This is a genomic window from Veillonella magna DSM 19857 (assembly GCF_000428745.1).
GTDB classification, from domain to species: domain Bacteria; phylum Bacillota; class Negativicutes; order Veillonellales; family Veillonellaceae; genus Veillonella_A; species Veillonella_A magna.
This window is the reverse complement of sequence record NZ_AUAN01000005.1, coordinates 1-57671: the sequence shown is the minus strand read 5'-3', so window position 1 is coordinate 57671 and position 57671 is coordinate 1. Positions and strand designations below refer to the sequence as shown.

The 57671-nt window shown below is 44.6% G+C and carries 49 protein-coding genes, 1 other RNA gene and 1 pseudogene (1 of these 51 running past the window's edge); 45 read left to right on the top strand and 6 right to left on the bottom strand.

What is annotated here, in order from left to right; translation table 11 throughout:
- The 23 genes and pseudogenes from G344_RS11360 to G344_RS11865 all read left to right on the top strand — a co-directional run.
- Window positions 1-86 carry the 3' portion of a tRNA (adenine(22)-N(1))-methyltransferase gene (locus G344_RS11360; protein WP_028254739.1) on the top strand. 610 nt of this gene lie to the left of the window's left edge, so only the last 86 of its 696 coding nucleotides appear in the window; its start codon lies beyond the left edge, outside the window; its stop codon occupies window positions 84-86.
- On the top strand, window positions 83-1201 hold the full coding sequence (locus tag G344_RS0102030; RefSeq protein ID WP_028254738.1) for a Nif3-like dinuclear metal center hexameric protein: 1119 nt from the start codon (window positions 83-85) through the stop codon (window positions 1199-1201). The genes G344_RS11360 and G344_RS0102030 overlap by 4 nt, the downstream gene beginning before the upstream one ends.
- Window positions 1202-1244: 43 nt before the next feature.
- Window positions 1245-1593, top strand: an RNA gene (rnpB, locus tag G344_RS11370) — RNase P RNA component class A.
- 205 nt (window positions 1594-1798) lie between these two features.
- On the top strand, window positions 1799-2122 hold the full coding sequence (trxA, locus tag G344_RS0102025; protein ID WP_038154742.1) for a thioredoxin: 324 nt from the start codon (window positions 1799-1801) through the stop codon (window positions 2120-2122).
- 230 nt (window positions 2123-2352) lie between these two features.
- The gene (locus tag G344_RS0102020; RefSeq protein ID WP_028254736.1) at window positions 2353-3510 is read left to right on the top strand and encodes a hydrogenase small subunit; all 1158 of its coding nucleotides are present in this window, start codon (window positions 2353-2355) and stop codon (window positions 3508-3510) included.
- Window positions 3510-5411, top strand: a complete 1902-nt coding sequence (locus tag G344_RS0102015) for a nickel-dependent hydrogenase large subunit (protein WP_028254735.1) — start codon at window positions 3510-3512, stop codon at window positions 5409-5411. Before G344_RS0102020 ends, G344_RS0102015 begins: the two co-directional genes overlap by 1 nt.
- A gap of 15 nt (window positions 5412-5426) precedes the next feature.
- Window positions 5427-6137, top strand: a complete 711-nt coding sequence (gene cybH / locus G344_RS11980) for a Ni/Fe-hydrogenase, b-type cytochrome subunit (protein WP_028254734.1) — start codon at window positions 5427-5429, stop codon at window positions 6135-6137.
- Window positions 6130-6615 (top strand): annotated as a pseudogene (locus tag G344_RS11975) (HyaD/HybD family hydrogenase maturation endopeptidase); the annotation flags it as partial. The gene cybH and the pseudogene G344_RS11975, both read left to right, overlap by 8 nt.
- The gene (locus G344_RS0102000; RefSeq protein WP_028254732.1) at window positions 6608-6985 is read left to right on the top strand and encodes a hydrogenase expression/formation C-terminal domain-containing protein; all 378 of its coding nucleotides are present in this window, start codon (window positions 6608-6610) and stop codon (window positions 6983-6985) included. The pseudogene G344_RS11975 and the gene G344_RS0102000, both read left to right, overlap by 8 nt.
- 98 nt (window positions 6986-7083) lie before the next feature.
- Window positions 7084-8028: a glycosyltransferase family 2 protein gene (locus tag G344_RS0101995; protein WP_028254731.1), complete on the top strand. Its 945-nt coding sequence runs from the start codon at window positions 7084-7086 to the stop codon at window positions 8026-8028.
- Between the two features lie 32 nt (window positions 8029-8060).
- Complete coding sequence (locus G344_RS0101990; RefSeq protein WP_028254730.1) at window positions 8061-8930, top strand: C40 family peptidase; 870 nt, start codon at window positions 8061-8063, stop codon at window positions 8928-8930.
- Window positions 8931-9060: 130 nt separating this feature from the next.
- A complete protein-coding gene (locus tag G344_RS0101985; protein WP_028254729.1) occupies window positions 9061-9774 on the top strand; it encodes a metal ABC transporter ATP-binding protein in 714 nt (237 codons plus the stop codon).
- 1 nt (window position 9775) lies between these two features.
- The gene (locus G344_RS0101980; RefSeq protein ID WP_028254728.1) at window positions 9776-10576 is read left to right on the top strand and encodes a metal ABC transporter permease; all 801 of its coding nucleotides are present in this window, start codon (window positions 9776-9778) and stop codon (window positions 10574-10576) included.
- Between the two features lie 52 nt (window positions 10577-10628).
- Window positions 10629-13238, top strand: a complete 2610-nt coding sequence (gene alaS / locus G344_RS0101975) for an alanine--tRNA ligase (RefSeq protein ID WP_028254727.1) — start codon at window positions 10629-10631, stop codon at window positions 13236-13238.
- A gap of 42 nt (window positions 13239-13280) precedes the next feature.
- A complete protein-coding gene (locus G344_RS0101970; RefSeq protein WP_028254726.1) occupies window positions 13281-13538 on the top strand; it encodes an IreB family regulatory phosphoprotein in 258 nt (85 codons plus the stop codon).
- Between the two features lies 1 nt (window position 13539).
- Window positions 13540-13959: a Holliday junction resolvase RuvX gene (gene ruvX / locus G344_RS0101965; protein ID WP_028254725.1), complete on the top strand. Its 420-nt coding sequence runs from the start codon at window positions 13540-13542 to the stop codon at window positions 13957-13959.
- Between the two features lie 10 nt (window positions 13960-13969).
- Window positions 13970-14254: a DUF1292 domain-containing protein gene (locus G344_RS0101960; protein WP_028254724.1), complete on the top strand. Its 285-nt coding sequence runs from the start codon at window positions 13970-13972 to the stop codon at window positions 14252-14254.
- Between the two features lie 153 nt (window positions 14255-14407).
- Window positions 14408-15418 carry an endolytic transglycosylase MltG gene (mltG, locus tag G344_RS0101955; protein ID WP_038154739.1) on the top strand — a complete coding sequence of 337 codons (1011 nt, stop codon included), beginning with the start codon at window positions 14408-14410 and terminating at the stop codon, window positions 15416-15418.
- Window positions 15408-16025 carry an O-methyltransferase gene (locus tag G344_RS0101950; RefSeq protein ID WP_028254722.1) on the top strand — a complete coding sequence of 206 codons (618 nt, stop codon included), beginning with the start codon at window positions 15408-15410 and terminating at the stop codon, window positions 16023-16025. The genes mltG and G344_RS0101950 overlap by 11 nt, the downstream gene beginning before the upstream one ends.
- Window positions 16009-17241, top strand: a complete 1233-nt coding sequence (locus G344_RS0101945) for a peptidase U32 family protein (RefSeq protein ID WP_038154736.1) — start codon at window positions 16009-16011, stop codon at window positions 17239-17241. Before G344_RS0101950 ends, G344_RS0101945 begins: the two co-directional genes overlap by 17 nt.
- Before the next feature lie 14 nt (window positions 17242-17255).
- Window positions 17256-17489, top strand: a complete 234-nt coding sequence (locus tag G344_RS0101940) for a DUF4911 domain-containing protein (protein WP_028254720.1) — start codon at window positions 17256-17258, stop codon at window positions 17487-17489.
- 539 nt (window positions 17490-18028) lie between these two features.
- Complete coding sequence (gene thrS / locus G344_RS0101935) at window positions 18029-19939, top strand: threonine--tRNA ligase (protein WP_028254719.1); 1911 nt, start codon at window positions 18029-18031, stop codon at window positions 19937-19939.
- 589 nt (window positions 19940-20528) lie between these two features.
- The gene (locus G344_RS11865) at window positions 20529-20687 is read left to right on the top strand and encodes a hypothetical protein (protein ID WP_156886129.1); all 159 of its coding nucleotides are present in this window, start codon (window positions 20529-20531) and stop codon (window positions 20685-20687) included.
- A 312-nt stretch (window positions 20688-20999) separates the two neighbouring features.
- Here the strand turns inward: G344_RS11865 and G344_RS0101925 are convergent, their stop codons facing one another.
- The gene (locus tag G344_RS0101925) at window positions 21000-21287 is read right to left on the bottom strand and encodes a LysR family transcriptional regulator (RefSeq protein ID WP_028254718.1); all 288 of its coding nucleotides are present in this window, start codon (window positions 21285-21287) and stop codon (window positions 21000-21002) included.
- A gap of 826 nt (window positions 21288-22113) precedes the next feature.
- On the bottom strand, window positions 22114-22749 hold the full coding sequence (locus tag G344_RS0101915; RefSeq protein ID WP_028254717.1) for a YigZ family protein: 636 nt from the start codon (window positions 22747-22749) through the stop codon (window positions 22114-22116).
- Between the two features lie 364 nt (window positions 22750-23113).
- On the opposite strand from G344_RS0101915, the gene G344_RS0101910 reads away from it, so the two are divergent.
- The 3 genes from G344_RS0101910 to G344_RS11970 all read left to right on the top strand — a co-directional run bounded on the left by G344_RS0101910 (window position 23114) and on the right by G344_RS11970 (window position 32916).
- Window positions 23114-23383: a metal-sensitive transcriptional regulator gene (locus G344_RS0101910; RefSeq protein ID WP_028254716.1), complete on the top strand. Its 270-nt coding sequence runs from the start codon at window positions 23114-23116 to the stop codon at window positions 23381-23383.
- Window positions 23384-23400: 17 nt separating this feature from the next.
- Window positions 23401-25575, top strand: a complete 2175-nt coding sequence (locus G344_RS0101905; RefSeq protein ID WP_028254715.1) for a heavy metal translocating P-type ATPase — start codon at window positions 23401-23403, stop codon at window positions 25573-25575.
- A gap of 399 nt (window positions 25576-25974) precedes the next feature.
- A complete protein-coding gene (locus tag G344_RS11970) occupies window positions 25975-32916 on the top strand; it encodes a YadA-like family protein (protein WP_028254714.1) in 6942 nt (2313 codons plus the stop codon).
- A gap of 15 nt (window positions 32917-32931) precedes the next feature.
- Here G344_RS11970 and G344_RS10445 read toward each other — a convergent pair whose 3' ends face one another.
- The gene (locus G344_RS10445) at window positions 32932-34095 is read right to left on the bottom strand and encodes a recombinase family protein (protein WP_051245652.1); all 1164 of its coding nucleotides are present in this window, start codon (window positions 34093-34095) and stop codon (window positions 32932-32934) included.
- Between the two features lie 326 nt (window positions 34096-34421).
- On the opposite strand from G344_RS10445, the gene G344_RS0101890 reads away from it, so the two are divergent.
- The 6 genes from G344_RS0101890 to G344_RS0101860 all read left to right on the top strand — a co-directional run bounded on the left by G344_RS0101890 (window position 34422) and on the right by G344_RS0101860 (window position 40908).
- Complete coding sequence (locus tag G344_RS0101890; protein WP_038154733.1) at window positions 34422-35240, top strand: Cof-type HAD-IIB family hydrolase; 819 nt, start codon at window positions 34422-34424, stop codon at window positions 35238-35240.
- Between the two features lie 13 nt (window positions 35241-35253).
- The gene (gene rapZ / locus G344_RS0101885) at window positions 35254-36186 is read left to right on the top strand and encodes an RNase adapter RapZ (protein WP_028254712.1); all 933 of its coding nucleotides are present in this window, start codon (window positions 35254-35256) and stop codon (window positions 36184-36186) included.
- Window position 36187: 1 nt separating this feature from the next.
- Complete coding sequence (locus G344_RS0101880; protein ID WP_028254711.1) at window positions 36188-37534, top strand: gluconeogenesis factor YvcK family protein; 1347 nt, start codon at window positions 36188-36190, stop codon at window positions 37532-37534.
- An 18-nt stretch (window positions 37535-37552) separates the two neighbouring features.
- Window positions 37553-38494: a DNA-binding protein WhiA gene (whiA, locus tag G344_RS0101875; protein WP_028254710.1), complete on the top strand. Its 942-nt coding sequence runs from the start codon at window positions 37553-37555 to the stop codon at window positions 38492-38494.
- Window positions 38495-38603: 109 nt separating this feature from the next.
- Window positions 38604-40076, top strand: a complete 1473-nt coding sequence (locus tag G344_RS0101870) for a hypothetical protein (RefSeq protein ID WP_028254709.1) — start codon at window positions 38604-38606, stop codon at window positions 40074-40076.
- Window positions 40077-40407: 331 nt separating this feature from the next.
- Window positions 40408-40908, top strand: coding sequence for a flavodoxin family protein (locus tag G344_RS0101860; RefSeq protein WP_156886131.1), 501 nt, complete (start codon window positions 40408-40410; stop codon window positions 40906-40908).
- 215 nt (window positions 40909-41123) lie between these two features.
- On the opposite strand, the gene G344_RS0101855 is transcribed toward G344_RS0101860, so the two are convergent.
- Window positions 41124-41855, bottom strand: a complete 732-nt coding sequence (locus G344_RS0101855; RefSeq protein WP_028254706.1) for a DUF4198 domain-containing protein — start codon at window positions 41853-41855, stop codon at window positions 41124-41126.
- Window positions 41856-42329: 474 nt separating this feature from the next.
- On the opposite strand from G344_RS0101855, the gene G344_RS11355 reads away from it, so the two are divergent.
- Window positions 42330-43169 (top strand): hypothetical protein, encoded by an 840-nt coding sequence (locus G344_RS11355; protein ID WP_028254705.1) that lies wholly within the window; start codon window positions 42330-42332, stop codon window positions 43167-43169.
- Between the two features lie 67 nt (window positions 43170-43236).
- On the opposite strand, the gene ygiD is transcribed toward G344_RS11355, so the two are convergent.
- Together ygiD and G344_RS0101840 are read right to left on the bottom strand one after the other, a co-directional pair.
- Window positions 43237-44019, bottom strand: a complete 783-nt coding sequence (ygiD, locus tag G344_RS0101845; protein ID WP_028254704.1) for a 4,5-DOPA-extradiol-dioxygenase — start codon at window positions 44017-44019, stop codon at window positions 43237-43239.
- A 34-nt stretch (window positions 44020-44053) separates the two neighbouring features.
- Window positions 44054-45340 (bottom strand): YeeE/YedE family protein, encoded by a 1287-nt coding sequence (locus tag G344_RS0101840; RefSeq protein WP_028254703.1) that lies wholly within the window; start codon window positions 45338-45340, stop codon window positions 44054-44056.
- 292 nt (window positions 45341-45632) lie between these two features.
- On the opposite strand from G344_RS0101840, the gene ruvC reads away from it, so the two are divergent.
- From ruvC to G344_RS0101780, 12 genes are all read left to right on the top strand, one after another.
- Complete coding sequence (gene ruvC, locus G344_RS0101835; RefSeq protein WP_028254702.1) at window positions 45633-46133, top strand: crossover junction endodeoxyribonuclease RuvC; 501 nt, start codon at window positions 45633-45635, stop codon at window positions 46131-46133.
- A 56-nt stretch (window positions 46134-46189) separates the two neighbouring features.
- Window positions 46190-46798 carry a Holliday junction branch migration protein RuvA gene (gene ruvA, locus G344_RS0101830; protein ID WP_028254701.1) on the top strand — a complete coding sequence of 203 codons (609 nt, stop codon included), beginning with the start codon at window positions 46190-46192 and terminating at the stop codon, window positions 46796-46798.
- A gap of 2 nt (window positions 46799-46800) precedes the next feature.
- Window positions 46801-47814: a Holliday junction branch migration DNA helicase RuvB gene (gene ruvB, locus G344_RS0101825; protein WP_028254700.1), complete on the top strand. Its 1014-nt coding sequence runs from the start codon at window positions 46801-46803 to the stop codon at window positions 47812-47814.
- Window positions 47811-49241 carry a SpoIID/LytB domain-containing protein gene (locus G344_RS10435; RefSeq protein ID WP_244869476.1) on the top strand — a complete coding sequence of 477 codons (1431 nt, stop codon included), beginning with the start codon at window positions 47811-47813 and terminating at the stop codon, window positions 49239-49241. Before ruvB ends, G344_RS10435 begins: the two co-directional genes overlap by 4 nt.
- A gap of 17 nt (window positions 49242-49258) precedes the next feature.
- Window positions 49259-50281: a tRNA preQ1(34) S-adenosylmethionine ribosyltransferase-isomerase QueA gene (queA, locus tag G344_RS0101815; RefSeq protein WP_028254699.1), complete on the top strand. Its 1023-nt coding sequence runs from the start codon at window positions 49259-49261 to the stop codon at window positions 50279-50281.
- Between the two features lie 58 nt (window positions 50282-50339).
- Entirely contained in the window at window positions 50340-51449 is a 1110-nt protein-coding gene (tgt, locus tag G344_RS0101810) for a tRNA guanosine(34) transglycosylase Tgt (protein WP_028254698.1), read from the top strand.
- A 47-nt stretch (window positions 51450-51496) separates the two neighbouring features.
- Window positions 51497-51778, top strand: a complete 282-nt coding sequence (gene yajC / locus G344_RS0101805) for a preprotein translocase subunit YajC (RefSeq protein WP_028254697.1) — start codon at window positions 51497-51499, stop codon at window positions 51776-51778.
- A complete protein-coding gene (locus tag G344_RS0101800) occupies window positions 51779-52345 on the top strand; it encodes a 5-formyltetrahydrofolate cyclo-ligase (RefSeq protein ID WP_028254696.1) in 567 nt (188 codons plus the stop codon).
- Window positions 52346-52374: 29 nt separating this feature from the next.
- Window positions 52375-53652 carry a protein translocase subunit SecD gene (secD, locus tag G344_RS0101795; RefSeq protein WP_028254695.1) on the top strand — a complete coding sequence of 426 codons (1278 nt, stop codon included), beginning with the start codon at window positions 52375-52377 and terminating at the stop codon, window positions 53650-53652.
- Window positions 53652-54557 carry a protein translocase subunit SecF gene (gene secF, locus G344_RS0101790; protein ID WP_028254694.1) on the top strand — a complete coding sequence of 302 codons (906 nt, stop codon included), beginning with the start codon at window positions 53652-53654 and terminating at the stop codon, window positions 54555-54557. The genes secD and secF overlap by 1 nt, the downstream gene beginning before the upstream one ends.
- A 181-nt stretch (window positions 54558-54738) precedes the next feature.
- Complete coding sequence (locus G344_RS0101785) at window positions 54739-55539, top strand: basic amino acid ABC transporter substrate-binding protein (RefSeq protein ID WP_028254693.1); 801 nt, start codon at window positions 54739-54741, stop codon at window positions 55537-55539.
- A 290-nt stretch (window positions 55540-55829) separates the two neighbouring features.
- Window positions 55830-57014, top strand: coding sequence for an MFS transporter (locus G344_RS0101780; RefSeq protein WP_038154731.1), 1185 nt, complete (start codon window positions 55830-55832; stop codon window positions 57012-57014).
- The last annotated feature ends 657 nt before the right edge of the window (window positions 57015-57671 follow it).

The window sequence follows — 57671 nt, the reverse complement described above, 5'->3', positions numbered from 1 at the left end:
TAAGAAGCGGAGCAGAAAGTGCTGAAAGTGCACAAAAGATGGTGGTTGTTGCTGGCGAGCTGGAAGAATTGGAGGAGATGTTATGAATACTGATGTACGTGTAAAAGATATACAATGTGCTGTTGAGGCGTTAGCTCCATTACATTTAGCCGAATCCTGGGATAATCCGGGATTACAGATCGGTGATTGTGAAGAGAAGGTTACCGGAATTTTGACAACATTGGATGTAACACCGGAGGCGGTACAGGCTACTATTAAAGCAAAGGCAAACATGATTGTCAGTCATCATCCATTATTTTTTAAAGGCTTGAAACACATTGATTACAGTACAACAAAGGGGCGAATGATTGCTGATCTTATTATGCATGGCATAGCTGTGTACAGTGCGCATACCAATCTTGATGTGGCACGGGGTGGATTAAATGATTTAGCCGCGGCCAAAATCGGTTTGATGGATGTAAAGGGATTGTCGAAGACAGGACAAGACATGATGTATAAAATTGTTTGCTTTGTACCGACAACGCATGTAGAAGAGGTTCGCCTGGCTATGGGGGATGCCGGTGCCGGTTACATCGGAGGATATAGCCATTGTACATTTGGCGCTAACGGTGTGGGAACCTTCAAGCCTCATGCAGGAACGAGCCCATTTATCGGTCGTATTAATGAAATGACAGCTGTTGAGGAAGTTCGTTTGGAAACGATTGCCCCTCAGAATTGTTTGCAGGAGATAATTGCTGCTATGAAAGCGGCGCATCCGTATGAAGAAGTTGCTTACGATGTATACGAATTGGTTGAACCAACCACGGTGCATAGTATCGGACGCATAGGAACACTGGCGGATACCCTGTCATGGGATGATTTTGCATCTTTGGTTAACATTGCTTTTGCCCGTAGTCAACCACGTTTCGGTGGAGCAAGAAAAGAAACTGTCAGTCGTGTTGCACTCTGTACGGGCAGTGGGGCAGAGTTTATCGGAGCAGCGGCATCGGCCGGCGCTGACGTTTATATAACGGGAGATGTAAAATATCACGATATGCAGTTGGCTAAGGAAATGGGAATCACCGTAATAGATGCAGGTCATTTTGGCACCGAAGAAGGTGCGGCTGCATTGTTGGCGGCACAAATTAATATCAATTTGGCAGAAGCGGAAAAATCTGTACCGGTAACAGTCTTTAACGGACAAAAAGACTTTTTCTTTTAAATATAATTGACCAGTCTATCCATGTATGGTAGACTTAGGAACAGCAAGTATGAAAGGCGATTGCGAGCCGTTGGTTCGAGGAAAGTCCGAGCTCCATAGGGCAGGATGCCGGATAACGTCCGGCGTGGGTGACCATAGGGAATAGTGCCACAGAAAAGTAAACCGCCGCGTATGCGGTAAGGGTGGAACGGTGTCGGTAAGAGCGCACCAGCGATGCAGTAATGTATCGGCTCGGTAAACCCCATCCGGAGCAAGGCCGAATAGGAAAGGGTTAAGGGTGGCCCGCCTACCTTTCGGGTTGTGCCGCTTGAGCATATAGGTAACTATATGTCTAGAAAGATAATCGCCACTGCTTTGCAGAACAGAACTCGGCTTATTGATTGCTTGCTCAAAACCGCTCCTCGGAGCGGTTTTGTTTTATATGTGCACCAAATTTTTTGGTAAAGCAATATTTTTAAGTTTATCAATAAAAATTGATAAAAATCAGACGTTAAAAATGATATACTTATGATGGATAAAAGTTTTATCCAAGAATTATGAAGTTGATAATAAAGTTATATGTAGTATTAGGTATGTAGGTACCATGGGAGGATAATTATGGCATTGGAAGTTGTTCATACGGCAGAGGCCTTTAATGAGTGTCTCAACGTAGATGATCGTCTTGTGTTAGTCGATTTCGAGGCCACATGGTGTGCGCCGTGTAAGTTGATGGCCCCGGAAATTGAAAAGTTAGCAGAAAGCATGGAAAATGAGTTGAACGTGGTCAAAGTAGATGTAGATGAATTGAAGGAGTTAGCCCTTAAACACGAAGTACAAGGGGTACCGACTATGATTGCGTTCCGTAAGGGTAAAGAAGTTGATCGCATCGTTGGCTATAAACCGGCAGATACGATTGTATCCATTATTAATTCCATTAAGTAGACAACGACTAAGTAGATAACAATACTGTTGTTGATACGAGTTGCAAGTTATTGCTTAATAAAATTAATATAATCCAAAGAGAATTATAGTGGTTTTTACGGAGTATTTTTCTATATTGTGGTTAACTACTCTGTGGAAATATAGCATCGGACCCTTTATAGACACTGCGGTGGGTATAAAGGCTTCGAGCCGGCAAACGTGTTGTTGAGTGACAAAGAGGAGGTCTACCTGTGAAAGAAAAGACCAATAGCCTTTGGAATTTATTCCGGGAAAGAAAATTAAGTCGTCGTACATTTATGAAATCGTGTGTAGCATTGACCGCGATTTTGGGTATGCCGCCAACCTTCTTGAATCGTGTAGTAGAAGCGGCAGAAGCTAAAGAGTTGCCGACGGTAATTTGGTTGCACGGTCATGAATGTACAGGCTGTGATGAATCTTTTATTCGATCCACTTCGCCTTTTGCATCGGATGTTATTTTAAACATGATTGCTTTAGAATACACTGATACATTGGCAGCTGCTGCGGGTGAGCCGTTCGAACATCATTTGCATGATATTCTTAAGACAAAACGGGGTAAATATGTATTGGCCGTAGAAGGCGGTGTACCTTTGGATGACAATGGTACTTATTGTATGGTAGCAGGTCGTCCGTTTGTGGATGTTCTTAAAGAATGTGCCGAAGGAGCTGCTTTTATTATCGAGTACGGATCTTGTGCAGCGTGGGGCGGTATACAGGCGGCAAAGCCTAATCCAACCAATACTGTTTCTGTATCTTCGGTGGTATCCGGTAAGAAAATAATTAAGGTACCGGGCTGTCCTCCGATTCCGGAAGTTATGACCGGTGTTATTATGCATTACGCATTGTTTGGTGAAATTCCGCCGCTTGATGTAGAAGGTCGGCCAAAACAATTTTATGGCAATCGTATTCATGATACATGCTATCGCCGTCCGTTCTTTGACTCTGGGTTGTTTGTAGAACGCTTTGATGATGAAGGCGCTAAGGCAGGTTGGTGCTTGTACAAGATGGGATGCCGCGGTCCAGTAACATATAACTCTTGCGGTAACCTACGATGGTGGAATGGCTTGTCGTATCCGATTCAGTCCGGTCATGGTTGCATCGGTTGTAGCGAACGCGGCTTCTGGGATAACGACAATTTCTATCAACGCTTACCTCAGGTACACACGGCTAATACGATTACGAATGCCGATACACTGGGAACAATTGCTGGTTTCACCGCTTTTGGCGCCGTGGTAGCTCACGGTGGTATAACGTTGGCTAAACATAAATATGACAGCATTCAGGAAGAAAAGAAATTAGAAGCTGAAATGGCGGCTAAGAAAGAGGCACAGAAGTCTGCGCCGACGGATGACGAAGGAGGTAATCAGTAATGAAACGTGTAGTCGTTGACCCCGTAACGCGTATTGAAGGTCATTTGCGCGTAGAAGTATCTGTAGATGAGGCTACCGGCCAGGTGCAAGATGCCTTGTCCAGCGGCACGGCTTGGCGTGGTATCGAGCTGGTTGCCAAGGACCGTGATCCTCGTGATGTATGGGCATTTGTACAGCGTATTTGTGGTGTATGTACATCGACTCACGCATTAGCATCATTGCGTTCTGTAGAAGATGCATTGGGAATTCAGATTCCTAAAAATGCTAACTATATTCGCAATATTATGCATAGCTGTTTGGATGTGCACGACCATATCGTTCACTTTTACCATTTGCATGCGTTAGACTGGGTAAGCCCTTTGGAAGCACTGCAGGCGGATCCGGCAAAGACGGCAGCTTTACAGGAAACTGTTTTAAAAACCTACAACATCAGTGGTTTGGAACCGGCTGATGTACAATCTAAAACATCGGCATATCCTAAGGAATTCCCTAAGGGAAATGCTACGTACTATGCAGCTGTACAGGCAAAGATTAAGAAGATTGTTGATAGTGGTCAACTTGGGATTTTTGCAGCGCAGTGGTGGGATCACCCGGATTATAAATTGTTGCCTCCGGAAGTACATCTTATGGGTGTAGCTCATTACTTAGCTGTGTTGGATCGCCAGCGTGATATTGTAACCCCGCATGTTGTTTTCGGCGGTAAAAATCCGCATCCGCACTATATCGTAGGTGGTATGCCGTGTTCTATCTCTATGGATGATATGAACGCACCTATCAACACGGCTCGCTTGGCTGTAGTAGATGAATCCATTTCTATGGCACATGATTTAGTAGATTATTACTATTTGCCGGACGTATTGGCTATCGGTCACATGTATGTAAAAGCCGGCATGGTAGATGGTGGGGGCTTGTCCAAAAAACGCGTATTGGCGTATGGCGGTTATCCTGATGAACCATATAGCGGCATCAGTAATGGCGATTATTTTAAAAAGGCTATGGTACGTGCTAACGGCGTTGTTGAAAACTTTGAACAAGGCGTGGACAAAGCTGTTTTTACCAATTTGGAAGGTAAAGACTTGATGGATCCGCAATTCTTGACGGAAGAAGTAGAACACTCGTGGTACAACTATCCTGACGGTACTAAGTCATTACATCCGTCGGAAGGGATTACAAAGCCAAACTATACCGGTCCTAAGACAGGAACTAAAGAACATTGGGAATTTTTGGATGAAACCAAAAAGTATTCCTGGATTAAATCGCCAACTTTCCAGGGCAAGGCTTGCGAAGTAGGCCCGTTGGCTAAATATATCGTAGTGTATACTAAGGTAAAACAAGGCATCATCAAAAATCCGACATGGGCAGAAGCGCTAATGGTAAAACAGGTTGATGCAGTATCTTCCGTAATCGGCGTACCGGCTCATGTGTGGATGTGCAGTACCGTAGGTCGTACCGCATGCCGTGCATTGGATGCACAAGTAGCAGCTTCGCTGAGCCAGTATTTCTTTGACAAGCTTGTAAGTAATATTAAAGGCGGCGATACAGTAGTAGCTAATACGGAAAAATTCGATCCGAATACATGGCCGAAGGAAGCTAAAGGTGTTGGCGTATTAGATGCTCCGCGTGGTGGCCTCGGTCATTGGTGCGTTATCAAAGACGGTAAGATTGATAACTATCAGTGTATTGTGCCGACAACTTGGAATGCATGTCCAAAGACTATAGCAAACGAACACGGTGCCTATGAATCTAACATGATTGATACGAAGGTGAAAATTGCGGATAAGCCGTTGGAAATTTTAAAGGGAATTCACTCCTTCGACCCATGCCTAGCTTGTTCGACACATCTCTATAACAAAAAAGGTGAGGAAATCGTTTCTGTGAATACGGATGCCTTGTGCAAATAACGAGGAGGGATGTATATGCTGCAACGACAGAAAAAGCCTTACCGTGTGTTTAGCCTATGGCTTAGGATTTTCCATTGGACTATGGTACTTAGTGTAACGGCTCTATTTTGGAGCGGGTTATATATTGGTGACCCGGGATTTATTAACTTTACAGGACGGGAACCGGCAGAGGCAATTAATAGCTGGTTTTCTATGGAAATGATACGCCGTATTCATTTTACAGCGGCATTTATCTTAATTTTTTCCTTTGTGTTCCGTATCTACGGAGCTATTCGCTATCGTGGAGACCGCTTGTTGCCTCGTTTCAATAAACGTCGGTATTGGCGTGGCTTATGGCAGACTACAACACATTACTTGATGCTGCCGCAACAACGTGAACACCGGGTACTCCGCAATTCATTGGCACGTACCAGTTATTTCATTATCTATATTTTATTCGTGTTGGAAATTGCAACAGGTCTGGCCATGTACTCGCAGATTCGACCGGACAGTTGGTTGGCTTTAATTTTCAATCCTTTGAACATGCTGTTTACGGAATATGAAATCCACATTATCCATCACTATATTGCGTGGGCTTTCTTACTCTTTACCGTTATGCACGTGTACTTGGCATTCCGAGAAGATGTTATGGAAGAGTCTGGCGAAGTATCCAGTATGGTATCGGGCATGAAGTTTTACCCGGATGATCCGGAAGATATAGAGGATTTGTATGGCGACAGAAAATAGTATTACCCTCTTGGGGGTAGGCAACATACTTCTTAGTGATGAAGGCGTTGGTGTGCACGTAGTAAATGAAATGCGCCAAGACTATACGTTTACGCCGGAAATTAATATTGTTGACGGCGGCACGATGGGAATGGAGCTCCTTAGCTATATGCGCGGTATGAAAAAATTGTTACTGGTAGATGCGGTGCAAGGTGGCGAGGCCCCGGGAACAGTGTATGAGTTTTTACACCAAGAAACAGAAACATACTTTACGGAGCACATTTCCGTACATGAAGTTGGCATGCAGGATATCTTGCGGATTCGCGCTCTCCAGGAAGATCCTCTGGATGATGCGGTGGTTATCGGGGTAGAGCCGATGAGTCTTGATATTGGATTGGAACCGACACCGCTTGTTCAGCAGGCTATGCCGGATATGAAACAGCGGATTATAGCCGTGTTAATGAACTGGGGCGTGGAGGTGAAGAAAAAAGATGATTGAGAATTACAGTAATGTAGCAACTATTTTGGGAGAGCTCAAATTAGCATTAAAAACATTACGTGAATCCGGTGAAACATATACTCTTTATATTGAAAATACGGGATTGACACAGGAAGAACAAGTAGAAGTATTGGAAACATTAGGTCGTGGTCATATAACGATTACCTTTTCCGAAACGGATCAACCGGTGGAATGGTATGAAACGCGATTTTCCGGTATTTGGGTAGGCACGTTCCGCAACGGACGTGACGAAGCCATCGTCTATACGGTTGAGGTGGCGCGGTATCCATCGCTGTGCGGTGCCTATGAAGAAGATATGGAAGAAGCTGAAAGCGAACTGCAAGAGTGGATAGAAGCAGCCGCACTGTAATAGCAAATCGTCTCCCGAAAGGGGGACGATTTTTTTAACTGGTAATTTTCCTCTTAGTATTGTAAAATAGAGTATCGGATAGACGATGGAGGAATGACATGCTTTTATCGATAGTAGTTCCTGTATATAATGAAGAGGATAATATAAAGAAGTTTTACTCATCTGTTAAGGACGTATTGGCAACTTTGCCGTATGAACATGAAATTATTTTTGTGGATGATGGGTCTTCTGATAATTCGGCTGTTATGTTACATCATATCGCTGAAGAAGATGCTTCGGTGCGCGTGTATTTGTTAGCACGTAATTTTGGACATCAATTAGCATTAACCTGTGGCCTTGATCATGCCAAAGGGGATGCGATTATAACTATGGACGGTGATATGCAGCATCCGCCGGCACTGATCCCCGAGCTGGTACGGCATTGGGAAGAAGGCTACGATGTGGTACGCACTATACGAGATTCTACGGAAGATGCCAGTTGGGCGAAGGCATTTACGTCTAAATACTACTATAAACTAATGAATTTGATGGCGAATGTGCCTATCGTGGAGGGTGGCTCTGATTTTAGATTAATGAATCGCAGAGCGTTAGCCACTCTTCTTAAATTCCGTGAACATGGGCGATTTCTACGTGGTATAGTCGGCGATTTAGGATTTAAACAGGCGGAGGTACATTTTGTAGCACCACCTCGATTTGCGGGGAAGTCTAAGTTCAGTGTACGGAAGATGCTTCATTTTGCATTGGACGGAATAGCGGCCTTTTCGAATGTGCCGTTGCGCATGTCGTTTTATATCGGCTTATTGTGCGGGCTCTTGAGTCTGCTTATGATTTTACATATTTTATTTGTTCATTTCTTTACGGACGACGCAGTCAGTGGCTGGGCTACGCTGGGAGTAGCAATTTTCTTTCTCGGTGGTGTACAGCTTATATGCATCGGCATTATCGGTGAATATGTAGGACGCGTGTTTGAAGAAGTTAAGCATCGCCCGTTATATTGGGTGAAAGATAGTTTTCACTTTGATGCGGGTGATGAGAAAAAGTAGAGTATAGTTTGTAAAAATAGCGAGGACCATACATGAGACGCAGTTATAAAGCAATACGAGTGATGCTAATGGCGGCTTTGCTGGTAGGTAGTACAGCTGTTGCACAGGCAGCGGGCTATAAATACGGCGATAAGGGCGGCGATATAGTAGATCTCCAAAAAAAGCTGGTTACCTACGGGTATAAGGCACGTGTTAACGGTGAATACGATGCCAATACTAAATGGGCGGTCCGCCTGTTTCAACGAGATCATCATATGGAAGTAGACGGGATTACCGGACCGGATACCTATAAGGCTATTATGGGTAAGCCGTTTAACGAGAGTCGGGTAGGTAAGATTACCCGAATGGCTAAAGCCAAACTGGATAAGGAAATGGCAGACAGCCGTGCGGCAGCGGCAAAGCGAGCTGCGAGCAGCAAGCAAGGAGTGGGCAAAAAGGCAGTACGCAAAGGCAGTGCTGACGACAGTTTATTTAGCGGCATTCATCGTGATCCCGTAGATGAAGACTTTAAGTTTGCAGCGACGACAACAATGTCAAAGGAAGTGAAATCATTGCTGGCCGTAGCCGAACAATATAAAGGTGTTCCTTATGTATTTGGGGGAACGACACCGCAAGGATTTGATTGTTCCGGTTACACGCGTTATGTATTTGCAAAAGCCGGTATTAACCTACCGCGCATGGCTGATGAACAGTATAATGTGGGGAAAGCTGTAGATAAACAGCATTTACAACCCGGTGACTTGGTATTCTTTGAAACCTATGAACCAGGTGTATCTCACTCCGGTATTTATATCGGTAACGGACGCTTTATCAGTGCTACTAGCAGTCGAGGCGTAGCCATTGCCGATTTATCCGGTGGATATTGGGGAAGTCGCTACATTGGCGCTAAGCGTGTTATGTAGTCAGGCTATAACTATGCATTGGTCATAGATAGACAATATATACGGAATTAGAAAGGAGGCGTAAGCCTCCTTTTTGATACTGTATGGTAATCATAAATAATATATACAGAGTTTTGTCAGGAGAGATGATATGGGTGAGATTCGCTTGGAAAAGGTGTACTTTTCCTATGAGCAAGAAGATATCGTACAAGATTTATCATTAGTGATACCGGCAGGAACATTTACTATCGTAGTAGGACCTAACGGAGCCGGTAAGACAACATTGCTACGACTTGTTGCCGGATTGCTTTCACCGGAAGAAGGGAAAGTGACTATTGACGGACGGAGTGTTGGCGAGGCACAGCGGCAGGGACTCATTCACTTGGTACCGCAAATTTACAATAAAAATGCCTCACAATTTCCGGCGACGGTATATGAAATTGTAGGATTGGGCTTATTGGTACAAGCCTATGTATCGCGCCATGAACGACAGCAGCGGATAGAGGATGCACTTCACAAGGTAGGTATGTGGGAGTTGCGCGATCGCCGTATAGGAGAGTTGTCAGGCGGTCAGCAACAACGAGTCATGATTGCGCAGGCATTAGCACGCCATTCTAAGTATTTATTATTAGATGAACCTACCAGCGGTGTTGATATGAAGGCTAGTGCTCATATTTTTGAACTGTTGCGGTCTTTGTGCCGACAGGGCTTGACTATTATTATGGTTACCCACGATATTACGGAAGCCGCCAAGGTGGCAGATGAGGTGATTTGCGTGGATCGCCATGTATGTTACCAAGGGGACTGCCAAGGATTCTTGGAAAGTCATATGGGAACGGCATTGTCTTGGCATATAGGAGGGTAAGATGGATTTATTGGCATATTCCTTTATGCAACGGGCGTTACTGGCAGGTGTTATTGTCGCTGTTATGTGCCCGTTAATCGGCATGTTTATTGTTATTAAAAGGCAATCATTGTTAGGTGATGGATTAGGCCATATTGCTTTTGCCGGTGTTACTGGGGCTTCATTACTTAATTGGTATCCACCGTTGGGAGCCGCCGGTTTGACAGTGGCCGCTGCCGTGGGAATCGAGCTTATACGACGACGTCAGAATCAATACACGGATATGATTTTAGCATTGTTCTTTTATGCCGGTTTGGCATTGGCTGTTATTTTTTCGACAATTACAAAGATGCCCAGTACGGGATTGCTGAACTTTTTGTTTGGTAGCATTCTGACAGTTAGCGAAGCAGATATTATATCCATTGGTGTGGTAGCTTTAGTTGTGATTGGTATTATTAGTCAAATTTATTCGCGCCTATTATTGACATCCTTTGACGAAGAAGTTGCAGTCACGGCCGGTGTCAATGTAGGCCGTATCAATATGCTGTTTTCTATATTAACAGCCTTGGTTATCGTCATGGGCATGACGGTTGTGGGAATCTTGCTCATCAGTGCTTTGATGATAGTACCGGTGGCAACGGCTCATCTTTGGCGCAAGGGCTTTAAAACTACTATGGCATTGGCGGTGGCGTATTCGCTGATATCGGTGGTGGGTGGTCTTTTGATTGCTTTCTTCGGCGATATTGCGCCGGGTGGTACCATTGTAATGACAGCTATTGCGTTGTATGCGATTACCTTCATCGGTTCGTTGCTATACAAATAGAGAAGATATGCGGTATAATGAAGAGTAAAAATTTACTAGGAGGCTGGGACTCATGAAAGGTAATGAACTGCGGCAAGCATACTTGCAGTTTTTTGAAAGTAAGGGACATTTAAAATTAGATAGCTATCCGTTGATTCCGGAGAATGATCCGTCGCTGCTCTTAATCGGTGCGGGTATGGCTCCGTTAAAGCCGTTTTTTACGGGTAAATTAGTGCCGCCGCGCACACGCGTGACGACCTGCCAAAAATGTATTCGTACCGGTGATATTGAAAATGTTGGACGCACGGCACGTCATCATACATTCTTCGAAATGTTGGGTAACTTTTCCTTTGGCGATTACTTCAAAAAGGATGCCATTCATTGGGCTTGGGAATTCTTGACAGAAGTGATTAAGCTCGATAAGAATCGTTTATATGTAACTGTGTATCCGGATGACCAAGAAGCATATGATGTATGGCATAAAGAAGTCGGATTACCGGACAGCCATATCAGTCGTTTGGAAGACAACTTCTGGGAAATCGGTGAAGGACCGTGCGGACCGGACAGCGAAATCTTCTATGACTTAGGTGAAGAACGCGGTTGTGGTAGTCCCGATTGTGCACCGGGATGTGACTGTGACCGTTATCTGGAAATTTGGAATCTGGTATTTACACAGTTCAACCGTACGGCGGAAGGCACCTATGAACCGTTGGAAAAGAAAAATATCGATACCGGTGCCGGCCTAGAACGATTGGCTTCCGTATTACAGAATAAAGAAAGTAATTTTGAAACAGATTTAATCTTCCCTATTATTGAACGCGCCGCACAAATGGCGAAGGTAACGTATCATACAGATGCTAATACCGATGTATCCTTGAAGGTTATCGGTGACCATATTCGCGCTATTGCCGTGCTTATCGGTGATGGTGTATTACCATCCAATGAAGGTCGTGGTTATGTATTGCGTCGTATTTTGCGTCGTGCTGTACGTCATGGCCGTTTGTTGGGAATCAAGGGACTGTTCTTGACGGAACTTATCGATGTGGTTGTGGATATTCTGGGACCGGGCTTAAAGGATTTAGTAGAAAAGAAATCCTTCATTAAGCGTGTTGTGGCTAATGAAGAGGAACGCTTCAATCAAACGCTGGAACAAGGTTTGGCCATGTTGACGGCACTAGTGGATGAGTTGAAGAAGAATGAAGCAACGGTTATCGGCGGTGCTGACGTATTCAAATTGTATGATACCTATGGATTCCCTTGGGAACTGACGGAAGAAATTGCCGGTGAATCTGGATTGTCTATTGATATGGAGGGCTTTGAAAAAGCTATGGCCGAACAGCGTGCCCGTGCTCGCGCAGCACGTGAAGATGTGGATGCCAAAGTAGCTACACCGGATATCACCTTCTTGGCTAACGAAACGTTAACCGCTGATGAAGATGCAAAAGCTTCGGAAATTCTCATGATCGGCCGTGGCGCTAACCGCGTTGATCGTGCGGAAGACGGTGAAGAAGTAACCGTAATCGTTCTCACTACACCATTCCATGCCGAAGGCGGCGGACAGTTAGGTGATACGGGATATATCGTAGGCCCTATGGGTAAATTGGAAGTGCACAATACTAAAAAATTACCGGAAGGTACGACGTATCACATTGCTACTGTTGTAGAAGGCAGTGTGGCTGTCGGTGATGACGTCACCTTCGAAGTAGATACAGCTCGACGTCTTTCCATGGCGCGCAATCACACGGCAACGCACTTGTTGCATGCAGCGTTGAAACGCGTATTGGGCGACCATGTTAATCAGGCCGGTTCCCTGGTAATGCCAGATCGTTTACGCTTTGACTTTACTCATTTCTCACCGGTAAGCGATGATGAAATGAAAGAAATCACTCGTTTAGTAAATGAAGAAATACTAAAGGCACAGAACCTTACTATCCAGGAAATGGGAATGGATGAAGCGAAGGCTTTAGGGGCAATGGCTTTGTTCGGCGAAAAATATGGTGACCGTGTACGCGTTGTTACGGTGCCGGACTTTAGCATTGAATTGTGCGGTGGTTCGCATGTACCTAATACGGCGGTTATTGGTAGCTTCCGTATTGTTTCCGAAGGAGGCATCGGCTCCGGTGTGCGCCGTATTGAAGCTGTAACGGGGGCAGCTGCTCTCAAATTAGCACAGGATGATCAGGAAAAATTAGCTACATTGGCAACTATGGTTAAAGCAAAACCGGAAGCGTTAGTGCAGCGTGTACAGCAGTTGTTGGATGAAACTAAAAATCTCGAACACGAATTGGCAGCAGCACGAAAAGAATTGGCCAGCGGTAGTATGAATGATGTCTTAGCCGGTAAATTCGATGTTAATGGTTTAACCGGTGTGGTAGCTGAAGTAAAAGCTAACGATATGGAAGAGCTTCGCAATATTGCCGATATGGTACGCGATCATATTGGCTCCGGTGTGGTATTGCTCGGTATGGCCGGTGAAGGAAAAGTTAACTTTGTTTGCATGGCTACGAAAGGTGCAGTTAAACAGGGAATCCATGCAGGTAATATTGTAAAACAGACGGCGCAGGCTGCCGGCGGTAACGGTGGCGGACGTCCTGATATGGCACAAGCCGGCGGTAAGAAACCGGAAGCATTGTCCGAAGCATTGGCTGTAGGTAAACAAGCCATCGTAAATATGGTACAATAGTTGTAAGCGAAGAGTACTTTGCTATAAAAGGAGGGATTTCGGATGAGTGTATCTGATGAAACAATGGTATTTAACAAAGTGGATGAAACGCTGACCGCCGCAGAGGTCTTGGATAGTGTGTATCATTCTTTGCAGGAAAAAGGCTATAATCCGATTAACCAAATAGCCGGATACCTTATTTCCGGTGACCCGACGTATATAACGAATTACAACAATGCTCGTAGTACCATTCGTCTGTTGGAACGAGATGAACTGATTGAAGAGTTGGTAAGAGAATACGTAAAGGCAAAAAGGTTATAATATGCGGATTATGGCATTAGACGTAGGCAGTCGCACTATCGGTGTGGCCTGCAGTGATGCGTTGTATATGACGGCGCAAGGCGTAGAAACTATTCGTCGCACATCATGGGCTAAGGATTTTGAACGTTTATTGCAGCTCATTAACGACTACGAGGTAGAAGAAATTGTAGTGGGGATGCCGCGGAATATGAACGGCACCAAAGGTGAGCGTGCAGAAAAGACGGAAGAATTTGTAGAACGCCTAAAAGAGGTGACAACGTTGCCCATTACCTATTGGGACGAACGCTTATCTACGGTTATGGCTGAACGATCGTTGATTGCAGCCGATGTAAGTCGTCGTAAACGCAAGGCAGTGATTGATAAAATGGCGGCTGTGGTAATTTTGCAAGGTTATTTGGATAGACGACAACATACATTATAGGAGGTGTACAATGATAGAACAGGGTTATGAAGGTGAAGTATCGGTCGTTGTAGTGGATGATGGTGAAGGTAACGAAACCTATTACGAAGAAGAAGTAGTGATTGCACATGACGGTAAGAACTTTGCCGTACTCGTATCATTGCCGCCGGAAGAATGTGAGCCGGGCTGCAAATGTCATGAGGAACCGACCGTTATTATAGCGCGCATTGATCGTGAAGACGGCGAAGATGTGTACGTAGCTCCGACGGAAGATGAATACGAAGCAGTAGTACAGCTTTACGAAGAAATGCAGTAACAGTATATTGAAATACATGTTTTTCAAGTGATGCATTTGAAAGATTGAATAGTATGAGAGAAGAGGGGCCGAAAGGCCCCTTTTCGTGACTTATGCGACTATATTTGCTATAATAAAGTGTTCAAATTTTACGTTAAAAGGAGTTTGCGGCGCATGAGTACTACCGTAAAAAAGAGGATACTTCCGTTGCTTATTATCATAGTCATGCTGATAGCATCTCTGGCCAGTGTTCTCTACTTTTTACCTAATCGATTTACTAAGCACCCAGAGTTGGTGGTAGTAGTCGTCGAAAAAGATATGACAGGCAGTGAAATCGGTGATGTGCTGTACGAAAAACAGTTGGTTCGGTCTTCGCTACTATTTCGTGTAGCTCTTAGAGTGACAGGGACCATGGATAAATTACAACATGGCTATTACCAATTACCGGATAATGCCAGCTTGTATGAGATTATAGGGCTGTTACAAAAAGGTCATCTACAAACCGTAAAGGTGACCATTCCGGAAGGTTTTACGATACAGCAAATCGCCGATGAATTAGCACGTGATGGGTTGGTGCATAAGGAAAACTTTTTAGCGGAAGCAAAGACCTATGTTCCTTATATGTACATGTATGGGCCGGAAAAAGTAGATTACCGTGTGGAAGGCTTTTTATTCCCCAGCACCTACGAGATTCCGGTGAAAAGTACGGCAAAGGATATCTTAGCGATGATGGCAAAAGAGATGAATACACAGCTCACGCCAGCTATGCGTAAGGAAATCGAAGCGCAGCATATGACGATATTTGAATTTATCACCTTGGCCTCATTGGTAGAAAAGGAAGCTAAATTCGATGAAGATCGACCAATTATTGCGGCTGTGTTTAAGCGTCGCCTAGCGGTAGGTATGCCGTTGCAGTCGTGCGCAAGCATCCAATATATTTTAGGCTATCCGAAGCCGTTATTATCGGTGGAAGACACAAAAATTCCTAGTCCCTATAATACGTATATCAATAAAGGATTACCGCCGGGACCGATTGCTAATCCCGGTAAAAAATCTATGGAAGCCGTACTATATGCACCGCCTACGGAATACTTATTCTTCGTAGCCGATGCTGAGGGACATCATATTTTCTCTAAAACCTATGAAGAACATCTAAAGGCAGTGGAAAAAATTTATGGAAATTAAGGAAATCTTAAATGAACAACGTATTTATGCGGTCATCAATAAGGTGCCGATTTTACGCGAGTCGGAAGTACATTTATTTGAAGAGCTAATTGATTTGTATCAGCCGCATCGCATATTGGAAGTAGGTACGGCTATCGGCTATTCTACGCTTTTGTTAGCGCAGCATGCAGCCAAGGACGGAGAAGTAGTATCCATTGAGCTTGATGAAGTTCGCCATGAAATGGCTCGCTATTACGTGGGGAAATCAGTATATCAAGACAATATAACTTTACTAAAGGGTGATGCCAATGAGGTATTGTATCAAGTAGAAGGTCATTTTGATATGGTGTTCTTGGATGGCCCGAAAGGACAGTACTTGAGACAACTTGAGATTATTTTACCAAAGTTGGCCCCGCAGGCGGTTGTTTTGGCGGATAATGTACTGTTTCGCGGATGTGTACGAGGAGAAAAAGCAGCGCCGCATCGCTATAAAACCATCGTTAAACGACTACGTGATTATTTGGACTATGTAGAAAATAAAGAGCTTTTTAATACAACAATATATCCCTTGGGGGATGGAATGAGTGTAAGTATATGGAAAGGATATAGTAATGAGCAGACCGATTGAATTGTTATCTCCGGCAGGGAATATGGATAAGTTAAAAATGGCTATCCGCTACGGTGCCGATGCCGTATATTGTGCAGGACAGGCGTTCGGCCTACGTGCGGGCAGTGCTAATTTTAATAATGAAGAGTTGAAGGAAGCCGTTGAATTTGTACATGCCCATGGTAAGAAAATTTATGTGACCTGTAATATTATCCCTCATAATGAAGATCTGGTAGGCCTGGAGGAATATTTGCAATATTTGGAAAGTATTCATGTGGATGCCATTATTGTAGCAGACTTAGGAATTTTCCTATTGGCGAAACGAGTAGCTCCAGGATTGGAACTTCATGTAAGTACGCAGGCGAATACGACAAACTATTTGACGACAGAATTCTGGAAGGAACAAGGGGCAGCCCGTGTTGTAGTGGCTCGTGAGGTAAGCATTAAGGATATCAAGACGATGCGCGAATCCGCGGATATTGAAATTGAAGCCTTTATTCATGGTGCGATGTGCATTTCCTATTCCGGACGTTGTTTGTTGAGTAATTACTTTACCACTACTCGCGATGCCAATCGAGGTCAGTGTGCACAGGCATGTCGTTGGAAATATTCTTTGGTAGAATCCAATCGTCCCGGCGAGTACTATCCGATTGAAGAAGATCAACACGGTACGTACATTTTTAACTCTAAGGATTTGTGCCTGTTAAAACATATTCCAGAGCTATATGAAGCCGGAGTGGATAGTTTAAAAATCGAAGGACGTATGAAGAGTGTGCATTACGTAGCCACCGTTACCAAAGTGTATCGGGAAGCCATTGATACATATTTAAAAGAAGGCAAGGAGTGGTATGTGCGTGATGAATGGATGGAAGAATTAGAAAAAATTTCCCATCGACCGTACACGGAGGGGTTCTCGGTAGAAAAGCCGGATGAAACGGCACAAAATTACGGTAAGTCAAGCAATACGCAGACCCATGATTTTATTGGGTTAGTGGAAGGGTACAATACCGAAGAAGGCTTTGCCTATATGGAGCAGCGTAATAACTTTAAGGTCGGCGATGAAGTTGAATTTTGTCAGCCGCACGGCGCATTGGTACATCATGTGATTACTAAAATGACTGATGAAAACGGTGAAGAAATCACAGTAGCGCCGCATCCGCAAATGAAAGTGCGCTTATATATTGATACGCCGCTGGAAACCTATTCCATGATGCGTCGTAAGTGTAAAAATCAATAGGCGAGGCGATAGACATGGAAGCGATACATCACGAAGATTCGTATGTATACTTTACAATTAATCCGGCACACACGAATTATGTGAATCGTATATTGGAAGGTTATGAGTATCTTGGCGTTATGACTACAGTTAATCGTAGCGAAGGACTTTGTGTAGTGAGAAGTACGGAAGATACGCGTGATACGGTAAAAGAGGTTCTTAGTTCCTTAGATATCGGGTTAACCTTTGTGGATCCAAATACATTGTAGCCACTGTACAGCTTATATTGGCTATAATAACCGGTGACAGTAGCAGTAATTGGAATCGCAGTAACAGTGTACAATTTCTTATAATTACTATAATCGTGTGATGCGGATACAACTCGTATGCTAATACGATACAGGTAATAAGATTGTAAAATTAAATTTTGCAAAATATATATTGACAGTATGATTAGAAAGTGATAGAGTATGGTCATACAAAGAGAAAGGTAAAGCGAAGGACATGATGGTTACGTCAATCATGGTACAGAGAGAGATGCCTTGGCTGTGAGCGTCTTCCGTGACCGTAGACATTACCCCCTTCAAACCGATTTTCCGAAGGCTTGTTTGCTAACGGCGCGATTGACCGTGCAGATAAGAGGTAAGAAAATCCGTTGGGCCCGTTATCGTCCGTAAAGTGAATCGCTTGGCGATTAACTAGGGTGGAACCGCGAGACCTTCGTCCCTTGAGTGGATGGAGGTCCTTTTTTTATACTTGATTTGTGATCGGCGTTCCCGCCGCCGCTCATACCTAAGGAGGAATTACAATGGCTGAAGTAAACATTATTTTACCGGACGGTAGTAACAAGGCGTATGCGGCCGGAACTACATTGGGAGAAGCTGTAAAGCAGTTGTCTAACAGCTTGGCAAAGAAAGTATTGGCAGCAGATGTAGATGGTGAATTGACTGATTTGCGTGAAGTCGTAAAAGATGGTTCGCATGTTAGCTTTTTAACTTTTGAAGAACAGGGTGGTAAAGATACGCTTCGTCATAGTGCATCTCATGTGATGGCGCAAGCTATTAAACGCATTTGGCCGAAAGCTAAGTTGGCAATTGGTCCGGCTATCGAAAACGGCTTCTATTATGATATCGATATGGAACATGTTTTGGTTCCGGAAGATTTGCCGAAAATCGAAGCAGAAATGAATCGCATCGTCAAAGAAAATTTCCCTATCGAAAAAGAAGTTGTCAGCCGCGACGCAGCCTTGGCTTTATTTAAAGAAAAGAATGAAGACTACAAGGTAGAATTGATTAATGATTTACCGGCTGATGCAGAAATTTCTTTGTATCGTCAAGGTGAGTTCGTTGATCTTTGTGCCGGTCCTCATGTTGCCTCTACCGGTAAAGTGAAGGCCTTTAAGTTGCAGAGCTTGGCCGGTGCTTATTGGCGCGGTGACGAAAAAAATAAAATGTTACAGCGTATTTACGGAACGGCCTTTGAAAAGAAGGAACAGCTGGAAGAGTACTTACATCTTTTGGAAGAAGCAGCTCGCCGCGACCATCGTAAATTGGGTAAGGAATTAGGTCTCTTTGTTATTAAAGAACAGGGACCGGGCTTCCCATTCTTCTTACCGAAGGGCATGGCAGTGCGCAATGAACTAGAAAACTTCTGGCGTGAAGTACATCATGATTTTGATTATGAAGAAGTACGTACACCGATTATTTTAAATCGTCAGTTATGGGAACAGTCAGGTCATTGGTTCCATTATCGTGAAAATATGTACACTACTGAAATCGATGGTGAAGATTATGCAATTAAACCAATGAACTGCCCGGGCGGTATCCTGGTATATCAGAATGAAATGCATTCGTATCGTGATTTCCCAATACGTATGGCAGAGCTCGGTCTTGTTCATCGTCATGAATTGAGCGGCGCCTTGCACGGACTCTTCCGCGTACGTAGCTTTACGCAGGATGATGCGCACGTATTTATGTTGCCGTCACAGATTAAAACAGAATTAATTAAGGTTATTGAACTGTTCGACCGTATTTACAGTCAGTTCGGCTTGACCTATCGTGTTGAATTGAGTACGAAGCCGGATAATGCAATGGGGGATGATTCCATTTGGGAAGCCGCTACTAATGCACTTCGTGAAGCCATTGAAGAAAAAGGCATTCCGTATCAGATTAATGAAGGGGATGGCGCTTTCTACGGGCCGAAGCTTGACTTCCACATCAAAGATTCGTTGGGACGTACTTGGCAATGCGGTACGATTCAGCTGGATATGAACTTGCCGGAACGTTTCAACATGGAATACGTTGGTGAAGATGGCCAGAAGCATCGTCCGATCATGATTCATCGTGCTTGCTTTGGATCTTTGGAACGCTTTATCGGTATCCTTATCGAACATTATGCAGGTGCATTCCCAACTTGGCTCGCACCGGTACAAGTTAAAATCTTGCCGATTAGTGAAAAGCATGTAGACTATGCTAACGAATTGAAGGCTGCTTTCAAGAAAGCGTATGTACGTGTAGAAGTTGATGATCGTAATGAAAAAATCGGCTATAAGATTCGTCAAGCACAGATGGAAAAGGTACCGTACATGCTCGTAGTCGGTGATAAAGAAGAACAGGAAGCAACCGTTGCTGTTCGTAAACGTGGTGAAGGTGAAGTAGGTACCGTAGCTTGGAAACAATTCTTAGAAGATATTGTTAAAGAAGCTAAGGAACGTAAATAATCAGTGCAAACATGCATATACAGATTGTATGCTTGCATAGATAGGTGAAAAAAATAATTTATGCGAGCATATACTGCATTAGTGATGTGAGCATGCAGTAAATGAAAAAGAGGGACGTAATGAACGATCTATTCTGCGAATTAGAGCATAGAATTAATTTGCGGGATAGGATGTTGATCGTCTCTCTTTTTTGCTATCTATATGCTATCTACATGCTATATATAGGCATGCAACAGTAAAACGTCAAACTATTTTCTGTAGAATGTGGAGCTGTGGTCTGTACTCTATAGAAACCTTAGTTGCCTATAAAAATTTTTGTATAAAAAATATAAAATGACGGACGTTTTTCGTGATTATTGCTGGGTTTATGCACTACATGGTATTGTCTATAGAATATAAGTATATAGAAATAAAAGTGATAACTGAGCATCTTTTTTATTTGCTTAACAACCGAAATTATCCGTATTATACTATCATCGAACTAAGGGAACAGCCCTTAGCAAGGTCGACTGAAAGCAATACAAGAAGTAAAAATAATGATGGTAATAACGTATGGTTAGTGTGGTAATTAATAAAGGAGAGAACAATCATGACAACGTTTGAAGACACAATGGAAGAAAAAAAGGTACAGGTAACGAAGGTAGCAAAGGATACTAAAAAATATCAAGACGAAGCTCATTTGGCATATCCGATGACAGACGAAATGCGTAAAATGATGGCTGATAGCTATAAGGTAATTCACAAATAATCGATTGATACTACTTCGTATAACATATCGCGTATATGTGTGTCGGCAAAGAGAGGCACGATAAAAATTACATAGTACCCAATAAACTAAAGGTCATACAGTCTGAAATCAGAAGTTAAAGTGGTTGCAATTAATTAGTACAACAAAATAAGCAGTGAAATAAAAAAGATAGTCAGTATGAAGAGCTGTTCTTCATATTGACTATCTTTTTTAGTAGGCTATCACATAGTACTGAGCAATACGCATACTACATCATTGACAGTAAGGATAATGGTATCGGTCTATAGTAAAAGAGATACCGCTACTGCTCCATTAAATGATTGCGTTATGCACGAGTCCCTCGATATCTGAATAGGCTGCAATTTCAATAGCACAAAGCTGCTTAGCCTTTTCATAAAAAATATGACCGGCCTCTGTAAGTTGAAAACTCGATCCACGCTGACCGCGTCTGATGTGAAGAAGCGGTGTGCCAAACTCAGCCTCTAAATAGCGCAACTGCTTACTCAATGCAGGCTGCGTCAGATGCAGGCGATTGGCAGCGCGTGTCATATTGCCGGTGTTAACAAGGGTTACAAAATTGTGATAATACGATGTGTCCATGATAATCCTCCTGCACGTAAATAACTGGCATGGTAGATTGTCATGAATAACTATAGTATGGGCGTACTATAATTATTATTGTAGCTTGTATTAAAGGAAAAGTCTATATACATACGGTTTTTTATACAAATTTTATCGATTGCACTTTGTATTTTCTATAGCTTACATTCTGTATGTAAAAGAAGCGAAAAAAGGCGGTAAAAAAGGTGATTATGGGACTTTTATCACGATTAAAAATTTTTTGGAAAAAATTTCCGGCATTTATTAATTTATTAGATAGCAAAGGTATGGCATAAAATGTTATCCTTGCTATAGCTAAAGAAGTCCGGTTTAACAGCAGTGAGGGGGATATAGGCCCATAGACATGCGTATCGTCAAAAAAATGACAAAAAAATATAAAATCTATAAAAATTCTGAATTTATTAATTAAAATACAATGAATACAAAGTGCAAAAATAAAAGCCAAAAAACGGCTGTTACTATAACTTTTTTTTATTTCCATTTTGCATTCGAGGGGAGTATACTGTCATCGTAAGCTAGTCGTGGGCTGTGCAGAGCTTAGTAATTTAGTTGATGAATTACCATTGCTTTGTGGCGGTGACTAGTAAATTAAATAGTATTGTGTTCTCCGATTTGATCGTAGTAATAGAGTGATTTTATGTTAGCCTGAAATCACGACAGATATGTTTCGGTTGCAGGACCCGAAATACATCTTCGTTCAGTGCGAGCATAAAAGCATCCATGTCCGGAAAAAGCGGCTTTCTCTTTTGAGAAAGCCGTTTTTTCCATTTATATCCTAGTATTTAGATGAAAAGTGAGAAAGGGATTATGCTTTTACAGGAATAGCTACCATGATGGTATCCCCTATATCCCAAGTGAGTCGACCGTTGCATATGTCAGTCAGCTTAGTCTCAAGTTGTGATACTTCTTCCGGCTCGGCAAAGAGGATTACCGTCACAGATTCGTCAAATTTAACTTCGTAGCTATACTTACCTTCTTGCAAATAACGTTCTACCCCACCAAATAATGAATAATCAATACGTATGGTGATACATGTTCGAGGAGCATGTAATTCTTTCGGTGCCTGGTGAAGAGCTTCGGCGGCGCTGTGCGAATATGCACGAATTAAACCACCGGCACCGAGCTTAATACCACCGAAATAGCGAGTGACCACAATGGCAGTATCGGTGATTCCCGTCTTTTTTAAAACCTCTAAGATTGGTTTTCCCGCAGTGCCGGAGGGCTCACCGTTATCGGAAGAGCGCTGTTGCTCTTGACGAGGTCCCAATACATAGGCTGTGCAGTTATGAGTGGCATCCCAAAACTCTTTAGTGATGCGAGTAAAAAAAGCTTGTATTTCCTCTTCAGTTGTACATGGTGCTGCGGTAGCGATAAAGCGTGATTTTTCAATGATATACTCAATACGACACTCGTCGGCAATAGTGGTGTAGCTGACAGGAATCGATGCTTGGCGCGTATCAGCGGTTTGATCGAGTGAGGCTTGTGAACTTGTATTCGATTGAACGGTAGCGGCTGTTGTACCGATCGGATTTTTTTTCTTTTTTGGCAATGTAGGATACCCCCTTTAAAGAATGAGGAACAACAAAATACTGTTTCGCCTTTATATGAATACAAAGACAAGTCATATGGTATGTAGTCTCTTTTTATTATGATACGTAATCTATTGTATTTGCACAATACCCCTATGTTGACGATTTATGATATAAGGTATAGCATATAGGTAGGAAATAAATACCCCTAGGGGGTATTTGGTGATGTAAAAGCAATGATAGCAAATAGAAGTTACTAGGAAAGAAGGAGAAAATATGTTAACAGATATGGAAATAGAAAAATTAAGTCGTAGACTGCGTCGTATTCGAGGGCAAATCGAAGGAATCGAACGCATGATTAACGAACACCGCTATTGCGTGGATGTACTGCAGCAAATAGGGGCTGCACGGGCCGGTCTGTATCAGGTGGGCATGATTATGCTCGAAAGCCATTCGCGTTCCTGCGTGGTGGAAGCAATTAAAAATGGTAAAGAGGATGACGCCATTACTGAATTAATGGGTGTGTATCGCGCACTACATAAGTAATAAGATGAGGTGGTATGATGAGTGGAAAGCAGGAAGAATTTGATATTACAGGTATGCACTGTGCTGCCTGTGTGGCACGCGTAGAACGAGTGGTGTCACGCTTGCCCGGTGTGGCAGATGTAAAGGTTAATTTGTTAACGCGCAAAGGATCCGTTACTTATACGGCAGACAGTACGCTGACCGCAGATGATGTGGTGGCAGCGATTACCGGTATTGGCTTTGGGGCGGAGCTGTCTGAAGCAGATACAATGGAAATGAAGAAGGTAGACATTAAACCACAGTTGTATCGGATGATTTTGGCAGCGGCCATGGCCATCCCTATGATGATGAGCATGATTGGTCATTATGTGTTTAGTTGGCCCATGCTACCGGCGACAGTAGAGTTTGTACTGGCGACCATAGCGCAATTCGGTCCGGGACTCGTCTTTTATAAAGGTGCCTGGAGCGCTATCAAAAGCGGTTCCTTAACGATGGATGTATTGGTGGCACTGGGGACGACTGTAGCCTATGTGTTCAGCATTTATAACATGCTTATGGGCAATCACAATTTATACTTTGAAACATCGGCATGGCTTATTACATTTATTCTTTTAGGGAAAGTTTTGGAAGAAGTCGCCAAGGGACATACGTCGGATGCTCTGGAAAAACTAATCAAACTGCAGCCGGCTATGGCTCATGTACAGCGCGACGGTGTCTTTACGGACGTCCCTACAAAGGACATTGTCGTCGGAGATATAATTGAGGTACGTGCCGGCGAAAAGATACCGGTAGACGGCACTGTTCTTACCGGTAGCTCGGCAGTAGATGAATCAATGTTGACCGGTGAAAGCTTGCCTGTAGAAAAAGAACAGGGCAGCAAGGTTATCGGAGCCACAGTGAATGCAACGGGTACATTCACGATGGAAGCAGAAAAAATCGGTGCCGATACGATGTTGTCACAGATTATAAAAGTAGTGGCCGCAGCGCAGACCTCTAAAGCATCCATTCAGCGTATTGCCGACGTAGTGGCTGCGTACTTTGTTCCCGTAGTTATTAGCTTGGCGGTGCTAACTGCATTGGTGTGGTATGTTGGCTTTGATGCCACTTGGGGTGTAGCGATTATGCACGGTACGGCGGTACTTGTCATTGCTTGCCCTTGTGCATTGGGCTTGGCTACACCAACATCCATTATGGTAGGTTCGGGCTTAGGTGCAGAACATGGAATTTTAATCAAAGGTGCCGAGTTTTTAGAAAAAACGGGCTCTTTACAAGCCATTGTATTAGATAAAACAGGTACCTTAACACAAGGTAATTTGCGCGTCACCGCAGCAGCTACGATTAATGGTGATGAAGCCGTGAACATATCGTACATGACGGCACTGGAGTCTAAGACAATACACCCTATTGCCAAAGCGTTATCGGAGTCCGGAAAGGAATTCTTAGGAGCGAATGGTATTTTGCCGGAAGTAACAGACTTTGAAGAACTACCGGGGCACGGGATCCGTGGCCGCATTGACGGACATACAGTAGAAATCGGACACAATCGTTGGTTTGTTGAATGTGGTTATAGTAATGATGAATTAACACAGCGTGTACAAGCGGAAGAAGCAAAAGGTGCTTCGGTATCACTGATGGCAGTGGATGGTACGGTACATGCTATGTGGGCTGTAGCCGATGAACTCCGTCCGGAAGCAAAGAATGTAGTGCAGCGCTTACAGTCACAGGGAATTGAGGTGTGGATGATTACCGGCGATAATCGTCGCACGGCGGAGTACATTGCTAATAAGGCCGGAATTACTCATGTGATGGCAGAGGTATTGCCCCAGGATAAAGCGGCAAAGGTAGCCGAGCTACAATCCAAAGGTATGTCCGTAGGTATGGTTGGTGATGGTATTAATGACGCACCGGCATTGGCTACGGCAGATATTGGCTTTGCCATCGGCAAGGGAACGGATATTGCCATCGAAGCAGCAGATATTGTATTGGTGCGCAATGACTTAACCACGTTGGCAGAAGCTGTAACGCTGAGTCGTAAAACCATGGGAAATATTAAACAGAATTTGTTCTGGGCGCTTATTTTTAACTGTATCGGTATTCCGCTGGCTGCTGTAGGGATGTTGACACCTATCGTAGCCGGTACGGCAATGGCATTTAGTTCGGTAACGGTAGTATCAAATTCGTTGCGATTGAAACGAGCCGGTTTAGAAGGATAGAAGATATATACTTTTGGACGAACAATAAATATAGCATATAGAGGATGCACTATTAGGGTAGTTATAGTATCATTCCGGGTAAAAGTAAATATTTTGTTTTATACAGCATACTGTTAAAAAGTCTTGCCTTCTCTTGCATCAGAGAGAGGGTAAGACTTTTTTGGCATCTATATTAATATACTTTAATCAAGATAGATATTTTAGTATCGATATAGAATTATTAATATGATATAATTACATAAAGAGATAGATGTCATAAAATTAAATCATAGGTATTCAACCGAAAGAAGAGAGGGAAGAGGTGGTAAACAACACAATGAGAGAAGGAGTAGTATAGAGAAGATAGGGACGTAACGCATTTGCGAGCAGAGTGTTGATGCATCATACGGAGGGATTTGTATGAACAGAGCGTTTAAAGTAGTGTGGAGTAAAACAAAAAGTATGTTTATTGTTGTATCGGAGATCGCCGGTACTTGGCAGAAGCAAACTAGCAAAGCAGTGGTGTCAAAGAAGCGTTTGGCATCACTGCTTTGTGTTGTTTTAACGGCCGGTGGAATAGCAACTAGTGCAGCCGCATCGGACGTAGCTACAGCAGATCATGTAACGACAGCAGATACAGTAACAACAGCGGAAAAGATGGACTATGTGAATGTCAAGGGAACCAGCAGCGGAAATACAGCCGAAGATCCCGGTGCCAAAGGCAGTAATTCTATAGCCATCGGTCAAGATGCCAGAGCCGATGGGCCTAATGGTATTGCCATTGGAAACGGTGCGGTTACCGCATCAAGAGGAACTGATAAATCAAACAATGGAACTAATTCCATTACCATCGGAACAGCAAAGACTGCAGGTAGTGAAATCCTGACGCTGGGAACCATCAAATACGTTAACAGCCTTTACGGCAGGGTGAATGCAGACGGCACCATCGATACGACAAAAGACATTACTGCCATAAACGACCCAGTTCCCTTCCAGGATAAGGTCATCCTCATGGGCTATGACAATACGTTTGATGCCAACAACAAGGAGCTATTAAAAAAAGATACCGATACCTTTCTTCGCACTTCTGCCATAATTGGTCATGAAAATACGATCAAGACCAATAGCGTGGCCGGTTTCGGTTGGTCTTATGGCGAAAGCGATATGTATATATTCGGCGGGCGAAATACCATCGATGGGGAAGATTCCCTGATTTTGGGCCGCGAAAATGATGTGAAGCGTATCAAGGATGCGGGTAGTGGCTATGTTAATATCACAGGGGATAAGAACATTATCCGCAATGCAGGAAATGGTATAAATATCTCGGGCAGTAAGAACCGCATCAACTATTACAAGGAAGCTGTATGGTATGGCGGGGATGCTCCCAATAACAATTCGGCAGAAAAGGATTTTGGCAATGTGTCCGATCCTTCGCTTCATATCTATGGCTCCAGGAATACCTTGGGCCTTGATCTGGATGGACGGAAGGTCACATCCGGTTTCGTTGTTGGGGAAAATAACCGGCTATACTCTTATAACGGGTATGTATTTGGTACCTATAATAATGTGTATGCTAGTGGTGCCACGGTCTTTGGTAGAGGCAACCTTGTAGGAATCGATGGCAATACACAGGCGGAAGGGACGGACTTCCTGGCTTTGGGTCTGGGGAATACGATAAAGTCAAGTTATGGCATGGGAGTTGGTGCCAGCAATACCATTGAAAGCGAGTACGGGATGGCCTTCGGAAGATATAACAAGGTAGGAAGTGAAGCAAGTTATTCAACCGTTGTTGGCCATCAAAACTATGCTTCTAAGGGAAATAATGTTGTCTTTGGGCTAATGAACAATAACGACAAGTCAAGCGGTTTCAGTAAAGAAGATCCCAGTGGAGTTAATTCAACAGCCATTGGAATCATGAACAAATCCAAAGGGGAACGGTCTACCACCTTAGGGATTAATAACACCGTTAAAGAAGATGGCAAGAATGCTTCGGCTTTTGGCAGCGTCAATACGGCGTCCGGAGAAGAAGCGTTGGCCGTAGGACGTACAAACTATGCAACCAATAAGATGGCTGTTGCCGTAGGGAATTGGAATAACTATACCAATATCAGTGGTGAATGGAAAGTGTATGATAGTGGCAAAAGTTCTGTTGCCTTAGGCGTTAAGAATGCAACGCCTGGGGATTCCGCCAACGCCATTGGCGGAATGAATCTAGCAATGGGAACAAGTTCTACCGCTGTGGGTTACAGAAATAAGGCTAACGGACAGGCCGATGTAGCACTGGGCTATGGCAACATTGCCGGCGGAGATAATGTCCCCAGCGAGACCTATATCACGGCTGTCGGTGTCAATAATCAGGCCTTTGGTAAGCAAAACTCTGTATTCGGTGCTTATAACCAGGCCAATGTCATACGAGGCGTTGTTGTGGGATTCCAAAACTTTGGCATGGGCTATGGCAGTATCATCGTAGGAAATCAAAACAATTATCTTTTCTCTAATCCTTTTACCATCAGTGGAATTACGATGACCGACAATCAGCAGCCCGCTTCCACCGGTATCCTCAGCACGACCATGGGGGTAGCAAACCTTATGCTCGCCGATAACGGCGGTACCTATGGCTATGGGAACCAGGTCACGGGAAGTCGTTCTTATGCATTCGGTGCCACCAATATTAATACAGGCATTGATAGCTTCATCATGGGACATGATTCTACCATTGCCGAGGCTCAGCTGAGTCATTACCAGCCTAATAATCCGCAGAATATAAGGAATGCCATGGTCGTGGGAAATCACAGCTTGGCGAATCTCTCTGATTCCGTAGCCCTTGGTTCTTGGGCCATTACCAGTCGCGATTCAGGTATGCGGGGCTATGATCCTACCACGGGAGTGGCTATGACTGATGAGACACTCTTTACAGGTACTATGACGAAAGAGGCGTATAATCAGGCAAAGACGGATCTTGCTAGCCTTCGTACAACTTGGGAAGGGGAAGTGGATAAACTTCATGACCTTCGCCTTAAAATCCAGTCCCAGCAGTACAGCAGTCCGGAAGAATTACAGGAATGGCGCAGTCAATATGATGCACAGGAAACTGCCGAAATGGAAGCTCGCAAGGCTTATTTCGGCAAAAAGGTTGAAATGGGCAAGGTCGCAGGCGTCTGGGAAGGACAGCTTGCGGCACTCAGTATCGGTAATGAAGAAGAAGGGCTTACCCGTCAGATTACCGGCGTAGCCGCAGGTACGAATGATACGGATGCTGTAAACGTAGCGCAGCTGAAACGTGTGGCGGATATGGTAAATGACCTGGATATTCCTGAGGAGATAAGACTGTCAAATGGTGAGAATACCATTGCAGAGAAGAATGACACCACGTATAAGGTGCATACGAAGTACTATGGCGTGAATTCCACAGATACGGATACAGAAGATAAGGTCAATACCAACCTGACCGGTGATGGGGCTGTCGGTGAGCATGCCATTGCGATTGGAAAAAATGCAAAAGCTGAAGGAAACACTTCCATTGCTATCGGTTATGGCAGTACTACTGCCCGTCAGAATGCAGTGGCTATCGGGAATAACAATACTATAAAAAAAGGCGATGCTAATGGAACCACTGCTGTGGATGCTAAGTCCAGTGCGGTAGCCATTGGTTATGGAAATACAACAGAGCACTGGAATTCCATTTCCCTTGGTGTATCCAACACATCCGGAAAGGAAGCGCTGGCACTTGGTATTTCCAATGATGCCAACGTCCAGACTGCTATCGTCGTAGGTATAAAGAATACAGTCAAGGCAGGATCCGAAAAATCCACCGTGTTTGGCAGGAACAATACAGTCGGGGAGTACGATTCCTTTTTAAAGACAACTACAGAAGCTCATGAATCTGTGACTCTTGGTAATAACAACAAGACTTATCAGAATACAGGCGTCAATGTAGGGATTACTAATGCGATTACCGGCACCGGTTTTGGCTCTCTTGCGATCGGTGCGTACAATGATGTAGGTAAAGCACTTACCTATGGTGAGAAAACCGTCGTACGGGAATCTTCCGCTCTTGGATATGGCAATATTATACACAATGGCGATCATGCGACTGTCATGGGTATGCGGAATTACAGCAGTACGTCCATTTACGGATATCGGGATTTGGAAAACAACGACTCCATCAATGATGAGGAAAATGGGGACAATTATGGGGCCATGGGAAGTGTCATTATCGGTTCACAGAACAACCGGCTCTTCAAGGATAATCCTGGAAATGGCAAGCAGTTTGGAACCATCGATGTTTCGGCAAGTGACCACCCTAAGACTACCGGAGATATGAGCGTCACCATAGGGATTGCTAATATGGGACTCAGCAATTACAGTAGTGCCATGGGCTATTTCAATCAGGTCGTAGGCACTCGCTCCTATTCCGTCGGTGCCCATACCATCAATACCGGCGTGGACAGCATCATCTTTGGACAGGGCTCCTCTATCGGAAGCAGAACGACCGACGGTCTTGCACCTAATGCACTCAATGAATACACGGTTCATACAGAAAATGCAGGTATCCGGGATGCCCTCGTCGTAGGGAATAAGGCGAATGCAGACCGTTCCGACGGTATCGCTCTTGGTTCCTATGCAGCAACTACAAGAGATAAAGGTGTGCGGGGCTATGATCCTCTCGCTAAAGGAAACGTGGCGACTGACACCATTGTAAAAGACATGTCTGATGCAGATTATGAGAATGGCAGGACGAAAGTAGAAAATGCGAAAAAAGCATGGCTTGCCAATGCAGATAAAGTAAAGGAATATGAACTGAAACGGCAGCTCCGCACCTTCAATCCACGGAAAGATAAGCGCATGTATGATTTCTATAAGAATATGGAAAGTGTTACGTATAATTCTTATATTGATGCCCAGAAAGAATGGGGAGAAAAGACCGGTACTTGGGAAGCTCAACTTGCGGCGCTCAGTATCGGCAATGAAGAACTGGGTCTTACCCGTCAGATTACCGGCGTAGCCGCAGGCACGAATGATACGGATGCCGTAAACGTAGCACAGCTGAAACGTGTGGCGGATATGGTAGATAGCATAGAGATTCCTACTATTCCGGATATTCCTAGTTCAATTATGTATACGGCAACAAATCCAACGAATGGAAATACCGGTATTGGAACAGCTACAGACGGAGATCATGTATCCGGTGATGGTACTAACACGCCCGATGATAACAGTGCAAGCAATGTAGTGGAGAAAAAATCGGTAACCTTTACTGAGGGATTTAACTTTACCGGTGGTACCAATACAACAGCTACTGTTGAGGAAAACGGTGTCGTTACCTTTGATGTGAAACCTACATTAACCAATATGACATCCATTGCCGGCAATAATGGTACAATCACCTTTGGTAGTAATGGTATTAGCCTAGGACATGGTGGTACAACAATTATTGTGAACTCGGACGGTCTTAATGTAGGAAATAAGCACATTACCAATGTTGCTGCCGGTAGAAGCGATCAACCGTTAGATGCAGTAAATATGTCTCAGCTATCGGGACGAGCAACAACCTCATTAGATAATATTACCGATGCAGGCAAGCTGGTTGTCAGGAATCTGGCACAAGAAGCAATCATTGTGGAAGGTAAAAATGATGTTACGGTTACTCCTAATGTGGATAAAAATACCGGTAAGACAACGTATACTGTTGATGTCACATTGCCGGATGTAAGTACCATGGGAGAACTTACATATAAAGCAAATGGTGGTAAGCAAGACGCTGATAAAAAGAAGGTAGGTCTAACAAAGGGATTAGACTTTACCAATGGTATAAACACGACGGCTACGATTGAAGATAATGGGATAGTAACATATCATTTAAATACAACGTTAACCAATATGACATCCATTGCCGGTAATAATGGTACGCTTACCTTTGGTAGTAACGGTATCAGCTTAGGACATGGTGGTACAACAATTATTGTGAACTCGGACGGTCTCAATGTAGGAAATACACATATTACCGGCTTAGCCCCCGGTAGGCCAGGTATAGAGCATATATCAGACGCAGTCAATATGGGACAACTAAATGCGTTGCAAAATCAAGTAAAGGATATTGATGGCAAGATAACGAATACAAAGCCTATAAAGTTAGAAAATGGAATGAATACAGTGGTAGCTTCGAGAGAAGAGAACGGTCAAACCATATGGAAGGTCAACGTTGATTTAGATAATTATGTAACGAATGACCAGTTAGACAATTATGTAACGAATGAAAAACTAGAGAATACATATGTGGATAAAGAGGAATTGGATACTACGTTATCTGAGTATGCAAAGACAGATGCTAGTAATCTAGAAGCAAATGATGTAACGAAGTGGAAGGAAAAATTGGGCATTACCAATATTGAAAATGGTACGGCGACATCTATTTCGTATCAAGCTGACGGAGATACGGCGGCTAAATCGGTTACTCTTCAGGAAGGATTTACGTTTAAAGGCGACGGTAACATAATAGCTTCTACCGGAGATAGGGGCGAAGTGAAATATACCCTTGCCAAAGAATTGACCAATATGAATTTTGTAGGTGGCCATGATGGCAAGCTTTCATTTAATGAAACGGAAACCACTTTATCTCATGGTACGGGCAATGAGGCTACGGCTATTTCCGTAGGCAAGGACATTCGCTTTACTAACGGAGCAACCACTGTGAAGGTTACCGAAAATGGTCTTGATGCAGGGGGCACACGGATCGCTAATGTAGCAGACGGGGTGGCTATGAGTGATGCGGTAACAGTAGGACAGCTGCGTCAAGCACAAGGCAGTGTAGTGCAACAAATCAGTCAGGTAGAGCATCACTTAACAAAGGAAATCGCCGATGTGGGCGCATTAAGTGCCGCTATGGCAGCGCTTAAACCATTGGGATACAATCCGGATGAAAAAACACAGATTATGGCCGGCATAGGTGGCTATAAAGGAAGCCAAGGCGTGGCGCTTGGTGTGGCGCATCATGACAATGAGGATGTTATGTATCACGGTGGATTAGCCTATAGCGGTAATGGGGTGATGTGGAATGCGGGCATCAGCATTCGTTTAGGTGAACAAGGCGATCGCAAAGGCTACTTCCTTCGCTATGCACCGGAACCGGTGAAGGCAGAAATGGCACGTCTCTATGATGAAATCGATCATCTTCGGAAAGCAAATGCAGCGCAGATGGCGATGAATGAAACAACAGATAAGCAGATGATGGATTACGGTAGTACCCTACAAGCGATGCAGCAATCGGTGAATAGTCTGGCCGATGAAAATGCGGCGTTGCGTAAACAAAACGAAGAGTTGGCAAAGAAAGTAGAATGGCTTATGGCTCGTATTAGCGGCTGATGTGGCAGCCTGTAATTACACCTCTTCGCATAAAGTAATTACCGGATCGCCGACTTCATCAAAGTGTATACTGCGCAATAACGTTTGCCAATAATGGCGGCGCTCGGTATAATGCCAGTGCGGATACAAATGATGACAGCTGAGGTAAAAGGTGAAAGCTGAGCTGATGGAGTCGCGTTTGGTAAGACGCTCCATGACGCAGGGTAAGGCGATTAAAAGCTTTTCCTCCAGCTCCGCTTCTTTTAGGCGAAAGCTGTGCGATGCAATGGGCGACCCGGTCGGTGACGGACAATGGTAATAGATGTACTGCCGTGTTTTGTAATGACGGGTTAAGCCAACGAGTCGCTTCCCGCAGTGCGGGCAGTGAAGGAGCCCCGTAAAGAGATAAAGGCGATGCGGCGTTTGATGAAAGCGTCGTTGTTCCTCAAGTAGGTGCTGTACGGCAGAAAAGGTCTCTTGCGAAATTAAAGGAGGTAGGTACTGCGGATCACCGTAAGCAAGGCCTGTATATTTTTCGTTGCGCAGCAGTTTGACCATTGCCGGATACGTGCGTTTGATATGGTAGCGATTATAGAGATAATGCATGGTGGCACGTATGGATTTTACCGCCAGATAATGATGAAAGATATCGCGCACCACCGCAGCATGCTGATTGGGGACGATGCGTTTATTTTCAATGGCATACCCTAAGGGGAGCTTGCCGGAAATCGCCTCACGGCGTTTGATTTTATCGGCGAACACAAAACGTATACGCTCGGCAGTGGTGTCCGACTCATTTTGAGCGATGGACAGCTTGATATTTAAATATAAACGTCCTTGGGCCGTACTTGTGTTGTAATCTTCTTCGGTGGTTTCCCATTCTACGTGATGCGCATCGAGAATGGACTGATAGGAATAATAGTCAGATACATTGCGAAACCAGCGATCCAGTTTTATAAACACTATGATTTCAATACGACCGGCAGTAACATCGTGCATCATGCGTGCAAACTCGCGGCGATGGCCGGGACGATGACGGGCGGATACGCCTTCATCTTTATATACATCGACAACTTCATAGCCTTTAAAGGCAGCATACGCAAGGAGTCTATTCTCCTGCGCCTGTAAGGAGTAGCCCTTCATAGCCTGTTCTTCATGAGAGACACGGATATAAAGGGCTGCTTTTTTGTGGTATGTCATAATAACCTCCCGTAGTGTAATACTGTTTGACAGCAAGCTTAGATGGATAAATAAATTCCTTCTTTTCGCTGCATTGAAGCAAGGGAAATGTGATATACTTAAACATAGTAAATTATATAATAACGGAGCAGTATAGATCGTTGCATTATTACAATGTTATGCGTACGAGCCATTGCATTGTTACAATGTAATAGGCAAAGTACAGGAACTGTTTAGCGGTTACAATGTAACGTGTATAAGTTGTGTCATTGTTACGATGCGAAATGAGACAGTGTACTGTTACAAGATGCAGCAGTTGCTTCGTAGGATGGAGTAGGTGGACATAGATGACGACAGGTATTCGCCTATTGGCGATAGATTTAGACGATACCTTATTGCGCGACGACAATACGGTGTCGGCATATACAAAGGACATATTAAAAGCAGCGCAGGCCGAAGGTATTGAGGTGCTGATTGCTACAGGGCGCATGTATCAGACGGCAGAGCCCGTCGGCAAGGCGCTTGGTATCGGTGATGTACCGATGGTACTGTATTCCGGTGGCTTAGTACAGTGTATTGAATCGGGACGCAAGCTGTATGAGAAAACAATTCCCCTTGCTACGGCGCGCAAAGTACTTGCTATGGCAAAAGAACGAGGCTGGTACATTCAGGCCTATGTGGATGATGTGCTCTATGTACATCATGAAACGGAATTTTCAAAAAGCTATGAAAAAGCAACCGGGGCTACGGCAGTGTATATCGGCGATGCCTTATATGAGCTTGACGGGGAACCGAATAAGCTGCTTATCATTGAAGAACCGGCAGTGATTGATACTATCAGTCGCACGCTGCATGAAGCTATGGGCAGTGAGCTGGCCATTGTGCGTAGCAAGCGGCATTTCTTGGAACTCAATCCGCCGCAGACTTCCAAAGGGGAAGCACTTCACTTTATGGCGCAGCGATTAGGCGTCCCCGTGGAAGCGATGGTAGCCTTCGGTAATTCGGAGAACGATATTTCCATGCTTAAGGAAGCCGGTCATGCCATTGCGGTAGCTAATGCGGAAGAAATGGTTAAAGCGGTAGCCGATGAGGTGTGCCGAAGTAACGAAGATGATGGCGTAGCGCACTGGGTGGCTACTCACGTGCTGGGCCGAAATGAAGCGTAGGGAGGAGAACATCATGGAGAACAATTTTAGGTTGATCATAGTGACGGGCATGTCCGGTGCCGGCAAGACACAGGTCATGCAGGCATTGGAGGACATGGGTTATTTTTGTGTCGATAACATCCCACCTGTTTTGATTCCCAAGTTCAGCGATTTATGTCGCCAAGCAGGTGAACGAATTAACCATGTGGCCTTAGTGGTGGATATTCGAGGCGGTGAGTTTTTTGAATCCTTATCGGATGCACTGAAATCGTTGAAAGAGATGCAGGTGCCTTATGAGATCGTATTCATGGAAGCAACGGACGAAGCGTTAATCCGTCGCTATAAGGAGTCGCGCCGCAGTCATCCGTTGGCTCCGAACGGCCGCATTACTACGGGTCTCAAAGAAGAACGTCGTATGCTGGATAGCATTCGTCATCGTGCGGATTATATTATCGACACGACAGACATGAAGACGAATAATTTAAAAAGCTATCTGCGTCAGCGCTTTGCGGAAGGAGATAATCCGGATCGGCGCCTTGCGGTGACTGTAGTCAGCTTCGGTTTTAAATACGGCATACCGCTGGATGCGGATATGGTATGGGATGTACGCTTTTTGCCGAATCCCTACTACATTCCCGAGTTCCGTCACAAAACGGGGCGCGTACCGGAGGTAAACAATTACATTCATTCCTTTGACATAACAACGGAATTTAAAAATCATTATTTCAAGACGATGGATTTCTTGCTTCCTAATTACGAAAAGGAAGGAAAAAGCCAATTTGTGATTGCCGTTGGCTGTACGGGCGGTATGCATCGCAGTGTGGCGATGGCGGAAGCCTTGTACACACATATACAGGAGCTGGGCTATCGGGTTAGCGTAGAACATCGGGATATGATGAAGAATAATGTAGAAGAGGATTTCAATCCTCACGAATTTACGGCGGAATCCTCGGAAGGGGCGAAATAACATGCGAACGCGGTTCTTTCGGTGGCTGGCACCGGGACTGAATATAAAGCGCTGGTTGTTTTTGTTTTCTACCGGTGTGGGATTATTGATCCTCGGTGTGGCCCTGATGCTTAATTATCAATGGCTGGCCTATTTTGAAGACGTGTTTTTACAGCTCATTTTTGAAACGACGGGTTCGTATAATTACACGGTAGTAGCTACCATCGGGTTTATTGCCATCATATTGGGAATACTCTTTATGATTATGGGAACGCGGCGGGTGATTAAAACCATCATTCGCGCCGTTATCCCGGCGGATTCCGAGAAGGTTAGCGATTATATTTTCCAAAATATTCGTCTCGGACAGGGACCGAAAATTGTGGTTATCGGCGGTGGTACGGGTCTGTCTACCCTATTGCGCGGATTAAAACGGCGCACGGCGAATCTGACGGCCATCGTTACGGTAGCGGATGACGGCGGTTCGTCCGGTCGTTTGCGGGAAGACTTTAAAATGATTGCGCCCGGCGACTTACGCAACTGCTTAGTTGCTCTGGCAGATAAAGAAGGACTCATGGAAAAGCTGTTCCGCTATCGCTTCGGTGGTGAAGGAGATTTAGCGGGTCACAGCTTCGGTAACTTATTTCTTACTGCGTTGACGCAGGTATTGGACGCGGACATCGATAAGGCATTGGAAGCGTCCAGTAAAATTTTAAAAGTACGTGGACGGGTTATCCCGGCTTCGACGGAAAACATACGCCTTATGGCTGAGATGGAAGACGGCACGATTGTGGCCGGTGAAAGTCATATTCCACATGCCGGTAAGCCAATAAAGCGCGTCTTTACGGAACCGGCCTTGCCGAAGCCGGAAGGGGCGGCACTACAGGCTATTGACGAAGCTGATGCTATCATCTTGGGCCCGGGGAGTTTATACACGAGCATTATGCCAAATCTGTTGATTGATAAAATTGCAGAACATATACAAGCCAGCAAGGCGGCTAAGCTGTATATTTGTAATGTGATGACCCAGCCCGGCGAAACGGATGGCTATACGGCAGCCGATCATGTACGGGCGTTACAGGCACAGGGCGGTGCATCTCTTATCGACACCATACTTGTGAATGACACATATCCGGAAGGTGACTCCGTAGAGGCCTATCGGGAAACGGGCTCCGAACCGGTGTTGGTTAATGCCGACGAGCTGGCTGCCTTAGGTGTGCGCACCATTCGGGCCAGCTTGATGGATGACAGCGGTCGACCGGTACACGACTCCGAACGCTTGGGCAAGGTGGTTATGGACATAGTGTATGCATTGCAAACAGATATTGAACCACATATTTTAGAATACTATTTGAAGCGAAATGATCATTAAATAAGAAAGGAGGCCCCTATGTCATTTGCAGAGGATGTGAAAAACGAATTATGTCAGTACCAAAATGAAACGCCTTTATCGGCAAAGATAGAAGCCTCCTGCTTATTACGCATGGGCGGCTCCTTGCTTCTAGGCATGCACGGGCGCGTAGGTATACGCTTGGCGACAGCCAATAATGCGGTAGCGCGGCGTGTACTGGGAATTTTACGCTCTCAATATTCGCTGCATACCTCAGTACTGATACGGCGAGGACTGAATCTGCGCAAAAAAAATGTGTACACTCTAACCGTTGAGCCTACGGAAGCAGGGAGAATTGCATTGGAAGACATGGCGCTGTGGCCGGTGACGGCGTCGATTACCGATGACTGGCTTGATACGATGGAAGCACGGCGTGCTTTTTTGCGTGGCGCTTTTTTGGGCGGTGGTTCCGTTAACAAACCGGAAAGCGATTACCATCTGGAATTTATGACCGGCAATCGTGAATTTGCCGAAGCTATTGTGCATGTATTACACATGTTCCGCATTACGGCGCGGGTAACAGAGCGCAAAGAGGAATACGTTGTTTACCTTAAGGAAGGTGACTCGGTTACCTCGTGCTTGCAGATTATGGGAGCCACGTCGGCGTTGATGGAATTTGAGAACGTCCGTATTATGAAGACGGTGCGCAATCAAATTAACAGACAGGTCAACTGTGAAACAGCAAATTTACAAAAAACAGTGAATGCGGCGGTACGTCAGTTGGAAAGCATCCGTATCATCGAGCGGCACCAACCGCTAGAGGAATTGAAGCCGAAGCTGTATGAGGTGGCGTTGGTACGCCGTGAAAATCCCGATGCCAGTTTGCAGGAGCTGGCAGATATTTTGGGCAGCGGTCTCAGTAAGTCAGGCGTTGGCCATCGATTGCGAAAATTAGAAAAAATTGCATTAGATTATGAACCTCATGGACTGGATGAGGTATAATAGAAGAGAACCTTACAAGAAACGGGGCGCTTCGCATAATGCGGAGCGCCCCGTTGAAAGGTTTTAACGAGGTTCATGAAGTAGATAACTAAAAGAAGGTAAGACAACAATGAAAAAGAAAAAGCACGTAAGCGCCGTGATGGCAGCCTGTTTGGCCCTAGGGACCTGGATAGGTGGAGCCTCTCCGGTACAGGCAGATGGAGTTCCGTCGGATGATGGCAAAACAATTTATTACACGGTGCATAAGGAAACCGGCGAATCGGACACAGTGAATCCGAATACAAACGATACACCGGCGAAGGTAGACAACGCGGTGACACAGCCGGAAAAACAAAAGTCTGTAAAGATAGCAACCAATGAAACAAAGCATAGCGATACAGCGGTGCCGGAACGAAAAATCAAACTCTTGGGACAGCGGAACGATACGACAATCAGTGTCTCAAATGTACTTCCCAGCCAGCGTATCAATATTGATAACTATCAGTTTGGGACTGTTCCGGTGAAGGTTATTAAAGAAGAGGGAACATTGCTCTTGTCGGACAGCCCCGAGTACGTATCGTCGGATGGTGTTTTGGCAGCAGGCACGCTGCAAGGAAAGAGCCGCGTGTACTTTTATCATGTTAATGAAGCAGATCAAGATAAGCAAGTAGCTATTGTGTTAGAAAATAATGGCAACACGGATAGTCGTATAACGGTGAAGCGCAAGCTGGTTACGGAACCGAGCGATGCATATTTTAAAGTCGGGCGGGAATTATCCTTCAATGAATTGGTGCTGTGGCAAGCTTCACAGGAAGCTGACGCGGAACGCGCATTAGCTGCGGCGGATAAAAAATATAAAAAGAAACAGTTGGCAGAAAAGCTAAAGGCCATTGATGCCAACATGCCACCGCAGTTGGGGAAAGGATTGCGCATAGCTAAGGAAGAAAACTGGCTGTTGCCTTCGCATAGCCGTAAGCTGCTCTTTGAAGAGTTGTCGAATATACCGGTAAAAAAGGATCAGTTAATATCGGGTATAGTGGACTTTACCTCATCCGAACCGATTCAGGCGAAGGTATTGATGCTCAACAAGGGATCAGGTCCATTGGGCTACTCGTATATTGCACCGGTACAGCCTATGGATGACGTAGAGCTGCGCGGTACCTTTCACGGTGTGATGCGGTACATGCAATCCGAAACACCGTATAATAGCTCCTTGGGTGCTTCGGCGATAACTATCGGCAACGATCGTGAGGACGCGTTTATTAAAGGGGTAGACGAGTTAACGAATAACAAAGCGATGACGGATAAAGGAAATTACGGCGTATCCTATGACGTGACGATTCCCACTGCCGGCGATAAACGCTTTGCTGTATATTTTAATCCCTTAGGGGGTGCCTATGCAGGGTCGGTACAAATTGTAAGCGGTACACACAATAAAATTTATCAAGTACCCGGTACCTATGATGAATATATTGGGCATGGTACGATTTACGATACCATGTATTTAGACACGTTTACACCCGGTGAACCCATTGTTCTCCGGTTTATACCGGCCGGTGCCTCTAACTTGCCGGTACGCTTTCTCTTTATTCCTTTGGATTGATATGAAGTGATACATATAGTATATGTTACCCTGGCACCAGTCGTGCCGGGGCATTTTTCTTATACTGAAATAGTAAGATGCGCAGGATACGTAAAATACGTTAGATGAGTTAGATACGTATGATAAGCAAGCTAGGCATGATAAGTAAGATAAGCAATATTACATCAGATGGGTACTATAAGTTAAATGAGTTAAGTAAGATAAGTAATTTAAATAAGTTAAGTGATTTAAATAAGTTAAATAAGTTAAATAAGTTAAATGAGTTAAATGAGTTAAACAAAATAGCTAGTTTATACTGCTGAGGAGGTAACGGATGGATACAAAAAAGAATTTGACCTACATTGTTATATATTCTTCGGTGACGGGAAATACAAAGCAAGTAGCAGAAGCGATTGCCGATGAATTGCCGCAGGGAACACCTTGTGTACGAGTGCAGGATGCTCCCGAGGATTTATCCGGATATGACGTGGTATGTTTGGGATTTTGGGCGAATCAACTGCAAGCCGATGCATTGGCACAAACCGTGCTCACCAGAATTCACAATGACAAAGTGGCACTGTTTATGACCTGTGGTGTGCCGCCGATGATGAAACATGCAAAAGACACTATGTCTGCGGCGATTTCATTGTTACCGGAAGGACAAACCCCAATCGATACCTTCGTTTGTCAGGGAAAGGTGGATCCTAAAGTCATTGCTTTGATGTATAAGAAATTTCCTAAAGGACATCCACACGGACAAAGTAAAGAGCGTGATGAAAGACATAAAGAAGGCGCTACTCATCCCGATGCCAACGACATTGCGTTGGCAAAAGAATTTGCGCGCCGCATATAATATAAAGTGATGCACATATATGTTGTGTATCATCATTGCATCACTATCATAGTAGTATGATAGTGTCTTCTCTCCAAATAAGAGGGAAAAGAGGGCGACTCATGCCTCAGCAGTCAATTCTGTCGAATGACATGCGTATGGTATGAATCGCCCTCTTTATTTAAGTATGCCTTTATTGGATTGAGGTTTAAAGAGATATCGTAGGATGCTTTTTACTATTCGGGATCGATAATAAAGGATAATGACGAGAAATATTTATTTTGCGTATGGGGATTATCAGTAGGAAGTGCAACTTCAACACCGATGACATTTAGACCGTTCGCCTGCACGGTTAGTGTAGCACGACCATGTTCATCGGCCTCGCTTTCATTGGTAAGATCATTAATCACATCGCCGATAAGAGGTGCATGGCTATAGGGTTTTCCGTCCTTAAGGACTTGGATGGTAAACGTATCTCCTTTGCGCAATGTCAAAGGATTGACGGAAGGAATAATTTGAATGGGCACATTGTCAATGGCAGTAGGTATTGTTTCCGGTTGCCAGTAATGAATATTGTACTTGATGGCGTGCGTTGTTTTTACGGCATTAGGTACTTCGGCGAACGTTTTAAAGGCATGCATCGTACCGGAAGCGTCCTTCGTAAAGTGACCATAATCAAAGAAGGTGACTGTACGTCCCAGGGTATCCGATTTTTGAATTGTAATATTGGATGCATGTTTTTTTACATCTACTGTCATCGGCGCACCGGTAACACTGTAGCCGTCGAGAGCTGTTACCATAGATGGTTGATAGGCGTTATCATATGGCCCTTCGCCAAGAACTAAGGTCGGTGTGTCCAGACGATCGGCAAAATAGACGCCGTGTGCAGATACTGCAGCTCCGATAGATACTGTAATACCAAGTGTTAATGCTAAACCTGTGATTTTTCTGACTAATTTTCTTTTCATACATATCCTCCCTAATAAACATATCCCATAGGTTGTTTTTATTATATTTTAAATGATATTTAATTTCAATAACTATAAAATATTTTTATAAACTCTACATCATATCGAGAGGATTCTATTGTGTGCGAAAAATAAAAATGAAAGTATTCTACGATATCTATATACAGAAATCTTTGATTTTTATGTCATTAATTAAATATTTGGTTTTATTAAATGAGTGTTCGATAGTGTTAATTGCTTTTGTTTGCACATATCCATCGATTGGAGCGATGCGAACAGATTTTTTGTAATTTTTATTTCCAACTGAAAAAAGCGTTCGGTGCCGATGTATACAGGGTTTATTAGCTTGGTTGTGAAAATAAAATGATAGTATGATAAAAAAGTATGGGAAATTATGTTTAAAAAAGGGGTCGTTTTTGCCTGTTATAAGTGAGGGGGTAATTTTCCTCGAGCGATTTTAGGGAGGTACGACTCATGAATTACATCGAAGAAATGAACGCATTTAATGTTTGGATTACATTGCATCCGGAAGTATCTTCATCGGCGCAATTACTCTGGTATGTGTTGATGCATTATAACAATACATGTTCTTGGAAGAAACAATTTTCTGTTCCCATGTCAATGCTGATGACAAGTACGAGATTGACCGAGTCATCAGTGAAACGAGCGCGGATTGATTTACAGAAAGCGGGGCGCATTCGATACAGTGTACGTCCGGGTAAGAAAGCGACAGTCTATGAAATGATTTCCATGAAAGAGGAAGGGATTGTGACCAGCTTTTTATCAGGTAACAGTGCTGCGATTGCTGTGGATATAAGTGATAGCGAAGATATTGATAGTGAAGATATTGATAGTGAAGAAATTAATAGTATGGGCGTAGTTAATTTGGTTGCAGGTAAAGATATTGAAGATAAAGATGCTGAAGGTAAAGAGGCCGAAGGAGACATTGATGAAGAAATTCTTCTTATGCGCGTAGAAAATAATCTACAACATGGACTGACTCATGAATGCCAAAGTGAACAGCAAGGTAATATGGATAACACAGGTCAAAGTATGCCGAAAACCGAAGGTCAAAGAGACTGCTTAGGTGAACGTCTACCCGAACGCCCACCCGAACGCCTAGCCGAACGCCTAGCCGAACGCATACTTAAACTAAATAAAACTAAACTAAACATCTCTAAAGAAAGTACAAAGAAAGGTAGCGAAGCTATCCTTGAACAACCCAAAGAGAATAAATTAAAAAATGCAGAGTTTCAAGAAGTAAAACTGTGTCCTGTTAATTCCTTTGGCAAAAAGAAAGAGGGCTACTCATGATGGAGACAGGTCATTTGCAAGACTTGTCTGCCAAGGCACAAGTAGTCCTCTAAGTTATGTGTTTCAGTTACATCCCAAAGGTGAACCCTGTCATGGCAATGCTGCCTAAATTACAGGTGGTATTAAAAGCTACTGCGTTATCCGTACCGGCGGCTCCCAAGCAATAGAGTAGAGGGAGAAAATGATCCGGCGTAGGAACAGCATACGATGCGTCGCGATGTGCAGTATAACCTATGACCGGTTCATAATGACCGGATGTGACAGCATCGATGATGTAGTCGTTAAATCGGTGAGTTGCTGCGGTGCCACCGGGATTGCTCCAATCGGCTTCACGCAGGTTGTGTACGGTATTGCCGCTTCCCATGATGAGATAGCCTGACTCACGCAAGGACATCAGCTTTTGACCGAGCTCATAACTCGCTTGAGGAGAGAGGTCGTGATTTACGGATAATTGCACAACCGGTATAGAAGCGTCCGGGAACATATGCAGTAAGACGGTCCAAGCACCGTGATCGATACCCCATGCATCGTTGATGGATACATCCTTGCCCAAGAGGTTTAGTACTGCATTGGTCAACGAGGCGGAGCCTTTTACAGGATATTTGACTTCGTATAGCTCATGGGGAAAGCCGTACATATCATAAATTTGTTTTGGAACGGCAGCGCTTTGGATATACGTGCCGTGTGTGAACCAATGGGCAGATATCATAAGTATTGCTTTGGGTGTGCCGTACTCCTTTAAAATTTGTTCTCCCAAACGAGAAAAGGCTCGGGTTACATCCGTGGTTTCCAGTGCCATCATGGGACTACCGTGTCCGGCGAAGATAACAGGAAATGTTGTCTGGCTCATAGGACGGCCTCCTTTCATTACGATTAAGCTTTCATTATAATCTGGCCTTCTCGGCTACCTTGTTACCTATGATAGCACCGGCTACGAGAAAGATAAAGAAAATCCAGCCGGATAACGAGAAGTTGGCAATAGGGGTAAACAACGCCCCTACATTGCAGCCGTTGGCAAAGCGAGTGCCGATACCCATGCAAAATCCACCCAATGCAAAGAAGGCAATTTGTTTACCGGAAATATGCAGACTGGCTTTCATAGAGTTGATGAATTGACCGCAGCAGAGTATGTATAGCAATGCACCAAGGATGATTCCTATATTTTGCACAGTAATGGGGTGGCTGAAGAAGGGATTTACAAACGGGGCTGCTTTCATTCCGGTAAAAGCGACAATGTGTTCAGTACCAACACCGAGGGTGATAAGTAATTTTCCAAACCAAATACCGTATGGTGTCGAAGCACCCCAACCTGCTTTGGTTACGCCCATGAGGATAACGAAGATGGAAGCGATAACCATAGCGCCGGTACGCATGGACCAAGGATTGACGAACAGCCGTTCAAAGGTATCGCGGGTAAATAGCTGCGGTACATGGGTAATGTCGATATCTTTTGTCAAATCGCGTTGCATGTAATCGACCTGCATGTGCTCTAAAAATTGTAAGCGATAGGTAGATGATTTCTTACGTTTGTTTTCGTAAAGGTAGGATACGCCAATGACGAGGAAACAAAGCACGGCAGTCAGTAGTATGGCGCCCAAATAACCGTTCAGTCCATCATTGGGAAACAAGTCCGGAAAATAAACACCTTTGGTGCCCAAGGCGGTGCCGGTAGGTGTAGATAACCATGATTCGTTGATCCAAGATGCAGTTTGCTGTACGGGAAATCCGATGAATACACCCATGCCAAAGAAGAAAAGGGTGATGATAGCTTGAGGTAACAGTTCAACCATATTAACCAGTACCCCACTGGCACAGCAGCCGGAGAAGACCATGCCAAAGCCAAAGAGCAGACCACCGATTAGTAAGCCTGTATTAATGGGATTCACCCAAAGGTCGAAGCTAGTAGCATCATGACCGTAAAGGACAGCCACTGACATAAGTGCAGAAATAAAGAACATGAACATTAATATACGCATCAAGCGCGTTGACCCCGTAGTATAGGCGCGATTGACACTGCCGGCAAAACCGATATACCCGCGAGATAGGGCGTAGCCCAGTCCAATACCGATTAGCAAACGAACATATAATTCTTGGCTGCCTAATAACCATTCCCCAAAAAATAAGGCAGCAGCGGCAATAACAAGTGCCGCATAGGACTCTGATTTTCTCATAAGACACCTCTTTTTCTCAATGTAAAACTCTCTCTCAATTCAGTGTAACAAAACACTAATAAATCCTTTTAAAAGAATAGGAATAAAATGTGACTGGCTCATTATACCTAAGGGTAGTGAGGTTGTCAAAGAAATATAAGAACGACAATAATCAAATTTTATGATGAACATGGTCGGTTATTATCCGGTACTGCATAGCTGCGGCAGGGATTTACGTGAATACTGGCATATGATCAGTAAAGAATGCTATAATAAACAGTATGAAATTTTTAAGTAGCTAAAGGAGGGCACGGTGCGAATTATTGGAATTGATCCGGGAACGGCAATTTGTGGATATGGCATTATCGATGTGGAAGGTAGTCGCCTGCGACCGGTGGCCTATGGAGCAATTACGACGGAGCCTAAGGATAGCGATGCGGCTCGTCTTGAAATATTGTTTAATCAGCTGAGTGATATTTTAGAAGAGTATAAGCCGGACAAGTTTGGCGTGGAAGAGCTGTTCTTCAACCGCAATGTAACAACAGCCATTACGGTAGGGCAGGCACGCGGTGTTATTTTGTTAGCTGCACATCAGCAGGATATACCGATTTACGAGTATACGCCGTTACAGATTAAGCAGGCCGTTGTAGGTTATGGCAAGGCAACGAAGGATCAGGTTACTTATATGACGATGAATATTTTAGGGATTCGTGAAAAAATTAAGCCTGACGATACGGCGGATGCATTGGCAGTCGCTATTTGCACAGCGCACAGTTCTCATCGCGATCGGTTAAAGCGGCGGATACAGCTATAAGCGCTGAGTAGGACAAACACTATAACGAATGGAATGAATACAATAGGTGAGCGCGTATGATTGGATATGTTAAGGGTGTGATAACCCATCTGTTTGGAGACAGCTGTTATGTTGATGTACACGGCGTAGGTTATCGTGTGTATGTGGCTGCATCCACAAGGGATGCATTGTCGGAAGGCGAAGAGGTTACGTTATACACGTACATGAGTGTTCGAGAAGATGCGATACAGCTGTATGGATTTGCTTCAATGGCTGAATACGATTTGTTTTTATTGCTTATTTCAGTATCCGGCATCGGGCCCAAAGTAGGCTTGGGAATGTTGTCGGGCATGCCGGCGGAGTCAATCATGTTGGCTATTTATAATGGTGACGTCAAGGCGCTAACAAAGTTGCCGGGCATTGGGAAAAAATCGGCAGAGCGATTGGTACTCGAGTTAAAGGATAAAATCAATAAGTTAGGCAGTGTAAGCGCATCCGATGAAGTAACTCCGACTGCCGTTGCCCAAAGAGCAACGGGCGTAGCCGGTGAAACATTGGCGGCTCTGCTTTCGCTGGGCTACACAGAACAAGAAGTAGCACCGGAGATTGAACGGTTAGATGACGGTACGAAGGATGTATCACAATTATTGCGTGCCGTGTTATCTTCATTGGGGAAAGGTAGGTAAGCATGGACGAAGAAGTACGCTTAGTTTCAAATGATGAGCGCGACGAAGATACCTGGCAATACAGTTTGCGTCCGCGCTACTTCAAGGAGTATATAGGTCAACAAAAGGCGAAAGAAAATTTATCTATTTTCATCCAAGCGGCAAAACAACGTGAAGAGGCATTGGATCACGTGCTTTTGTATGGACCGCCGGGACTGGGAAAAACTACATTGGCCGGTATTATTGCCAATGAGTTAGGTGTTAATTTTAGAATCACTTCGGGGCCGGCCATTGAGCGCGCCGGTGATTTGGCGGCGCTGTTGACTAACCTGGATGACCGAGACGTATTGTTTATTGACGAAATTCATCGCCTTTCTCGCAGTGTGGAAGAAGTGTTATATTCGGCAATGGAAGATTACGCGTTGGATATTATTATCGGCAAGGGACCCAGTGCCCGTTCGGTTCGCATTGACTTGCCGCGGTTTACCTTGGTAGGCGCTACGACGAAGGCCGGAGCGCTAGCGGGACCGTTGCGTGATCGTTTTGGTGTTATCAGTCGATTGGAATACTATAAGCAAGCCGAGTTGGAATTTATCGTTACGCGAGCAGCGGAAATACTAAACATCGGTATTGAGCCGGAAGGAGCTTCTGAAATCGCACGGCGTTCTCGCGGAACGCCGCGTATTGCCAATCGTTTGCTAAAGCGAGTGCGCGATGTGGCGCAGGTTATCGGCGACGGCATTATTACGCGAGAGATTGCCGATGAAGCCCTGGGCCGGCTAGATGTGGATGCAGTAGGACTTGATCGTATCGATCGGCGTGTACTGCGTTCTATTATTGAGAAATTTAACGGTGGTCCGGTGGGCATTGATACGATTGCTGCTTCTGTCAGCGAGGAACGTGAAACGATTGAAGATGTGTATGAACCGTACTTAATGCAGTTGGGATTTTTGGCACGTACGTCCCGCGGTCGAATTGCTACGCAAGCGGCGTATGATCATTTGGGAATCGTAAATCCCCACAAGGAGGAACGATGACAGGTAAGCAACGTATAGCCGGACTTCTTATGGGTTGTATGCTAAGTGCAATCGCTATTGGTCCGGCGCAGGCAGCGGTTATTTCGGTGACGAAAGAAGTAAGTACTGTATCTTCGTCTAAAGAAAATGTAACAAAGAGTACGGTTATATCATCCGCGGAAAGAAAGACTGACAGTAAAACCGCGGCAGTTACGAAGAATGATACGGCTAAGGAGTCGAGGCGAGGCAAGGAGGCACCGGCCACTGTTCCCCGTGAGTTGGGACCGGCGGTGCGCGTTCTAATCGGTTCGCGGGCAGGCGCCTTTCCTTTGAGTAGTCCTGCAGGTATACGGGTCTTTGATGAAACGCATACATATCGTAAGGAGTTGAAGAAGCCGGTGTCGGTTACCATTTCACTGACCGGCGGACAGGTGGCGATTAACGGTAAAAAGATGGGGCGCGTAGCGTATATTGAACCGGCGGTTTCTTCGCTGGGGGACAGTCAGGCGGCAGTGAATGTGAACGGCACGTGGTACCGTGGCAAGTTGGTCGTGTCCGTAGTCGGCAGTAGCATGCGTCTTGTTAATGAAGTTCCTATGGAGCATTATATTTATGGCGTAGTGCCGAAGGAAGCCGTGCCTACTTGGCCGGCAGAAGCTTTGAAGGCACAGGCCGTAGCAGCGCGTACGTACGCTATGTATACGATGGCTGCTACCAAAGGTGACAGCTATGATTTGGAGCCGACGGTAGCTCATCAAGTGTATGGTGGAAAAGGTGCGGAGTTTGCAGCTACTACGGCAGCCGTAGATGCTACGCGGGGCATTGTCATGACCTATGGCGGCGCGCCCATTCAAGCATTGTTCCACGCTGACGGCGGTGGCTACACCGAAGACAGTGTACATGTATGGGGCGGTCACGAGCCGTATTTAAAAGGCGTCAAAGATTATGCGCACAATAGTGACACCTCGGCATGGACGGTGCGATTAAGCAGAGCGCAATTGGAAAGCAAGCTTCGTGCAGCCGGTAAAGATGTGGGAACCTTAAAGGAAATTAAACTGAGTCCGCTGCGAAAGCGGCCTATGAACGAAAGCGATCGCGGTGTATCGGGACGAATTAAATCGGCCGTCTTCGTTGGCAGTAAGCGAACCCTTACGATTTCCGGCGACAGCTTGATGAAGCTGCTCGGGCTTAAATCCACGCTATTTGATTTTTATGTAAATGTAAGACCGCCGGCCACGGCGGACAGCTTAAAAAAACCAAAGGCATATCATCGATTTAAAAAAGCCAATGATATTGTCTTTATCCGCGGGTATGGCTGGGGACACGGCTTAGGCATGTCCCAGTGGGGTGCCGCGGCGATGGCTCAAAAAGCCGGTAATGCCAAGGAGTATTACAAAACCATATTGGGACATTACTATGAGGGCATTACTTTTGATAAACAATACTAGAAGTGAGATGACGTAATATGAAAGTGACAGAATTTGATTATGAATTACCGGAAGAATTAATTGCACAGCATCCGGTGGAACCGCGTGATACATCACGGCTTATGACGCTTGATAAGGTCACCGGTGAAGTGGGACATAAGGCGCATTTTTATGATATTATCGATGAATTGGGATCTAATGATGTATTAGTGTTCAATGATACAAAGGTGATACCGGCACGCTTGTACGGTCACCGCAAAGAAAGCGGCGGCAAAGTGGAAGTATTACTGTTGACCCCTTGCGGTGAAAATACATGGGAGTGTTTGGTAAAGCCGGGAAAGAAATGCCCTATCGGTCAAGAAATCGTCTTTAATGAGAAACTCAGCGGTACTGTTATAGATAAGACCGATTTTGGCGGGCGCATCATTCGCTTTACCGTAGACGGTGTGTTTGATGATATCATTCAGGACATTGGAGAAATGCCGTTACCTCCGTATATTCATGAAAAGCTGGAGGACCAAAATCGGTATCAGACGGTATACGCCCGTGAAAAAGGATCGGCAGCAGCGCCTACGGCAGGGCTTCATTTCACACCGGAATTATTGGAACGATTAAAGGCAAAAGGTGTTACGCTGGCCTTTGTTACTCTTCATGTAGGTCTGGGAACATTCCGTCCGGTATCGGCAGAGGTAATTGAAGATCATCAGATGCACAGTGAGTACTATGTGGTTACACAAGAAACGGCGGATATCATTAACGAAGCACGGCGCGCCGGTAAACGCATCGTTGCGGTAGGGACGACGTCGGTGCGTACCTTGGAATCGGCTACGGTAGATGGAGAACTGAAGGCCGGTCATGACTGGACGCAAATCTTTATTTATCCCGGTTATCAATACAAGATGGTAGATGCTCTTATTACAAATTTCCATTTGCCGCAATCCACGCTGTTGATGCTTATCAGTGCCTTGGCAGGACGGGAGCATTGCTTGGCCGCTTACAAAGAAGCCGTAAAAGAACGGTATCGCTTCTTTAGCTTTGGCGATGCTATGTTTATTCGCTAAGTGCGGCGATTCATGATATAATAACCTGAAAAGGGTTAGTTTTGATAGGAGGTAGCGAGTGGTTATAACCTACGAGTTACAGAAAGAATGTCCCCACACGGGGGCGCGTGCCGGCTTATTGCATACACCGCACGGTACGTTTACAACACCGATGTTCATGCCCGTAGGCACACAAGCAACGGTTAAGACCATGGCTCCGGAAGAATTAAAAGAGATGGGAGCTCAGATTATTTTGAGCAACACCTATCATCTGTTTTTGCGTCCCGGATCCGATTTGGTGGAGGAAGCCGGTGGCCTGCATCGCTTTATGAATTGGGATGGTGGCATATTGACGGACAGCGGTGGCTTTCAGGTATTCAGCTTGGGCGATTTGCGAAAAATTACAGAGGAAGGGGTAGCCTTCCGTTCTCATATTGACGGCTCCAAGAAGTTCCTGTCGCCGGAAATTGCTACGCGTGTTCAGGAGCAGTTAGGCTCCGATATTGCGATGGCTTTTGATGAATGCATTCCGTATCCGGCGGATTATGCCTACGCGGATCGCTCCACGGCGCGCACGACGCGTTGGGCGGAGCGCTGCAAAGAGGCACACACCTCGCCGACGCAGGGTATGTTCGGTATTGTCCAAGGCGGTATGTATAAAGAGTTGCGTGAGCGCAGCGCCAAAGAGCTGGTTGCTATGGATTTCGATGGCTATAGCGTAGGCGGTTTATCGGTAGGGGAGCCGCATGATTTGATGTACGACATACTCGAGCATACGACGCCGTTATTACCTACCGGCAAAGCGCGGTATCTGATGGGGGTAGGCACACCGGATTGTTTGGTAGAAGGTGTGGCTCGCGGCATTGATATGTTTGACTGTGTATTCCCGACACGGGTGGCTCGCAATGGTATGGCTATGACCCACCAAGGGCGAGTGACGGTGAAAAATGCGACGTATGCGCATGATTGGGGCCCGATTGAAGACGGTTGCCAATGTTATGCGTGTCGTAATTATTCGCGTGCGTATATTCGACACTTGTACAAGGCGGAGGAAATTTTAGCGTTCCGCTTGGTGTCATATCATAATTTGTATTTCTTATTGAATTTCATGCGCGAGATGCGGCAGGCTATTTTAGAGGATCGATTCCCGGCATTCCGTGAGGAATTTTGGGCGAACTACAAAAAGTAGTCGTAGCTAACGCTGAAAGATAACAGTATGTAACGGAGGTGAATTACATGGAAGACTTGAATCAGTTGTTTCAGGCCGGCTGGCCCATTTTGTTGATGGTGGTTATCTTCTACTTCTTGTTATACCGCCCGCAGAAGAAACAGCAGAAAGAGCGCAACAATCTTCTAAACAGCCTGAAGAAGGGGCAGAAGGTAGTGACCATCGGTGGTATCTACGGAACCATCAATACGTTGCATGAGGATTCGTTGACACTTCAGATTGCCGAAAAGGTAGAGATCAAAGTGGCTCGATCCAGTGTTGCTCGTGTACTTGGTAAGGATGACAAATAAATGGATAAAAAAGGATTGCGCCTTGCGATGAAAGCAAGGCGCCAAGCCTTGTCCGAAGAAGAATGCAAGCAGTGGGCCGTTGACTTAGGTGAACGTATTACTGCTTCTTCGTATTTTCACAAGGCTACACGAATTATGGCGTACTTAGCCATGCCGAAAGAGGCAAACCTTGATACGGTGATTGAACGGGCAATTGCAGCCGGAAAAGAAGTCTATGTACCGGTATGCGTAACGAGTACGGACATGGTAGCGGCCCATTTGCAGTCGTTAGATGATGTGGAGCGTGGTGTGTTGAATATTCGCATTCCGCGTCCGGGCTATACGATGTGTGCCCCTGAGGACTTGGACCTTATTCTAGTGCCCGGTGTGGCATTTGATGAAAAGGGCGGTCGCATGGGAATGGGGGCCGGTTATTACGATCGGTTCTTGGCGAAGGCGACCAAGGCACGTTGTGTAGGCGTTTGCTGGGATATGCAGGTGTTAGCGGATGCGATCCCTATGGAAGCACATGATTGTCCGGTTGATGCATTGATTACCAATATAAGAACTATCTGTCGCGAGCCGTAATGGTTTTAGCGTAGAAGGGGGAATTTTGTTTGAACAGCAAGGCAGTTGTTAAATTTCTCGCTGCCATCGGTATTATATTAGCGGTCTTTATTTATTTTATTAGTCCCTTGGCTAATTCCATTAAACAAGGCCTGGACTTGCAGGGCGGTACTCATATTGTCTTGGAAGCCGAAGAATCCGGCGATAATAAGGTGACGGATGATGCGGTAGAACGCGTTATTCAAATCCTCAGTCGTCGTATTAACGAAATGGGCTTGACCGAACCGATTATTCAACGAGAAGGTAAAAAACGTATTATTATTGAGTTGCCGGGGGTAAAAGATCCTGACCAAGCCATTAAGACAATCGGTAAAACGGCGGTTATGGAATTTAAAAACGAAGAAGGCGAAGTGCGCCTTACCGGTAATGACTTAAAAGATGCAAAGGAACAGATTGGGCAGAATAAAAACTATATGGTCGGTATTGAATTTACCGACGAAGGGGCTAAAAAGTTCGCCCGCTTGACGGAAGAAAACGTAGGTCGCCATATTGCTATTTATCTTGACGGTGATTTGCTTACCAACCCGACGGTTAACGAACCGATTACAGGGGGCAAAGCCGTTATTACCGGCAGCCGTACATTGGACGAAGCGAAGAACCTGGCGATCTTGCTCCGTTCCGGTGCATTGCCTGTAAAAGTTAAAGTGATGGAAGTTCGTACCGTAGGTCCGACCTTGGGGCAGGACTCCAAGGATAAATCCGTATTGGCATTCTCCGTAGGGATTGCGCTCATTGTGGCATTTATGCTTATCCTGTATCGCTTATCGGGGTTCGTGGCGACAATGGCCCTATTGGTGTATGTACTGATACTACTATTGATCTTAGGGCCGCTGGTACTCAACGCGACATTGACGCTGCCGGGCATAGCGGGGATTATCCTGTCTATGGGGGTTGCCGTTGATGCGAACATCCTTATTTTCGAACGTTTCAAAGAAGAAGTGCTGGAAGGCAAGACATTGCGCATGTCTATGGAATCCGGCTTTAAACGTGCGTTCTCCACGATTTTTGATGCGAATACCTCGGTTATGATTACTGCGGTAATTTTGATTTTGTTGGGCTCCGGTCCGGTGAAAGGCTTTGCTATCACATTGGCATTAGGGGTTATCGTAAGTATGTTTACGGCGATTACCATGAGTCGTACCCTGCTTAGAATGCTTATCGAATGTCGCATTACCAATCGTCCGTTCTGGTATGGTGCTAACATTTCTCCCAGTGTTACCATGGAGATGGCTAAGGCACCTAAAACTACGAAAGGAGGTAGAAAATAATGCGCTTTGACGTTATTAAACATCATCGTTGGTGGTTTTCTATTTCCTCGCTGTTAGTAGTTATCAGTATTGTGTCCATGTTTATGAATGGTTTTAATTTGGGCATCGACTTTACCGGCGGCACCATTGTAGAAGTTCAATTTGATCGCAACGTACAGGTCTCTCAGGTCCGGGATGATTTGAAACAATTCGGATTGGAAAATGCGGTGATTCAGTTATCCGGCGAAGCTAGTGCTACCGAGGGGAACGATATTATCATTCGTACCCGTAATTTGGATGCAAATGAAAGCAAGGCCATTGTTGACAGTCTGAATGCCAATGTAGCACCGAACGAAGTTAAACGTGTGGAATCCGTAGGGGCCGTTATCGGTTCGGAAGTTACGGAACATGCATTGATTAACTTGGCGGTGGCATTCTTGGCATTGGCTGCATATATTTCGTATCGCTTTGAATACAAGGTAGCCTTGTCCTCGTTGGCAGCTATTTTCCACGATCTGATCATGGTATTAGGGGTGTTCTCCTTCTTCCATTTGGAAATCGACTCTTCATTCTTGGCAGCTATTCTGACAGTCATCGGTTATTCCATGAATGAATCCGTTGTTATTTTCGACCGTATTCGCGAAAATACGCATACCCATAAGCGTACGGATACGTTTGCCGATTTGGCGAATGCAAGTATTGCGCAGAGTATTCATCGTAGCTGTTATACATTGACAACGGTATTGTTTGCTTGTTGTTCGTTGTATTTCTTCGGTGGTGATACGACGAAGAATTTTGCGCTTTGCATGATTGTTGGTTTTGTCAGCGGTGCATATTCATCCATTTGTGTAGCAACCTCGTTATGGTCTATTTGGAAGAGCCGTAATCGCAAGGATGCGCGTAACCAAGTGGCTAAAAAAGCATAAAACTATATATCCCTCTCCGCAAGGAGGGGGATATTTTTTTTGTAAAAAATAAAATGAAGATAAATTCTTATGCATTAAATGTTGACTAAATATTCATTAAGAAGTATAATCATACGCGTGATAAGACATTGAGTGCAGGCGACAAGTCATGCCAATAGAAAGGGAAAAGAGGTAGCGTGTGATGGCAAATTGGAAGAAATACATAGTAACAGCATTAGGGGCTGCATTAGTAGCCGGGGCGGTTTTGGTTAGCGGCTGCGGTGGCAGCACTACAAAGGAGGCAACTGCCGGAGACGGAGCAACGCCACAGGTACTGAAGGTAGGCGTTAATCCAACGTATGTACCGTTTGAATTTATAAAAGAAGAAAGCGGTGAAAAGAAATACGTAGGCTTCGATATGGATATGGCCAGAGAAATCGGCAAACGGTTGGGAATGAAGGTGGAAATCAATAACATTCCTTTTGATGGTTTGATTCCGGCCATTCAAACGGGACAGATTAATATGATTGCATCAGGTATGGTTATTACGCCGGAACGACAGGAAAAATTAAATTTTGTTCCTTACTATGAATCGGGGCTGGGTATCCTAGTGGCTAAAAATATTAATGATGTAAAGAACGTGAACGACTTGAGGGGGAAAAAGGTAGCCGTTCAAATGGGGACGACCGGTTCGGTAGCAGCTCATAAGATTGAAGGTGTCGGAGAGATTCGTGAGTTTGATCATAATTCGGATGCCCTGTTGGAGTTAAAGCAAGGCGGAGCGGATGCAGCCTTAACGGCCATTCCTGTTGCTAAGTATTACTTGGCGACGACGCAAGACAGTAATGCTAAATTAGTAGAAGAACCGATAACTAAACAAACGATGGGATTTGGTTTTAATAAAGAGGATAAAGAGCTTTACGAAAAAGTAAAGAAGGCAGTAGAAGATATTAAAGCTGATGGCACATATGCAGCACTGGCGAAGAAATGGAACATTAACTGATCGGTAGTTTGTTGCTATAAAAGCGCAAAAAGGGTATAATAGCACCATCGCTTTTAAGCAATCGTGTGGTAGTTTTAGCTCGCAATCTATTCATAGTGCGATGTATGTTGCAATAATTCAGGAGTGACGTATGTTGTGATATATGTTGTCATGTAAAGCAAATGATATATGTGGTGGTAGGACTGACGTGTTGCACTTCGGTGCAGCACGTTTTTCATTTATAGTTGTGAGGCGTATGAATAGAAGGCGGAGCATAGCTTGATGGGAAAGGTGAGGAGACATACTTGGTTATGGATGAAAAGAATAAAGAAAAATTATGGACGCCGGAATTTCTGGGATATGGCATTAGTAGTGGTGTGTTCTATGTGGTTCAATACATTATGATTGCTGCGTTACCAATAGTCATAACGATGTCTTACGGTGGATCGGCATTTGATGCGGGACTGGCCATGACATGTTTTCAGATTGGCTGCATTTTGTGTCGTCCCTTTGCCGGTGAGTTGATTGATGGATTGAATAAGAAAGTTATGCTGCTAGCATCCACAGGTTTATTCTTTCTGATTACTGCGGCATTCAACTATGCGCCATCAGTGAATTATTTATTTGGCTATCGCTTTTTGCAAGGCATGTTGTTTGCTATAGGCACAACGGCTGTAGCGGCTGTGGCGGTATTGGTTTTGCCAAAGCATCGCAAAGGCGAAGGTGTAGGTTACTTTGCCATGTTTGTAAACATCGCCATGGTCATTGGACCGTTCTTCGGTTTACTTGTCTTGGATGCTTGGGGAACACAGGCGTTATTTATTGCAGTGGCTATCATCGGTGGTGTAGGATTTTATGCAGCTAATCGGAAGCCATTACCACCGCAACTCGCCGCGGCTCGTGAAGTAAGTAGTAAAGGATGGTCTGTCGATCGATTTTTAGAACGAAAGACATTGCCTTGGGCTTTGATGGGCCTATTTATGAGCTTTACCTACTCGGGAATTTTAGTGTTTGTGCCCATTATGTTGACAGCTATGGGCGTCGGCTCGATGGCCAGCTACTTCTTTGTTATTTTTGCGGCTATCATTGTGATTACCAGACCGATAGTGGGGCGCGTATACGATCGTTACGGTTCGGCATGGTTAATTTATCCGGGATATGCAGTTTTCTTGGCAGGGCTTTGCGTGTTGAGTGTATCGGAGTCAGCATGGAGTGTCATTGCATCTGCCCCCGTTTTAGGCTTAGGCTACGGAGCTATTGCACCGGCATTTCAAACGCTTGGGGTAGAAGTGGCTCCGTCCCACCGGGCAGGGGCAGCTACGGCCACCTATTTTCTTTCCATGGATATAGGTGTTGGTTTGGGATCCGCTGTACTGAGCAGTGTAATTGCTCATATAGGTTTTAATGGAATGTATTGGCTAAATACGATGGTGGCTGTCGTTGGATTTTTGCTCTACCATTTCGTCGTGCGACGAGGTCAGTTAAGAAAAGTCTAATGTAAACAAGAAAAGCCTAACGTAAACAAGAAAAGCCTAACGTAGATAATAAAGATCTAAAGTACATAATAAAAATCTAAAGTACATAATAAAATTTTAAAGTACATAATAAAAGTCTAAGGGAATTAATAAAAGTCTAACGTAATTAATGAAAAGCGATCTTCGTAGTAGAGAAGGTCGCTTTTTTGTTGGAATGACATAAAGGCTGTTCTAATCTGTAGCGGTAACAGAAGTAGTGGTGAGGGATACTGTTAAAGTTATGATTAAAAGATATTGTCAAAGTCGTAACTAAGAGATGCTGCTAAAGAGGTCATTAAGTGATAAAGTTAAAGCGGTATTTAAGAGAGGCTATTAGAGCAGAGCTGAAAATAAAATAATAAAAAATTAAATTTACTGTTGACAGTCTGTTGGTTATGCCCTATAATTATCAAAGTCGTCACCACTAAGACAGTGGTTGATAACGAAATGACTTAACAAGAAGTAAAAAAAGAGTTGACAAGAAAAAGTAACTCTGATATACTTTTAAAAGTCGCAAGGACATAGCGATATGAACTTGCTAAAAGATCTTTGAAAACTGAACAATGTAAAGGTAATCATTTCGTAAGAAATGAACATAGCCAGAGTGCGGGTTTCAAATATGAAACCAACCAAAAATTC

What these genes read in the sequence shown, in the direction of transcription:
- G344_RS10435 (WP_244869476.1), top strand. Translation starts at nt 47,811, where the DNA reads ATGACAGGTAAGCAACGTATAGCCGGACTTCTTATGGGTTGTATGCTA.
- G344_RS0102015 (WP_028254735.1), top strand. Translation starts at nt 3,510, where the DNA reads ATGAAACGTGTAGTCGTTGACCCCGTAACGCGTATTGAAGGTCATTTG.
- G344_RS11355 (WP_028254705.1), top strand. Translation starts at nt 42,330, where the DNA reads ATGAATTACATCGAAGAAATGAACGCATTTAATGTTTGGATTACATTG.
- thrS (WP_028254719.1), top strand. Translation starts at nt 18,029, where the DNA reads ATGGCTGAAGTAAACATTATTTTACCGGACGGTAGTAACAAGGCGTAT.
- G344_RS0102030 (WP_028254738.1), top strand. Translation starts at nt 83, where the DNA reads ATGAATACTGATGTACGTGTAAAAGATATACAATGTGCTGTTGAGGCG.
- ruvA (WP_028254701.1), top strand. Translation starts at nt 46,190, where the DNA reads ATGATTGGATATGTTAAGGGTGTGATAACCCATCTGTTTGGAGACAGC.
- G344_RS0101785 (WP_028254693.1), top strand. Translation starts at nt 54,739, where the DNA reads ATGGCAAATTGGAAGAAATACATAGTAACAGCATTAGGGGCTGCATTA.
- trxA (WP_038154742.1), top strand. Translation starts at nt 1,799, where the DNA reads ATGGCATTGGAAGTTGTTCATACGGCAGAGGCCTTTAATGAGTGTCTC.
- mltG (WP_038154739.1), top strand. Translation starts at nt 14,408, where the DNA reads ATGAGTACTACCGTAAAAAAGAGGATACTTCCGTTGCTTATTATCATA.
- rapZ (WP_028254712.1), top strand. Translation starts at nt 35,254, where the DNA reads ATGGAGAACAATTTTAGGTTGATCATAGTGACGGGCATGTCCGGTGCC.
- G344_RS0101940 (WP_028254720.1), top strand. Translation starts at nt 17,256, where the DNA reads ATGGAAGCGATACATCACGAAGATTCGTATGTATACTTTACAATTAAT.
- whiA (WP_028254710.1), top strand. Translation starts at nt 37,553, where the DNA reads ATGTCATTTGCAGAGGATGTGAAAAACGAATTATGTCAGTACCAAAAT.
- G344_RS0101880 (WP_028254711.1), top strand. Translation starts at nt 36,188, where the DNA reads ATGCGAACGCGGTTCTTTCGGTGGCTGGCACCGGGACTGAATATAAAG.
- G344_RS0101985 (WP_028254729.1), top strand. Translation starts at nt 9,061, where the DNA reads ATGGGTGAGATTCGCTTGGAAAAGGTGTACTTTTCCTATGAGCAAGAA.
- yajC (WP_028254697.1), top strand. Translation starts at nt 51,497, where the DNA reads ATGGAAGACTTGAATCAGTTGTTTCAGGCCGGCTGGCCCATTTTGTTG.
- G344_RS11970 (WP_028254714.1), top strand. Translation starts at nt 25,975, where the DNA reads ATGAACAGAGCGTTTAAAGTAGTGTGGAGTAAAACAAAAAGTATGTTT.
- G344_RS0101800 (WP_028254696.1), top strand. Translation starts at nt 51,779, where the DNA reads ATGGATAAAAAAGGATTGCGCCTTGCGATGAAAGCAAGGCGCCAAGCC.
- G344_RS0101840 (WP_028254703.1), bottom strand. Translation starts at nt 45,340, where the DNA reads ATGAGAAAATCAGAGTCCTATGCGGCACTTGTTATTGCCGCTGCTGCC.
- G344_RS0101945 (WP_038154736.1), top strand. Translation starts at nt 16,009, where the DNA reads ATGAGCAGACCGATTGAATTGTTATCTCCGGCAGGGAATATGGATAAG.
- G344_RS10445 (WP_051245652.1), bottom strand. Translation starts at nt 34,095, where the DNA reads ATGACATACCACAAAAAAGCAGCCCTTTATATCCGTGTCTCTCATGAA.
- ygiD (WP_028254704.1), bottom strand. Translation starts at nt 44,019, where the DNA reads ATGAGCCAGACAACATTTCCTGTTATCTTCGCCGGACACGGTAGTCCC.
- ruvX (WP_028254725.1), top strand. Translation starts at nt 13,540, where the DNA reads ATGCGGATTATGGCATTAGACGTAGGCAGTCGCACTATCGGTGTGGCC.
- G344_RS0102000 (WP_028254732.1), top strand. Translation starts at nt 6,608, where the DNA reads ATGATTGAGAATTACAGTAATGTAGCAACTATTTTGGGAGAGCTCAAA.
- G344_RS0101890 (WP_038154733.1), top strand. Translation starts at nt 34,422, where the DNA reads ATGACGACAGGTATTCGCCTATTGGCGATAGATTTAGACGATACCTTA.
- G344_RS0101950 (WP_028254722.1), top strand. Translation starts at nt 15,408, where the DNA reads ATGGAAATTAAGGAAATCTTAAATGAACAACGTATTTATGCGGTCATC.
- G344_RS0101995 (WP_028254731.1), top strand. Translation starts at nt 7,084, where the DNA reads ATGCTTTTATCGATAGTAGTTCCTGTATATAATGAAGAGGATAATATA.
- G344_RS0101905 (WP_028254715.1), top strand. Translation starts at nt 23,401, where the DNA reads ATGAGTGGAAAGCAGGAAGAATTTGATATTACAGGTATGCACTGTGCT.
- G344_RS0101855 (WP_028254706.1), bottom strand. Translation starts at nt 41,855, where the DNA reads ATGAAAAGAAAATTAGTCAGAAAAATCACAGGTTTAGCATTAACACTT.
- G344_RS0101960 (WP_028254724.1), top strand. Translation starts at nt 13,970, where the DNA reads ATGATAGAACAGGGTTATGAAGGTGAAGTATCGGTCGTTGTAGTGGAT.
- secF (WP_028254694.1), top strand. Translation starts at nt 53,652, where the DNA reads ATGCGCTTTGACGTTATTAAACATCATCGTTGGTGGTTTTCTATTTCC.
- G344_RS0101970 (WP_028254726.1), top strand. Translation starts at nt 13,281, where the DNA reads ATGAGTGTATCTGATGAAACAATGGTATTTAACAAAGTGGATGAAACG.
- cybH (WP_028254734.1), top strand. Translation starts at nt 5,427, where the DNA reads ATGCTGCAACGACAGAAAAAGCCTTACCGTGTGTTTAGCCTATGGCTT.
- G344_RS0101980 (WP_028254728.1), top strand. Translation starts at nt 9,776, where the DNA reads ATGGATTTATTGGCATATTCCTTTATGCAACGGGCGTTACTGGCAGGT.
- alaS (WP_028254727.1), top strand. Translation starts at nt 10,629, where the DNA reads ATGAAAGGTAATGAACTGCGGCAAGCATACTTGCAGTTTTTTGAAAGT.
- G344_RS0101990 (WP_028254730.1), top strand. Translation starts at nt 8,061, where the DNA reads ATGAGACGCAGTTATAAAGCAATACGAGTGATGCTAATGGCGGCTTTG.
- G344_RS0101925 (WP_028254718.1), bottom strand. Translation starts at nt 21,287, where the DNA reads ATGGACACATCGTATTATCACAATTTTGTAACCCTTGTTAACACCGGC.
- G344_RS0101910 (WP_028254716.1), top strand. Translation starts at nt 23,114, where the DNA reads ATGTTAACAGATATGGAAATAGAAAAATTAAGTCGTAGACTGCGTCGT.
- G344_RS0101870 (WP_028254709.1), top strand. Translation starts at nt 38,604, where the DNA reads ATGAAAAAGAAAAAGCACGTAAGCGCCGTGATGGCAGCCTGTTTGGCC.
- G344_RS0101780 (WP_038154731.1), top strand. Translation starts at nt 55,830, where the DNA reads ATGGATGAAAAGAATAAAGAAAAATTATGGACGCCGGAATTTCTGGGA.
- queA (WP_028254699.1), top strand. Translation starts at nt 49,259, where the DNA reads ATGAAAGTGACAGAATTTGATTATGAATTACCGGAAGAATTAATTGCA.
- ruvB (WP_028254700.1), top strand. Translation starts at nt 46,801, where the DNA reads ATGGACGAAGAAGTACGCTTAGTTTCAAATGATGAGCGCGACGAAGAT.
- G344_RS11865 (WP_156886129.1), top strand. Translation starts at nt 20,529, where the DNA reads ATGACAACGTTTGAAGACACAATGGAAGAAAAAAAGGTACAGGTAACG.